General features: G+C 51.9%; 50 protein-coding genes and 2 tRNA genes (2 of these 52 cut by a window edge). 27 read left to right on the forward strand and 25 right to left on the reverse strand.

Annotated elements, in window-relative coordinates; all coding sequences use genetic code 11:
* The 6 genes from PJU73_RS06300 to PJU73_RS06325 form a co-directional block, all read left to right on the forward strand.
* Positions 1-1,105, forward strand: partial view of a lipopolysaccharide biosynthesis protein gene (locus PJU73_RS06300; RefSeq protein ID WP_237091573.1) — the 3' portion only. 284 nt of this gene lie to the left of the window's left edge; 1,105 of the gene's 1,389 nt are visible here — the last part of the coding sequence; its start codon lies beyond the left edge, outside the window; its stop codon occupies positions 1,103-1,105.
* A gap of 138 nt (positions 1,106-1,243) precedes the next feature.
* On the forward strand, positions 1,244-2,314 hold the full coding sequence (locus PJU73_RS06305) for a glycosyltransferase family 4 protein (RefSeq protein ID WP_237091571.1): 1,071 nt from the start codon (positions 1,244-1,246) through the stop codon (positions 2,312-2,314).
* Between the two features lie 36 nt (positions 2,315-2,350).
* Positions 2,351-3,526, forward strand: a complete 1,176-nt coding sequence (locus PJU73_RS06310; protein ID WP_237091569.1) for a glycosyltransferase — start codon at positions 2,351-2,353, stop codon at positions 3,524-3,526.
* On the forward strand, positions 3,519-4,754 hold the full coding sequence (locus PJU73_RS06315) for a NeuD/PglB/VioB family sugar acetyltransferase (protein WP_272606692.1): 1,236 nt from the start codon (positions 3,519-3,521) through the stop codon (positions 4,752-4,754). Before PJU73_RS06310 ends, PJU73_RS06315 begins: the two co-directional genes overlap by 8 nt.
* Positions 4,755-4,766: 12 nt before the next feature.
* The gene (locus tag PJU73_RS06320; RefSeq protein WP_237091568.1) at positions 4,767-5,942 is read left to right on the forward strand and encodes a DegT/DnrJ/EryC1/StrS family aminotransferase; all 1,176 of its coding nucleotides are present in this window, start codon (positions 4,767-4,769) and stop codon (positions 5,940-5,942) included.
* Positions 5,943-6,169: 227 nt separating this feature from the next.
* On the forward strand, positions 6,170-8,050 hold the full coding sequence (locus PJU73_RS06325; protein WP_237091567.1) for a polysaccharide biosynthesis protein: 1,881 nt from the start codon (positions 6,170-6,172) through the stop codon (positions 8,048-8,050).
* Between the two features lie 86 nt (positions 8,051-8,136).
* Here the strand turns inward: PJU73_RS06325 and PJU73_RS06330 are convergent, their stop codons facing one another.
* The 3 genes from PJU73_RS06330 to PJU73_RS06340 all read right to left on the reverse strand — a co-directional run bounded on the left by PJU73_RS06330 (position 8,137) and on the right by PJU73_RS06340 (position 14,539).
* Positions 8,137-10,881, reverse strand: a complete 2,745-nt coding sequence (locus PJU73_RS06330) for an autotransporter outer membrane beta-barrel domain-containing protein (protein WP_237091566.1) — start codon at positions 10,879-10,881, stop codon at positions 8,137-8,139.
* Positions 10,882-11,042: 161 nt separating this feature from the next.
* Positions 11,043-12,428 carry a DEAD/DEAH box helicase gene (locus PJU73_RS06335; RefSeq protein WP_237091565.1) on the reverse strand — a complete coding sequence of 462 codons (1,386 nt, stop codon included), beginning with the start codon at positions 12,426-12,428 and terminating at the stop codon, positions 11,043-11,045.
* Between the two features lie 467 nt (positions 12,429-12,895).
* On the reverse strand, positions 12,896-14,539 hold the full coding sequence (locus tag PJU73_RS06340; RefSeq protein WP_237091564.1) for a lactate permease LctP family transporter: 1,644 nt from the start codon (positions 14,537-14,539) through the stop codon (positions 12,896-12,898).
* A gap of 449 nt (positions 14,540-14,988) precedes the next feature.
* Here PJU73_RS06340 and PJU73_RS06345 point away from each other — a divergent pair, with 449 nt between their 5' ends.
* A complete protein-coding gene (locus PJU73_RS06345) occupies positions 14,989-15,765 on the forward strand; it encodes a FadR/GntR family transcriptional regulator (RefSeq protein WP_237091563.1) in 777 nt (258 codons plus the stop codon).
* 631 nt (positions 15,766-16,396) lie between these two features.
* Here PJU73_RS06345 and orn read toward each other — a convergent pair.
* Positions 16,397-16,951 (reverse strand): oligoribonuclease, encoded by a 555-nt coding sequence (orn, locus tag PJU73_RS06350; RefSeq protein WP_237091562.1) that lies wholly within the window; start codon positions 16,949-16,951, stop codon positions 16,397-16,399.
* A gap of 123 nt (positions 16,952-17,074) precedes the next feature.
* Positions 17,075-18,751, reverse strand: a complete 1,677-nt coding sequence (locus PJU73_RS06355; RefSeq protein WP_237091561.1) for a formate--tetrahydrofolate ligase — start codon at positions 18,749-18,751, stop codon at positions 17,075-17,077.
* A gap of 301 nt (positions 18,752-19,052) precedes the next feature.
* On the opposite strand from PJU73_RS06355, the gene PJU73_RS06360 reads away from it, so the two are divergent.
* Complete coding sequence (locus PJU73_RS06360) at positions 19,053-19,484, forward strand: EamA family transporter (RefSeq protein WP_237091560.1); 432 nt, start codon at positions 19,053-19,055, stop codon at positions 19,482-19,484.
* Positions 19,485-19,615: 131 nt separating this feature from the next.
* On the opposite strand, the gene PJU73_RS06365 is transcribed toward PJU73_RS06360, so the two are convergent.
* Positions 19,616-19,891: a hypothetical protein gene (locus PJU73_RS06365; protein WP_237091559.1), complete on the reverse strand. Its 276-nt coding sequence runs from the start codon at positions 19,889-19,891 to the stop codon at positions 19,616-19,618.
* A gap of 271 nt (positions 19,892-20,162) precedes the next feature.
* On the opposite strand from PJU73_RS06365, the gene PJU73_RS06370 reads away from it, so the two are divergent.
* The 5 genes from PJU73_RS06370 (at position 20,163) to tyrS (ending at position 25,634) form a co-directional block, all read left to right on the forward strand.
* The gene (locus PJU73_RS06370; protein WP_237091558.1) at positions 20,163-20,849 is read left to right on the forward strand and encodes a S24 family peptidase; all 687 of its coding nucleotides are present in this window, start codon (positions 20,163-20,165) and stop codon (positions 20,847-20,849) included.
* 105 nt (positions 20,850-20,954) lie between these two features.
* Positions 20,955-21,293: an iron-sulfur cluster insertion protein ErpA gene (erpA, locus tag PJU73_RS06375; protein WP_237091557.1), complete on the forward strand. Its 339-nt coding sequence runs from the start codon at positions 20,955-20,957 to the stop codon at positions 21,291-21,293.
* A 224-nt stretch (positions 21,294-21,517) separates the two neighbouring features.
* Entirely contained in the window at positions 21,518-23,017 is a 1,500-nt protein-coding gene (gene ubiB, locus PJU73_RS06380; protein WP_237091556.1) for a ubiquinone biosynthesis regulatory protein kinase UbiB, read from the forward strand.
* A gap of 150 nt (positions 23,018-23,167) precedes the next feature.
* Positions 23,168-24,259 (forward strand): redox-regulated ATPase YchF, encoded by a 1,092-nt coding sequence (ychF, locus tag PJU73_RS06385; protein WP_237091555.1) that lies wholly within the window; start codon positions 23,168-23,170, stop codon positions 24,257-24,259.
* Positions 24,260-24,338: 79 nt separating this feature from the next.
* Positions 24,339-25,634 (forward strand): tyrosine--tRNA ligase, encoded by a 1,296-nt coding sequence (gene tyrS, locus PJU73_RS06390; RefSeq protein ID WP_237091554.1) that lies wholly within the window; start codon positions 24,339-24,341, stop codon positions 25,632-25,634.
* Between the two features lie 505 nt (positions 25,635-26,139).
* Here the strand turns inward: tyrS and PJU73_RS06395 are convergent.
* The gene (locus tag PJU73_RS06395; RefSeq protein ID WP_237091553.1) at positions 26,140-27,648 is read right to left on the reverse strand and encodes a catalase; all 1,509 of its coding nucleotides are present in this window, start codon (positions 27,646-27,648) and stop codon (positions 26,140-26,142) included.
* Positions 27,649-27,870: 222 nt separating this feature from the next.
* Positions 27,871-29,454, reverse strand: a complete 1,584-nt coding sequence (locus PJU73_RS06400) for an L-lactate permease (RefSeq protein WP_237091552.1) — start codon at positions 29,452-29,454, stop codon at positions 27,871-27,873.
* A gap of 103 nt (positions 29,455-29,557) precedes the next feature.
* Here PJU73_RS06400 and PJU73_RS06405 point away from each other — a divergent pair, with 103 nt between their 5' ends.
* The gene (locus tag PJU73_RS06405; RefSeq protein WP_237091551.1) at positions 29,558-29,752 is read left to right on the forward strand and encodes a hypothetical protein; all 195 of its coding nucleotides are present in this window, start codon (positions 29,558-29,560) and stop codon (positions 29,750-29,752) included.
* A 342-nt stretch (positions 29,753-30,094) separates the two neighbouring features.
* Here the strand turns inward: PJU73_RS06405 and PJU73_RS06410 are convergent, their stop codons facing one another.
* From PJU73_RS06410 to ccoN, 8 genes are all read right to left on the reverse strand, one after another.
* Complete coding sequence (locus tag PJU73_RS06410) at positions 30,095-30,733, reverse strand: 7-carboxy-7-deazaguanine synthase QueE (RefSeq protein WP_237091575.1); 639 nt, start codon at positions 30,731-30,733, stop codon at positions 30,095-30,097.
* Entirely contained in the window at positions 30,724-31,095 is a 372-nt protein-coding gene (locus PJU73_RS06415; protein ID WP_237091550.1) for a DUF1304 domain-containing protein, read from the reverse strand. Before PJU73_RS06415 ends, PJU73_RS06410 begins: the two co-directional genes overlap by 10 nt.
* Before the next feature lie 4 nt (positions 31,096-31,099).
* Positions 31,100-31,519, reverse strand: coding sequence for a 6-carboxytetrahydropterin synthase QueD (gene queD / locus PJU73_RS06420; protein WP_237091549.1), 420 nt, complete (start codon positions 31,517-31,519; stop codon positions 31,100-31,102).
* Positions 31,516-32,196 carry a 7-cyano-7-deazaguanine synthase QueC gene (queC, locus tag PJU73_RS06425; RefSeq protein WP_237091548.1) on the reverse strand — a complete coding sequence of 227 codons (681 nt, stop codon included), beginning with the start codon at positions 32,194-32,196 and terminating at the stop codon, positions 31,516-31,518. The genes queD and queC overlap by 4 nt, the downstream gene beginning before the upstream one ends.
* A 660-nt stretch (positions 32,197-32,856) precedes the next feature.
* Entirely contained in the window at positions 32,857-34,233 is a 1,377-nt protein-coding gene (gene ccoP, locus PJU73_RS06430) for a cytochrome-c oxidase, cbb3-type subunit III (RefSeq protein WP_237091547.1), read from the reverse strand.
* A 30-nt stretch (positions 34,234-34,263) separates the two neighbouring features.
* Complete coding sequence (locus PJU73_RS06435) at positions 34,264-34,422, reverse strand: cbb3-type cytochrome oxidase subunit 3 (RefSeq protein ID WP_237091546.1); 159 nt, start codon at positions 34,420-34,422, stop codon at positions 34,264-34,266.
* 4 nt (positions 34,423-34,426) lie between these two features.
* Complete coding sequence (ccoO, locus tag PJU73_RS06440; RefSeq protein WP_237091545.1) at positions 34,427-35,038, reverse strand: cytochrome-c oxidase, cbb3-type subunit II; 612 nt, start codon at positions 35,036-35,038, stop codon at positions 34,427-34,429.
* 23 nt (positions 35,039-35,061) lie between these two features.
* Entirely contained in the window at positions 35,062-36,495 is a 1,434-nt protein-coding gene (ccoN, locus tag PJU73_RS06445) for a cytochrome-c oxidase, cbb3-type subunit I (protein WP_237091544.1), read from the reverse strand.
* Positions 36,496-36,826: 331 nt separating this feature from the next.
* On the opposite strand from ccoN, the gene PJU73_RS06450 reads away from it, so the two are divergent.
* Together PJU73_RS06450 and PJU73_RS06455 are read left to right on the forward strand one after the other, a co-directional pair.
* Complete coding sequence (locus PJU73_RS06450; protein WP_237091543.1) at positions 36,827-38,533, forward strand: M61 family metallopeptidase; 1,707 nt, start codon at positions 36,827-36,829, stop codon at positions 38,531-38,533.
* 555 nt (positions 38,534-39,088) lie between these two features.
* The gene (locus tag PJU73_RS06455) at positions 39,089-39,517 is read left to right on the forward strand and encodes a TIGR01244 family sulfur transferase (RefSeq protein WP_237091542.1); all 429 of its coding nucleotides are present in this window, start codon (positions 39,089-39,091) and stop codon (positions 39,515-39,517) included.
* Between the two features lie 70 nt (positions 39,518-39,587).
* Here PJU73_RS06455 and PJU73_RS06460 read toward each other — a convergent pair whose 3' ends face one another.
* Entirely contained in the window at positions 39,588-39,983 is a 396-nt protein-coding gene (locus PJU73_RS06460; protein WP_237091541.1) for a hypothetical protein, read from the reverse strand.
* A gap of 299 nt (positions 39,984-40,282) precedes the next feature.
* Entirely contained in the window at positions 40,283-40,846 is a 564-nt protein-coding gene (gene mnmM, locus PJU73_RS06465; protein ID WP_237091540.1) for a tRNA 5-(aminomethyl)-2-thiouridylate-methyltransferase MnmM, read from the reverse strand.
* 450 nt (positions 40,847-41,296) lie between these two features.
* Between mnmM and PJU73_RS06470 the strand changes: the two genes are divergently transcribed.
* Positions 41,297-42,310 carry an IS110 family RNA-guided transposase gene (locus tag PJU73_RS06470; protein WP_272606693.1) on the forward strand — a complete coding sequence of 338 codons (1,014 nt, stop codon included), beginning with the start codon at positions 41,297-41,299 and terminating at the stop codon, positions 42,308-42,310.
* 194 nt (positions 42,311-42,504) lie between these two features.
* Here PJU73_RS06470 and asd read toward each other — a convergent pair whose 3' ends face one another.
* From asd to PJU73_RS06485, 3 genes are all read right to left on the reverse strand, one after another.
* The gene (gene asd / locus PJU73_RS06475) at positions 42,505-43,620 is read right to left on the reverse strand and encodes an aspartate-semialdehyde dehydrogenase (protein ID WP_237091964.1); all 1,116 of its coding nucleotides are present in this window, start codon (positions 43,618-43,620) and stop codon (positions 42,505-42,507) included.
* A gap of 503 nt (positions 43,621-44,123) precedes the next feature.
* A tRNA-Ala gene (locus PJU73_RS06480) sits at positions 44,124-44,199 on the reverse strand.
* A 5-nt stretch (positions 44,200-44,204) separates the two neighbouring features.
* Positions 44,205-44,281: transfer RNA gene (locus tag PJU73_RS06485), tRNA-Met, on the reverse strand.
* 276 nt (positions 44,282-44,557) lie between these two features.
* On the opposite strand from PJU73_RS06485, the gene PJU73_RS06490 reads away from it, so the two are divergent.
* Genes PJU73_RS06490 through PJU73_RS06505 form a run of 4 tightly spaced genes read left to right on the forward strand, consistent with a single transcriptional unit; the run spans position 44,558 to position 49,292 of the window.
* Positions 44,558-45,997, forward strand: a complete 1,440-nt coding sequence (locus tag PJU73_RS06490; RefSeq protein ID WP_237091965.1) for an MBOAT family O-acyltransferase — start codon at positions 44,558-44,560, stop codon at positions 45,995-45,997.
* 10 nt (positions 45,998-46,007) lie between these two features.
* Entirely contained in the window at positions 46,008-47,006 is a 999-nt protein-coding gene (locus PJU73_RS06495; protein ID WP_237091966.1) for an SGNH/GDSL hydrolase family protein, read from the forward strand.
* Between the two features lie 9 nt (positions 47,007-47,015).
* A complete protein-coding gene (locus tag PJU73_RS06500) occupies positions 47,016-48,113 on the forward strand; it encodes an SGNH/GDSL hydrolase family protein (protein ID WP_237091967.1) in 1,098 nt (365 codons plus the stop codon).
* A 30-nt stretch (positions 48,114-48,143) separates the two neighbouring features.
* The gene (locus PJU73_RS06505) at positions 48,144-49,292 is read left to right on the forward strand and encodes a 5-methyltetrahydropteroyltriglutamate--homocysteine S-methyltransferase (protein ID WP_237091968.1); all 1,149 of its coding nucleotides are present in this window, start codon (positions 48,144-48,146) and stop codon (positions 49,290-49,292) included.
* A 388-nt stretch (positions 49,293-49,680) separates the two neighbouring features.
* Here the strand turns inward: PJU73_RS06505 and tal are convergent, their stop codons facing one another.
* Entirely contained in the window at positions 49,681-50,733 is a 1,053-nt protein-coding gene (tal, locus tag PJU73_RS06510; RefSeq protein WP_237091969.1) for a transaldolase, read from the reverse strand.
* Positions 50,734-50,924: 191 nt separating this feature from the next.
* Between tal and PJU73_RS06515 the strand changes: the two genes are divergently transcribed.
* From PJU73_RS06515 to hpf, 6 genes are all read left to right on the forward strand, one after another.
* Entirely contained in the window at positions 50,925-51,896 is a 972-nt protein-coding gene (locus PJU73_RS06515; RefSeq protein WP_237091970.1) for a KpsF/GutQ family sugar-phosphate isomerase, read from the forward strand.
* A gap of 75 nt (positions 51,897-51,971) precedes the next feature.
* Complete coding sequence (locus tag PJU73_RS06520) at positions 51,972-52,508, forward strand: KdsC family phosphatase (RefSeq protein WP_237091971.1); 537 nt, start codon at positions 51,972-51,974, stop codon at positions 52,506-52,508.
* Positions 52,505-53,083, forward strand: a complete 579-nt coding sequence (gene lptC, locus PJU73_RS06525) for an LPS export ABC transporter periplasmic protein LptC (protein WP_237091972.1) — start codon at positions 52,505-52,507, stop codon at positions 53,081-53,083. The genes PJU73_RS06520 and lptC overlap by 4 nt, the downstream gene beginning before the upstream one ends.
* Complete coding sequence (gene lptA, locus PJU73_RS06530) at positions 53,064-53,588, forward strand: lipopolysaccharide transport periplasmic protein LptA (RefSeq protein WP_237091973.1); 525 nt, start codon at positions 53,064-53,066, stop codon at positions 53,586-53,588. The genes lptC and lptA overlap by 20 nt, the downstream gene beginning before the upstream one ends.
* 154 nt (positions 53,589-53,742) lie before the next feature.
* Positions 53,743-54,477: an LPS export ABC transporter ATP-binding protein gene (lptB, locus tag PJU73_RS06535; protein WP_237091974.1), complete on the forward strand. Its 735-nt coding sequence runs from the start codon at positions 53,743-53,745 to the stop codon at positions 54,475-54,477.
* A 573-nt stretch (positions 54,478-55,050) separates the two neighbouring features.
* On the forward strand, positions 55,051-55,338 hold the full coding sequence (hpf, locus tag PJU73_RS06540; protein ID WP_237091975.1) for a ribosome hibernation-promoting factor, HPF/YfiA family: 288 nt from the start codon (positions 55,051-55,053) through the stop codon (positions 55,336-55,338).
* 98 nt (positions 55,339-55,436) lie between these two features.
* On the opposite strand, the gene fabF is transcribed toward hpf, so the two are convergent.
* The 3 genes from fabF to PJU73_RS06555 all read right to left on the reverse strand — a co-directional run.
* Complete coding sequence (gene fabF, locus PJU73_RS06545) at positions 55,437-56,684, reverse strand: beta-ketoacyl-ACP synthase II (protein ID WP_237091976.1); 1,248 nt, start codon at positions 56,682-56,684, stop codon at positions 55,437-55,439.
* 181 nt (positions 56,685-56,865) lie between these two features.
* Complete coding sequence (acpP, locus tag PJU73_RS06550; RefSeq protein WP_003742600.1) at positions 56,866-57,102, reverse strand: acyl carrier protein; 237 nt, start codon at positions 57,100-57,102, stop codon at positions 56,866-56,868.
* A 556-nt stretch (positions 57,103-57,658) separates the two neighbouring features.
* On the reverse strand, positions 57,659-57,671 hold the 3' portion of the coding sequence (locus PJU73_RS06555) for an IS110 family RNA-guided transposase (RefSeq protein ID WP_443094073.1). 950 nt of this gene lie beyond the right edge of the window; the window shows 13 of its 963 coding nt (coding positions 951-963); its start codon lies beyond the right edge, outside the window; the stop codon is at positions 57,659-57,661.

Raw genomic sequence — 57,671 nt, forward strand, 5'->3', positions numbered from 1 at the left:
CCGCTGGCCGTCTGAAATCCTGTTTTCCTCAAGCAGCCGCGGTTTGGCGGCGGGTGGGCTGTTTATCGGGGCGTTTTTGCTGACCCGTTTTTTGTCGCTGACACTGCGGATGCAGGAGCGGGCATGGGCGTTTTCGTTCAGCCAGCTGCTGCCCAAAATCTTGGTCTGCCTGCTGATTACCGGCTGTATTCTGTTTTCCCTGCCCAACCATACCGCCGTTTTGTTCGGCATTTACGCCGCCGCCCAAACCGCCGCCGTTGCCTTGCTGTTGTGGCAAAGCCGCCGCACGCTCGCTGCCGCCGCAAAAGCCCCTTGGTGCGCCGACACCCACCGTGCCGCCCTGAAATACGGGCTGCCGCTGGCCGCTGCCAATCTGACCTATTGGGCGTTTGCCTCGCTCGACCGCTTTTTGCTCAAACAGTGGGCGGGGCTGGAACAGTTGGGCGTGTATGCGATGGCACTCAATTTCAGCGCCGTCGCTCTGATTGTGCAGAGTATTTTTTCCACCATTTGGGCCCCGATGGTGTTCAAATGGGTAAACGATCATGAACACTGCGACAAAATCGGCGGCATTGCGCTGCTGGTCGCCCAAGCCACGGCGGCACTGATTTGTCTGGTCGGCATTGCCTCGCCCGCCGCCGCACGGCTGCTGCCCGAAGCCTACGCCGATGTGCCGTTTATCCTGCCCGCCGCCTTGCTGGTGCCGCTGTTTTATACGTGGACGGAAGTCGGCGGCATCGGTTTGAACGTGGTAAAAAAAACCGGTCTGATTGCCGCCGTCAATCTTGCCGCCCTTGCCGCCAACCTGCTGCTGCTCTATCAGCTGGTTCCGCCCTTGGGTGCAAAAGGTGCGGCGGCGGCAACGGCGGCGGCGTTTTGGCTGTTTTTTATTTTGAAAACCGAGCTTTCTGCCCGACTGTGGCAACCGCTGCCCCGCCGCACGCTCTACGCCGCCGCTACCGCCTGCCTGAGCGTGTGCCTCTGCTATACGCTGTTCGGCAACCGTGAAAACTATCCCCTGTTCGCCGCCGTTTGGCTCGCTGCCCTGCTGTGGCTGGCATACCGCAACCGGAACCGTTTTTTGCACTTCGTCCGACGGTTTTGACGGTTTTCAGACGGCCTAGGCCGTCTGAACATCAGGTTTTACCGCAAACAAAAATAGCGGCGGCGAATGGTCAAATGCCGCCGCCTCAGCTAAAATCCCATTCTTCCACAACGCATATTTTTTTATCCGGCAAACATCATGAAAATCGTTCTTACCACTTCCATGGCGGGCTTAGGCGGCACGGAAAACGCCACTTTCCGGCTCGGCCGTCTGCTGACCGAACGCGGCCACCGTGTTATTTTGGCATCGTCAGACGGGCCGCTGCTGCCCGATGCTCAGGCGGCGGGCATGATGTGGCAACCGGTCGATTTTTATCGGGGCGGCGTGTTCGGCTATATCAAAGCGGTGTTTGCGCTGATGAAAATGCTCAAACAGGAACAGCCCGACATCGTCCACTGCCAAATGGCGAGAATCGTCCCCGGCTGCGTCGCCGCTGTGCGTTTGGCTTCGCCGAAAACCAAAGTGTTTTACCACGCCCGGGGGCTGAATCCGGAAACTTATCCGAAAATCGCCAAAATGTTCGACCGTTTGGGCGTGTACATCATCGGCAACTGCCGCCACGAGCAGGAAAAGCTGATCCGCCACGGTTTCCCTGCCGAACGCATCCGCTATACCTACAACGCTCTGCACCAAATCGACCGTGTTCCCGAAAAAAGCCGACGGGATTTCATCATGCTCGGCACGCTCTCCCGCCTCGACAAAGTGCGGGCGGTGCATTTGATGATCGACATATTCAAACAGTTGCTCGATAAAGGCTTGCCGGTGCGGCTGCAGATTGCCGGTATCGGCGAAGAAATGGAAAATCTGAAACATCAGGCCGAACGCTTGGGCATTGCCGACAAGGTCAATTTTTTAGGCGGCGTGCGTGATTTGACCGCTTTTTTCGGTGAGACCGATATTCTCGTCAATACGCCGCACTGTATCGGCGACCACGGCGCAGGTGTCGGCAACAATATCCTCGAAGCCGGTCTGTATCACACGCCTGTCGTAACCTACGATATGGCGGGCATTTCCGAAATCGTAATCAACGGCCAAACCGGTTTCTGCATTCCGTTCGGCAATCAGGAAGCGTTTATCGATGCCGTCGTCCGCTTGAGCGCCGACCCGAAACTGCGCAAACAGCTCGGCAACGCCCTCAACCGCCACGTTACGGCTTTGTGTTCGGACGATGAAATCTACCGCACCACAATGGATGCCTACCGTATGTAAAGGCCGTCTGAAAACGCCAACCGCCCGCCTAAACCTATGAACATTACCATTGTCGCCCCTTTCTGCTCGCTGCCGGACGAGCCGTATTTCAACCGCTTCCAATATCTGGCGCAGCGGCTGGCGCAGCGGCACAATGTGTTGCTGCTGACCAGCAATTTCCGCCATTTCGACAAAACCTTCCGCCCGCCTGTGCAGGCGGCTGCGCAAGGCCGTCTGAAAGAAGCCAAAATCGAGCTGCTGGCCGAAAGCGGCTACGCAAAAAACGTTTCGCTGCAACGGCTGATCAGCCACCACCGTTTGGCACAAAGTCTCGAACGCCGCCTGCAGCAATGCCGTCCGCACGAATGGGACGTGGTGGTTTCCGCCTATCCGCTGATGGCGACCAATCTGCTGCTGGGCAAATACAAGCGACGTTTGGGCTACAAACTGATTATCGACGTGCAGGACGTGTGGCCGGAGTCTTTTTCCGCCGTGCTGCCCGTGCTGAAAAAAATCCCGCCGCAGCTGCTGCCGTTTGCCCGCCGTGCCGACCGTGCCTACCGCTGTGCCGATGCGTTGCTTGCCGTGTCGCAAACCTATCTGCAGCGGGCGCAGCGGGCCAATCCCGACGTTCCTGCCGAAACCGTGTATATCGGTGCGGATTTCAGACGGCTTCAGGCGGTGCCGCCGCATGATTTCGGCGATAATACCGTGCGTTTTTTCTATCTCGGCACGCTCAGTTTCAGCTATGATGTTGCCACTGTCTGCCAAGGCGTGGCGCAGCTTGCCGACGAGGGTTATCCGGTGGCGCTGCACATTATGGGCGGCGGGCCGAACGAGGCGGAACTCAGACGCTTCGCCCACCCTGCCCTGCATTTTCACGGCTATCTGCCCTACGATGAGATGATGTCGCTGGCAAAAGGCTGCGATATTGCCGTCAATCCGATTCACAGCCACGCCATGCAGTCGGTTACCAATAAATTTTCCGACTATATGGCGCTGCAAAAACCGGTTATCAGCAGCCAAACCGACCCGGAAGTACGCTCGCTGCTGACACTGCTGCCCCATGCGCAATACCGTTCGGGCGATGTTGCCGGTTTTATGGCGGCGGCAAAAACCCTGCTGGCTTCCGACGGCGGCCATGTGCAGAGCCAAGCTGTTCGGGAACGCTTCGACCGTGAAACTGCCTACCGCACGTTCGAGCAAATGATTGAAAGACTCACCCATGAATAACTGCTGCAAACGCCTGTTCGACATTGCCGTATCCGCCGCAGCGCTGCTGGCATTGTCGCCGTTGCTGCTTTGGCTGGTGTACGCCGTCCGCAAAAACCTCGGTTCGCCGGTGTTTTTTGTGCAGGAACGCCCCGGTAAAGACGGCAAACTGTTTAAAATGATTAAATTCCGCACCATGCGCGATGCAACGGATGCCAACGGCAATCCGCTGCCCGACAGCGAGCGGCTCACGCCTTTCGGCCGCCGCCTGCGTGCCGCCAGTTTGGACGAATTGCCCGAATTGTGGAATGTGTTGAAAGGTGAGATGAGTCTGGTCGGCCCCCGCCCGCTGCTGACGGCGTATCTGCCGCTGTATAACGACTTTCAGGCACGCCGCCACGAAGTACGCCCCGGCATTACCGGCTGGGCGCAGGTAAACGGCCGCAATGCGATTTCGTGGCCGGAAAAATTTGCCCTTGATGTGTGGTATGTCGATCACCAAAGTTTTTGGCTGGACATGAAAATCCTGTTGAAAACCGTGAAAAAAGTATTCGTGAAAGAAGGTATTTCCGCCGCAGGCGAAGCCACCATGCCCGTGTTTACCGGCAACAAACGCAAGCTGGTGATTGTCGGCGCAGGCGGCCACGGCAAAGTGGTTGCCGATACCGCCCGTTTGAGCGGACAGTGGCAAGGCGTGTATTTTGTGGACGACCGTGCCGACAGGCCGTCTGAAATCCTCGGTTTTCCGGTATTGGGCGACAGCAGTCTCTTGGGCAACGAAATCCTGCCGCAGGAATTTGATGCCGCCGTTGCCGTCGGCGACAATGCCGCCCGTGCAGCGGTATATCAAAAACTGCACTCGCTGGGCTTTGCATTACCGGCAATTATCCACCCCGCTGCGTTTGTCAGCCCCTTGAGCCGCATCGGTGCGGGAACAGTTGTTTTCGCCCAAGCCGCCGTCAATGCCGGTGCCGCCACAGGCTGCGGCTGCATTATCAACACCGCTGCCAGCATTGATCACGACTGCCGTTTGGGCGATTTTGTCCACATCAGCCCCGGCGCACATTTGGCGGGGCAAACCGAAGTCGGCAATTTGAGCTGGTTCGGCATCGGCTCGTGCAGCCGCCAAGCCGTGAGTATCGGGCAAGCGGTTACTGTCGGCGCAGGTGCTGTGGTGATTAACGATTTTTCAGACGGCCTCACGGTGGTCGGCAATCCGGCCAAACCGTTGGTGGAAAAACAGATTTAAGGAAAACGCTTTATGTTGAACACTTCATTGTCGCCGTGGCCGAGCTTCACACAGGAAGAAGCCGATGCCGTATCCCGTGTGCTGCTGTCAAACAAAGTCAATTATTGGACGGGACAGGAATGCCGCGAATTCGAGCGGGAATTTGCCGCCTACACCGGCACCCGCCACGCCGTCGCCCTCGCCAACGGCACGCTGGCATTAGATGTCGCCCTCAAAGCCCTGAATATCGGCGCAGGCGACGATGTGGTTGTTACCTCCCGCACCTTTCTCGCCTCCGCTTCCTGCATTGTAACCGTCGGCGCCAACCCCGTATTTGCCGATGTCGATTTAAACAGCCAAAACATTACCGCCGAGAGCATACGTGCGGTCTTGACCCCGAATACCAAAGCCGTGATTGTGGTGCATTTGGCGGGAATGCCTGCGGAAATGGACGACATCATGACACTGGCGGAACAACACAATTTGTGGATTATCGAAGACTGCGCCCAAGCCCACGGCGCACGTTACAAAGGCCGCTCGGTCGGCTCAATCGGCCATATCGGCGCATGGTCGTTTTGTCAGGACAAAATCATCAGCACCGGCGGCGAAGGCGGCATGGTTACCACCAACGACGACACCCTGTGGAAGAAAATGTGGGCGTATAAAGACCACGGCAAAAGCTACGATGCCGTGTACCGCCGCAGCCACGCCCCCGGCTTCCGCTGGCTGCACGAAAGTTTCGGCACCAACTGGCGCATGACGGAAATGCAGGCGGCAATCGGCCGCATCCAACTGCGCCGCCTACCCGAATGGTCGGCAACCCGCCGCCGCCATGCCGCCGCCCTTGCCGAAACCTTGAGCCGTTTTTCCTGTATCCGCCTCATCCGAGTTCCCGACTATATCGAACACGCCCAATACAAATTTTACGCCTTCGTCCGCCCCGAAAAACTGAAAACCGGCTGGAGCAGAGACAAAATCATCGCAGCGCTGACCGAACGGGGCGTACCCGTTTATCAAGGAAGCTGCTCGGAAGTCTATCTGGAAAAAGCCTTCGACCACACCCCGTGGCGGCCGCAAAGCCGTCTGAAAAATGCTGTCGAATTAGGCGAAACCTCGCTGATGTTTTTGGTTCACCCGACCTTGAGCGACGACGAAATCACCTTTTGCCGCCGACACATTGAAAACGTGTTAGAAGAAGCAGACAGCTGATTTCTTGGTATATCGTGAATCACTTTAAAAGTATTACTGTGTTGGCTCGCCTTGCCGTACTACCTGTACTGTCTTCGGCTCGCCGCCTTGTACTACTTTTAAAGTGAATCCACTATAGAGAAACATCTTTCCGCTATATAATATTGTTGACAAAACCCAATTTTCAGACGGCCTAGGCCGTCTGAAAATGCCACCGTCCACCGCAGATTAAAGCAAGCCCAAACCCGATGAACTTGGACACCCTGTTATCACTTCCCCGCAGCGTCAAAAAAACCTTTTTCGTGATTCACGATACGGTGATGATTTTTGCCGCCTTCTGGTTCACCCAGAGTTTAAAAGCAGATTATTCCGACGAATGGCTGCAAACCGCCAACTGGGCGGCATTTGCCAGCACCACCTTTTTCACCATCTGGATATTCGTGCGGCTGGGGCTGTATCGGGCCGTTACCCGCTTTGTCAGCGTGCGGGTACTGACCACCGCTTTTTTCGGCAGCGTACTCTCTACCCTGATTTTTTTCCTGTCGGTTTTTGTATTCGAACAACGCCTGCGGCTGGCATTGCCGGTGGTCTATTTCCTGCTGCTGGTCGTATTGGTAACCGGCTCCCGCATGATGCTGCGTACCGTTTTGTCCGAACGCCACCACCGCAATATGTCGCCCGTCATCATCTACGGTGCCGGCCGCTCGGGGCGGCAGCTTTTGGAAGCCATCAAACAGGTTAAAGAATACAGCGCCGTTGCCTTTGCCGACGACAATCCGACGCTGCAACATACCGTGATTTACGATTTGGCAGTCTATGCCCCAAACGAAATCCCGCAACTGATCAAACGCTACGGGGTCAAAAAAATCCTGCTCGCCATTCCCAGCGCCACCGCCGAAGAACGCAAAACCATTATCCGCAATCTGGAACAATATTCCTGCGAAGTATTGGCAATTCCGGGCATGAAAGACTTGGTGGACGGCAAAATCAACATCAGTTCCCTGAAAAAAATCTCCGTTGTCGATTTACTCGGCAGAGAACCGGTTGCACCCGACAATCTCCTAATGAGCGCCAACATCCAAAACAAAACCGTCATGGTTACCGGTGCCGGCGGCTCCATCGGCTCGGAATTGTGCCGCCAAATCGCCGCCTACCGCCCCGACAAACTGATTTTATTCGAACTGTCCGAATTCGCCCTCTACAATATCCATAAAGAATTAAGCGAAAACCCCGACATTACCGCCGAAATCGTCCCCCTGCTCGGCTCAGTGCAAAACCAAGACCATCTGGCAAGCGTGATGAATGCCTACCGTGTCGAAACCGTTTATCACGCCGCCGCCTACAAACACGTCCCCATGGTCGAATTCAACACCATCGAAGGCATACGCAACAACATCTTCGGCACCCTTGCCTGCGCCCAAGCCGCCATCGAATGCAAGGTCGCAACCTTTGTCTTAATCTCCACCGACAAAGCCGTTCGCCCCACCAACACCATGGGCGCCAGCAAACGCATGGCCGAACTCTGCCTGCAAGCCCTCGCCGCCGAATCCCCCGCCACCCGCTTCTGCATGGTGCGCTTCGGCAACGTCTTAGGCTCGTCCGGCTCGGTCGTCCCCGTATTCGAACAACAAATCGCCGCCGGCGGCCCGATTACCCTCACCCACCCCGACATCACCCGCTACTTCATGACCATACCCGAAGCCGCCCAACTCGTGATTCAGGCCGGCGCAATGGGGCGCGGCGGCGACGTATTCGTACTCGACATGGGCGAATCCGTCAAAATCATCGACTTGGCCAAACAAATGATCCGCCTGAGCGGCCTCAAACTGAAAGACCCCGCCCGCAACGACGGCGACATCGAAATCCGCATCACCGGCCTGCGCCCCGGCGAAAAACTCTACGAAGAACTATTAATCGGCGACAACGTACAAACCACCTTCCACCCCCGCATCATGACCGCCAACGAAATCATGCTGCCGTGGCCGCAGCTTAACCAACTGCTCCACCACCTCGACCAAGCCTGCCGCCAAGCCGACCAACCCCAAATCCGCCGCCTGCTGCAAGAAGCCCCCACCGCCTTCACCCCGACAGACGACATCTGCGACTTAGTCTGGCGGCAAAGAAACTAGATTTTTGTTTTATAGAGAAAAAACAGCACAATAAAGCCGTCTGAAAATCAATTTTCAGACGGCTTGTTTTATTTCAATATAGATGTTTACCACGTAAAGCGGTAGCCGATTTCGGTTGCCAAATGACGGCGGGTTCGGCTTCCGTGTTCTCTTTGAACATTAACATTCAAGCGGCCGTTTGCACCAAAATCAGCATTCATACCGACTTTGATTGCAGCACGGTTACCATTGCTTGGCGTATCAAATCGGTAGCCATTGATATTAACATGGCTGCGTTTATGCTCTCCGAGATAATAAACACCGATTTGCGGCTGCAATTTCACGCTACCGACATTATATTCAGTCTGCAGGTCTGCACCGGCCCGACTATGCAGCAGCGTAACGGCAGGGACATTTTCAGTTGCCGATAAACGGCTGACCGTCAATCCTGCATTCGGCACAAGCTGCCAAGTTGGATTTAATGCAATGATTTTGCCAATTTGAACATTCAGGCTGTTCGTGTGCAAACGTGTCTGTTCGCCATTGGTTTTGGCTTTGAAGCGGGTATAACGATAAGTAGAATCAGCAAACCAGCCGTTTTCACTGTGTCCACCGCCATACAAACCGATACTGTCGGCAGTCAGATCGGTATTGTAATAATCTCCGCCATATTGCAAATCACTGTTACTTCGGCCTGCCAATACGCCGATATAGCCTGCACCGAAACCGTAATCATAGCCGATTTGAAAACCACGGCTATTCATTTTAAAACCGTTACGGCGGGCATTATTGCCAACATTTTGGGCATCATGACGGCTACGTCCGTAATCGCTTTGCAGCCACAAACCGCTCAGACGGCCTTGACGGTGTAAATCGGTTTGGCGTTGACCGACAATGTTTTGCTGCTGTTGAATCAAGAACGAAGCAGCCTGTAAATAACCCAATGGCGCATTAGCATAATTGCTCAACACCTTACTAGCCATATTTGGTTGTACCGGCTCTGTCGGTTTCACTGGCTCTGCCGGTTTCACTGGCTCTGCCGGTTTCACTGGCTCTGCTGGTTTCACTGGCTCTGTCGGTTTCACTGGCTCTGTCGGTTTCACTGGCTCTGCCGGTTTCACTGGCTCTACCGGTTTCACTGGCTCTACCGGTTTCACTGGCTCTACCGGTTTCACTGGCTCTACCGGTTTCACTGGCTCTACCGGTTTCACTGGCTCTACCGGTTTCACTGGCTCTGCCGGTTTCACTGGCTCTGCCGGTTTCACTGGCTCTGCCGGTTTCACTGGCTCTGCTGGTTTTTCAGACGGCATACCCTGATGTGCCAGTACCCAGTTTGTGCCTTCTTTTTTAAAACTGTAGCGGAACGCACCCGCATCGACATAATTTCCACCATTGTTGTTGGTCAATGAAAACACCCCATTGCCACCGCCGGTTTCTACCAAAGTCAGCTTGCCATTAGCAGCTTTCGGCTCATTTTTAGTATTGTTGACGGTAATCGTGTGCCGACCTTCCGCCTGCCCTTTGACCGCAATTTTATCGCCCTGCTGGGAAGCCAAATCGGTATTCAGCGTAAAATGGCCGCTGCCGCTCAGATTACCGTTGATGGTCAGGGTGTTGAACTGATTCGACTGCTCTGAAACTGTGGAAGTTACGGACGATTGATTCAATATCAACTCATCAATTTCGCTATTTCCGTTATAAATCCACTGGCTTTGATTATTTAAAGTAAAGCTGATTTTTCCATTGTTTTCTGGGCGTTTTTCATCTATCCGACTGATACCGTACAATGTACTGTTATCTGCCGTCAGATTAACTCTAGGTTTAGAACTATCGCTATCATGTTTAATAAATAACAGTGCATCTCTGCCACGGATACTGCTGTCTTTCAAATGGATATTTTGCGTTGCAGAATATTCATCCTCACCCGAAATCGTATAATAAACACCTACCGAAACCTCCGCCTTGATATTATTTGCCGTTAAATTACCGCCATCTGCGACGACAAAGAGGGTACTGTTGATTCCGTCCAGCCGAATTGTACTGTTATTGACAGCAACAGTTGGCGCTTGTCCTCCATTAGAATACATAGCTACAGCAGCGGTTTTTTTACCTCCCCCGCTGATATGTACATTTTCCATCATTAAACTGGAGGTGCCTGACAACTCAATACCGTAAGTATCGTTACCGTTTAATTCGATTTTATGATTGCTGCTGTGAATTTGAACACCACCGCCATTTTCATCGATACCTACTGCACTAGAACCATTTAAAATCAAATCTGCCGAATTTTCCAATGTGATAATTTTTCCGTTACCGTTGTCACCATTAATAGTGATGGCATGACCTGAATCATGCCCCCCCTCATCAGCAGGCAGATTTTTCTTTTCAAAATAACTTTTGTTAACTGACAACGTTACCCCTTGTTCGATTTTATTATAAGCTGCATTGGTCTCGATAATGACCGGATCGCCTCGCCCTTCATCATCTCTTTGATCTTCTAGTGTTGCCGAAACACCGGATTGAAGAGTTACATTGGTATTCTTCCTATTGACATAAAATATACTATTGCTCCAAGTCCAATCAGGTGACTCATTTCCATCTGACAAACTGATAACTTTCTGATTTTCATATTTTCCGGCAGGTATGATCAGAGAAAGAGATGAATCACTCCCTTTTCGTTCAATCCGCCCACCTTGGTACAATGACCATTCATTTGGCTTCTCTAGAGTATTCAAAAGCCGACATCCATTCCGATGTTGGCAGGTCAAATCCACCGCCCATGCCGAATTGGATAAAGCAGCCACAGCTGCGGCAATCAGACTCAGAGAAGTTTTCGGTGTAATCTGTTTCATAATTTCCTCAGTTTCAACCATCACAAATAATAGGCATTATAATCTTTTCACACATTAACACAAGAACACAAGTTTTGGCATTTTTAACAACTGCCAAACAAATACAAAGCCGTCTGAAAATCAATTTTCAGACGGCTTCAATCTTATACAACAGGTTGGGGTTATGCCCCGTAATTCGGTTGCAGCAGGGCGCAGGGTTGGCGTTCGTGGCGGCGTCGGCTGCGGCCGGCGATTTTTTTGCATTCGCTGCCGGCATCGGTTTTGTCGGTTTGGCGAGGTTCGTAGCTGTTGCGTTCGGGTTTGTCGCCGGTACGGCGGCGGTTGTCGGTGTCCCGATTTCTGCCTGAAGGCGTGCGGTTGTGTTCGACAGGTTCGCTATGCTCGGTTTCGCTGCCCCACCAGTGCGGTTCGAAGCCTTCGATGCGTTCTACGGGTAAGTCGCTGCCGATCAGTTCTTTGATGGATTCAAACATTTTCTGTTCGGTTTTATCCATCAGGGAAATGGCAACGCCGTCTGCGCCGGCCCGTCCGGTGCGGCCGATTCGGTGGACGTAGTCTTCAGGTTGGGACGGTAATTCGTAGTTGATGACAAACGGTAATTCGGCAATGTCTAAGCCTCGGGCGGCAACGTCTGTGGCGACCAATACCCGCAGTTCGCCCTGTTTGAAGGCGGACAGGGTTTCCAAACGGCTTTGTTGGGATTTGTCGCCGTGAATGGCTTGGGCTTTGATGTTGCGGCGCACTAAATCCCGGGTTACTTGATCGACGCTTTGTTTGGTTTTGCAGAATACAATGACTTGATTCATGTGCAAATCGACAATCAGGCGTTCAAGCAAAGAGCGTTTGCTCATGGCATCTACGGCGATGATGTGCTGCTCGACATTGGCGTTGGTGGTGTTTTGGGCGGCCACTTCGACCAATTCGGGAGCGTTCATGAATTCCTGCGCCAGTTTGCGGATTGGCGGAGAAAAAGTGGCGGAAAACAGCAGGGTTTGGCGCTGTTTGGGCAACATCTGCATGATTTTGCGGATATCGTCGATAAAGCCCATGTCGAGCATACGGTCGGCTTCGTCCAATACAACGATTTCGACTTTGTTGAAATGGATGTTTTTCTGTTTGACGTGGTCAAGCAGGCGGCCGACGGTGGCGACGACGATTTCGCATCCGGCGCGCAAATCGGCGGTCTGTTTGTCCATATTCACGCCGCCGAATAAGACGGTATGCCGCAGCGGTAGGTTTTTGATATAGGCCTGCACGTTTTGGTCGATTTGGTCGGCCAGTTCGCGGGTCGGGGTCAGCACCAGCATACGCACAGGGTGCATGGCGGGCGAGGTGGACGGGGTGGCGTAGCGTTTCAGGCGTTCGAGGCTGGGCAACATAAAGGCGGCGGTTTTGCCGGTACCGGTTTGCGCCGCTGCCAATAAGTCGTGTCCTGCCAAGGCTTTGGGAATGGCGGCTGCCTGAATCGGGGTCGGGGTTTGATAGCCTTGTTCGGTGAGTGCGGCAACGATTTCGCTGCCCAGACCGAGTGATGCAAATGTCGTCATGGTGATACTTTCTGTTTCAGACGGCATCAATCACGGATAGGCCGTCTGAAAAATAAGGGTGGCACTCAATGTGCGTCATCGAGATTTCAAACGGCAATTATGCCATAAAAGCGGCCTGCCTCGCATCTTGTTTACGTCTATCGTGGGTTCGTTTGGCAAACCAAGGCCGTCTGAAAATGTGTTGCGGATGTTGCCGAAACTATAGTGAAACAACGCCAAAGTAGTACAAGGCGGCGAGCCGAAGACAGTACAGGTAGTACGGGACAGGTTTTGTCCGGATTGTTGTTTAATCCGGTTACAAAAACCGTTCTCTTTGAGCCGGGCGAGCCAACGCTGTAATACCTTTAAAGTGAATTCACGATAGTACGGCAAGGCGAAGCCAACGCTGTAGTGCTTTGAAGTTATTTCACTATAACATGCCATAAAAACAGCCCGAACCTTACGGTTCGGGCTGCATTGCCGTTGTCTTATTTGTTGAAGAAGATTAAGGTCCAAGGCAATACGTATGCTTGCAGCAGAGTCATCAAGCCGACAAAGCAGCAGAAAATCAGGCTGTGTTTCACAGTGAAGCGGAACAGGTTGGATTCTTTGCCTTCCAAGCCCACTGCCGCACAGGCGATGGCGATGGATTGCGGAGAAATCATCTTACCGGTTACACCGCCGGTGGTATTGGCGGCTACGGTCAGTTCAGGCACAACGTTGATTTGGTGTGCAGTGCTGGCTTGCAGCGAGCCGAAGAGTGCGTTGGCGGAAGTATCCGAACCGGTCAGGAACACGCCCAACCAGCCCAAGAATGGCGAGAAGAACGGGAACACAGCGCCGGTGCCTGCCAAAACCAGTGCCAGCGTTGATGACAGGCCTGAATAGTTGGCAACGAAGGCAAAGCCCAATACCAAACCGATGGACAGGATAGACAGTTTCAATTCGTTCAGGGTTTCGACAAAAGTCGCCACTGCCTGACCCGGTCTCATTTTCAGCAAGGCTGCGGAAACGATGGCGGCGAGCAGAATCGCTGTGCCGACTGCGCCCAAGAAATCAACTTTGAACATGGCGGCATACGGAGTCGGTTCGCTGACAATCGGTGCGGCTTTTTGCACCAGATTGTGCAGACCCGGCCATTCAAATTGCACGGTAGCGGCGCTCAAAGCGGTTTTCACGCTCTTCAGACTCCACACGCTCACGAATACGGTCAGAATGGCAAATGGAGACCAGGCTTTAATGATTTGTGCGCCGGTGTATTCGCTGCTTTGACGTTTGGCCGGTTTTTTCATACCGTCGAAAGTGAAGATTTCTTTAGGCTGCCATTTTTTCAGGAAAGCAGACAGACACATCAGGCTCACCAGAGCGGAAGTTACGTCCGGCAATTCCGGGCCGATAAAGTTAGCGGTAATGAATTGGGTTACGGCAAACGATACGCCGGCAACCAAAACCGCAGGCCAAGTTTGACGGATACCGCGCATACCGTCCATCATCGCTACCAACCAGAACGGTACGATAATCGACAGAATCGGCAACTGACGGCCGGCAACTTGGCCGATGTGGTAAGGATCAAGGTTGGATACTTGACCAGCCACCAAAATCGGAATACCCATCGCACCGAAAGCCACCGGCGCAGTATTGGCAATCAGACACAAACCGGCGGCATACAGCGGATTGAAGCCCAAGCCCACCAACAGCGCAGCGGTAATCGCCACCGGCGCACCGAAGCCCGCTGCGCCTTCCAAGAAAGCGCCGAACGAGAAGCCGACCAGCAGCATTTGCAGACGTTGGTCTTCGGTAATGGAAATCACGGAAGCACGGATAATGTCGAACTGGCCGGTTTTCACGGTAATTTTATACAGGAACACCGCCGTAATAATAATCCACGCAATCGGCCACAAACCGTAGGCAAAGCCGTAAAGCGCAGAAGAAACCGCCATGCCCACCGGCATACCGAAGCCGACAATGGCCACCGCCAAAGCAATCAGCAGGGTAAACAGACCGGCTTTATAGCCTTTCAGTTTCAACACGGTCAGTGCCACAAAAAAGAAAACAATCGGCAACAGCGCAGCGATTGCCGTCAGCAGCAGGCTTCCGCCCACTGCAGTATAGTTTTGAACCCAAGTTTCCATAGAAATTAAATCTCCGTTTTCTCAGAGGATACCGCCGAAAACACTTTCTTTCCCTACCGCACCCGGCACACAGCCTGCACGGAACATCCATAAAACGCTTCAGCGATACAGTCTTTTTTCTGAAAAACAAAAATTGGTTTAACCAATTTTCGCCAAGATGCGTTAATTTACGTCAATTCAAAATGATTGTCAATTATTTTTTAAAATTCTCATTTTTTATTTAATTTCAAAATGATATGGTATAATTTTTTGAAAAACAGGCCGTCTGAAAATGTAAAGAAGCGAATTGACGGTAACAATATTTAATTATTAAAATAGCCGCCCGACAAAATATAGTGTATTCACTTTAAAACAATACAGCATTGGTTTGACTTGTTTTCATCTAAAGTAAACCCACTATACATACCAACAATTTCCGACCCAACCCCGCTATCAGAAACCGCAACCCCATGAGCAAACTCGTCCGCCCGCAAAAAATCAGCGACCAGATTTTAGCCGTCTTAGAAGAACGCATCGCCTCCGGAGAATATGCCGAAGGCGGCAAAATTCCGCCCGAACGCACACTGGCAGCAGAATTCGAAGTCTCCCGCCCATCGGTTCGGGCCGCCTTAAACATTTTAGTTTCCAAAAATATTTTAGAAGCCCGACAAGGCGACGGCTATTACGTTTCCGTCAAACCGCAGCAGGATTTCCTGCAAAGCTGGCAGGAAATTTTGGGCAAACACCCCAACTGGGAACACGATGTTTACGATTTCAGTTGCCACATCGAAGGCTGCATGGCATCACTGGCGGCGCAGCGGCACACCGATGCCGATTTAAAACGGATTACTTTTTGGCTGGAAAAATTTGAAGCCGCCTGCGCAGAAGGCAATCTCGAACACCAAATCGAGGCCGATTCCAGCTTCCACCACGCCATCGCCGATGCCGCCCACAACCTGCTGTTCAGCCACTTATCCGGCAGCCTGCTGAAAATGCTCTACCAACAAACCCGAAGCACAATTATCCGCACCCATTATTCGGACGACCCCCGCCCTACTTTGATTGACCACCACCGCACACTGTTTGAAGCCATCAAAGCCCGCCGACCCGAACAAGCCGCACGCATCGCCCGGGAACATTTAAACTTCGTCTCCCAAAGCGTGCGCGATGCCGCCGACTACCAAACCCGCCGGGAACACGCCGACACATTGGCGCAACTGGATTTGGATAAAGTGAAAAACTGGTAACGGACAGTCCGAATGAAATATGAAAAGGCCGTCTGAAAATAAGAAACCCTATTTTCAGACGGCCTTTGTTTGGATTGCTATCGTGAATACACCCAATAATCCATACAATTTTTAAATACACTCGTCATTCCGAAGAAAGTCGGAATCCATCTGTCAGATTCAGAAACTGTAAAGAAACAGTTACCTAAGCCGCCAACATGGATTCCGACTTTCGTCGGAATGATAGGCGTGTTGAAGTTGGAATGTACTGGAAATTCGGTTGATGCACCATAGATACTAAAAACGGGCGAAACTACGCCGCCCGTTTTCTTCATTTCCGCAACCAATGCGGATATTTCTCCGCTGAAAAGCGGCTTTTCCCGTCTTTGGCAAAACCATAAACATTGCTTACCTGTCTCAAGCAAAATGGCGGTTCTGTTTCGGCTGCCAAATGTTCCCGCACCAGCCGTCTGAATTTTCGGTTTGCCAGACGTTTATCTTGCTTTTCACTGCGGGCGCCGGTATGGCCAATCATAGGCGTTTTCTTGTAACTTCTGCTCATTGTATATAATCCTAAGTAATGAATACTTAAGATTCTTTGAGCGTTACCCCGTATTTTGTTTTCATGATTTTATTCCTTAATTTATCTGCCTCACACCTGCGGCAACTTCAAAAACTGTTCCCGATAATGGCGCATTTCCTCAATGCTTTCCAAAATATCGTCCAATGCCAAATGTTTGCCCCGTTTCACCACGCCTTTGGCGACTTCGGGATTCCAGCGTTTCGCCAGTTCTTTCAAAGTAGAAACGTCTAAATTGCGGTAATGGAAATACGCCTCCAAACGGGGCATGTATTTCACCATAAAGCGGCGGTCTTGGTGAATGGTGTTGCCGCACATCGGGGTGGCTTTTTCAGGAATCCATTGCGCCATAAAGTCTAGCAGTTTCTGTTCCACTTCCGCCTCGCTGTATGCCGACTCCCGCACCCGCTGCGTCAGACCACTGCGGCCGTGGGTGGCGGTACACCATTCGTCCATTGCGTCCAACACTTCATCGCTTTGGTGGACGGCAAACACTTCCGACTGTGCCAACACGTTTAACTCAGAATCGGTAATAATCATCGCCACTTCGATAATACGGTCGGTTTCCGGATTCAGGCCGGTCATTTCCATATCCAGCCAACACAGATTATTTGCACTTATTGCCATTTTCAGACGGCCTCTCGTATTCAAAAATCTCAATTATAAAGGATTGTCGGTTAAAAGGCCGTCTGAAAACCGCATTTCCGCCATGCAGAATCCGGTTTTCAGACGGCCTGATCGGCAACAGGCTTAGAACAGGCCGTGAATCACGCCTTGTTCGTCCACATCAATGCGTTCGGCAGCCGGCACTTTCGGCAGCCCCGGCATTTTCATCATATTGCCGCACAAGACCACGATAAAGCCTGCACCGGCGGAAACGGTAATGCCCCGCACCTGAATGGTGAAACCTTCCGGTTTGCCCAATAATTTGGCGTTGTCGCTCAAGGAATATTGGGTTTTCGCCATGCAGACCGGCAGCTTGTCCAAGCCCAGTTTTTCCAAAGAAGCGATTTCCGCCAAGGCTTCGGCGCTGAATGCGACATCGTCTGCGCCGTACACTTTGCGGGCAACGGTACGGATTTTTTCGGGAATGCTCAAATCCAAATCGTAGGCGAATTGGAAACGGTTGGGCTGGGTTTCGATGGCGTTCACCACTTTTTGCGCCAAATCCGCACCGCCTGCGCCGCCTTTGCCCCACACTTCGGTCAGCGAAACCTCCACGCCGTGTTCGGCGCAGGCCGTCTGAATCATGGCCAGCTCGGCTTCGGTATCGGAAACAAAGCGGTTCAGTGCCACCACCACCGGCAGGCCGAAGATGTTTTTCATATTCGAGATGTGTTTGAGCAGGTTCGGCAGACCTTGGGCGAGTGCTTCAAGATTTTCTTCGCCCAAACGTTCGCGTTCGACACCGCCGTTGTATTTCAAGGCACGCACGGTTGCCACCACCACGGCGGCATCGGGTTTCAAATCCGCCAGTCGGCATTTGATGTCGCAGAATTTTTCCGCACCCAAATCTGCGCCGAAACCGGCTTCGGTAACGGCATAATCGGCCAGATGTTTCGCCAAACGGGTTGCCGTTACCGAGTTGCAGCCGTGGGCAATGTTGGCAAACGGACCGCCGTGAACAAATGCCGGCGTGCCTTCGATGGTTTGCACCAGATTCGGCTTGATGGCATCTTTCAAGAGCGCCGCCATAGCGCCGTGTGCATTCAAATCTTTGGCATAAACCGGGCTTCCGTCTTTGGCATACGCCACCAAAATATTACCCAAACGGGTTTTCAGGTCGGTCAAATCTTTTGCCAGACAGAATACCGCCATCACTTCGGAAGCCACGGTAATATCAAAGCCGTCCGGCCGCATCACGCCGTCGGTCGGTTTGCCCATGCCGTTGATAATATTGCGCAACTGGCGGTCGTTCATATCCACCACACGCCGCCACAGCACCCGTTTGCTGTCGATATTCAGGGCATTGCCGTGGTAAATATGGTTGTCCAACATCGCCGCCAACAGGTTGTTGGCAGCGCCGATGGCGTGAAAATCGCCGGTAAAGTGCAGATTGATATCTTCCATCGGCAGCACTTGGGCATAACCGCCGCCCGCTGCGCCGCCTTTGATACCGAATACCGGTCCCAAAGAAGGTTCGCGCAAGGCTATCACCGAATCTTTGCCGATATGGCGCAAAGCGTCCGCCAAACCGATGGTTACAGTGGTTTTACCTTCGCCCGCAGGTGTCGGATTGATAGCAGTTACCAAAATCAACCGCCCCTGTTTTTGCGGCAGCTTAAACGCCGCCGCCGGATCGATTTTGGCTTTATAGTGGCCGTAAGGCTCGATATTCTCCGCAGTCAGCCCCAATTTGGCGGCAATTTCGCCAATCGGGCGCATGGTTGAAGATTGGGCGATTTCGGCATCGGTTTTAAAGCTCATGTTTGTCCCCTAAATGAAAAACGGCAAAACGATGGAAAATGTCCGTTATACCGGCTGTGCCTGCAAACGGCTGGATTTTCAGCATAATCAGGTCTATTATACGGTTTTCGAGAATGAATCGCAGTAATTTTTTCTGAAACCGCAGATGGTGCAAAATACCCGAGCAACGTACCACAAACAATGCTGCTGAACATTTTTATCCCTGCTTGGACGTTTCACGATATTCAACTGCTTTTCTGCTCTTACAACCCGTTTTCAGACGGCCTTTTGTCCGCCGCACACCGTTTATCAGGAACAAAAAATGGAATCATCTGCATGGCTTTATTGGGCGCTTGCCTCCGCCGCTTTTGCCGCACTGACGGCGATTTTCGCCAAAATCGGTTTGCAGGGCATCGATTCGGATTTTGCGACTTTTATCCGCACCTTGGTGATTTTGGCGGCGTTGATACTGTTTTTGACTTATACGGGAAAATGGCAGGGGGTTGAGGGTTTTAGCGGTAAAAACTGGCTGTTTCTCGTATTGTCCGGCTTGGCGACAGGCGCTTCGTGGCTGGCCTATTTCAAAGCGCTACAGTTGGGCAATGCTTCGCAGGTTGCGCCGGTGGACAAGTTGAGCTTGGTGTTGGTGGCGCTGCTGGCCGTTGTCTTTTTAAAAGAACGCCCTTCAACCCAAGAATGGGCGGGCTTGGGTTTGGTTACCGCCGGCGTGTTGCTGCTGGCATTCAAACGCTAAAACCGGTTTGAATCATCTGCAAACGCTGCGTAACGCTTGTCGCTTCACTTTAAAGCTAGCATTTCCCAATTAAATCCGCCAAGGCCGTCTGAAAACCGCAAACCCGTTTTTCAGACGGCCTTGGCTCTGTTTTATTCGTACACCACGCCCATCACCAATTCCTGTTCGTTGAAATTGCCGTACATCTGTTCCCAATCATGCGAGGCTTCAAACATATCGCATTCTTTGGAAAGCTCAAGTTGGCGCACGTTCATACCCTCCAAAGGCATACCGCCCAACACTTCGCATTCCAGCGGCGAAAAGGAAACGTTTGCCGATTGCGCTTCCGAATAGCTGATCGGAAACGCCGCCAAGCCCAAAACAAATGCCATCAGCACCAAGCCTGTATTTTTACGGTAAATGTTCATCTTTTTTTCCTTTTGCCGATTTTTATCTAAAAAATCATACTTCAACTACAGTTTTACTCACTTAAATCGAAAATTAAAAAAATAATCGTAACGTCGCTGCGAAAATCATTACAAAACCTTCCATAAATCGAATAATACTCAGAAAAAATTTAAAGTGCAATACTTTTTCTTATTTTTGCTAATTTTTTTCTTACATTTTTTCAAAAAATAAAGTAAACTATGCAAAAATTCAGCGCAATACACAAAATCTGTGTATCGAATAAGGAAAGATATGAATACTTTTAAAGACCGCTTGGCCTTTTTATGGAAAGACGAAGCCCGACAGGCCAAAATTGCCGCCGACATCGATATGACGATTGCCGGTTTCAGCCGTATTTGGAACGAGGGCGGCTTGCCGAAATCGGAAACCTTAAAGAAAATCAAACAGCTCAAAGGCTGCAGCATAGACTGGCTGCTCACCGGCGAGGGCGAGCCTTTCCCCGGAAGCACCCAGCAAAATACCACCGCCTACGATACTTTGGGCAATCCGGTCGATGTGGAAGAATTCGTCTTTGTACCGCGTTACGACATTCAGGCGGCGGCGGGACACGGTAGTTTTGTCGGCGACGAAACCCCGATTTTCACCATTCCGTTCCGCCGCAACTGGATCGAACACTACGTTACCCGAGACACCAAAAACCTGTCGGTGATTTCCGTTAAAGGCGATTCAATGGAAGGCGTGTTGAACGACGGCGATTCGATTCTCGTCAATCACGGCGAAACTGCGCCGCGCGACGGGCTGTATGTTTTACGGATTAACGACAATCTCTTGGTGAAGCGGCTGCAGGTTATGCCCGGCGGCATCATCAACGTGATTTCCGCCAACGAAGCCTATCCGACTTTTGAAATCGATTTGAAAAACCAGACCGACGATGTCGCCATCATCGGCCGTGTAGAATGGTTCGGACGTACCATTTAAGCCCGTCCTGTAATCACGTCCTGCGGCAAAATGCGGCTGAACTTGCCTTAGCCGCCGGTTTGAGCGACAATACCGTAATAATATTCATATAAAAGGAATCACATCATGTCAGACGAAAATCCGATTATCTTTACCGACAGCTGCTGCACCAAAGTGGCTGATTTGATTGCCGAAGAAAACAATCCCGATTTGAAACTGCGTGTATTCGTCAATGGTGGCGGCTGCTCCGGCTTCCAATACGGTTTTACTTTTGACGAAATCAAAAATGATGATGATTTTGAAATCGTCAAAAACGGGCTGACTTTTTTGGTCGATCCGATGAGCTATCAATATCTGGTCGGCGCTGAAATCGACTACACCGAAAGCCTGCAGGGTTCGCAATTCGTTATCCGTAATCCGAATGCGGAAACCACCTGCGGCTGCGGCTCTTCCTTCTCGGTTTAGCGTCCGGCTTACAAACCATGCCGTCTGAAAAACGCATTTGCATTTTCAGACGGCATGGTTTTGTTGCAGCGTGGATTTACCAAAGTGAAGTCTCCGGAAAACACGATCACGCAGCGAACCGCCTTGCTTCTTTTTAAAGTCAATCCGCTATATCCCGCAAAATTACACCGCCCTCCCCGATTGATTTATAATATCGGCTTTACCACGCCCGAGCAGCTATCCAAATGAAATGGTTCTCCCGCATTAAAACCATCGTCCGCACCGTTTATCTCTACGGGCTTGCCGACCTGTTCGCCCACACCCGCCACAGCAGCATTGCGGCAAGGTTGCCCCGTTCCCGACGTTATGCCGGCCAAGCGTTGCCCGTCCGCCTGCGGCTGGCGCTGGAAAGCCTCGGGCCGATTTTTATCAAATTCGGCCAAGTCCTCTCTACCCGCCCCGATTTGATTCCGCACGAATACGCTGTCGAACTGGCGAAACTGCAAGATAAAGTGCCGCCGTTTGATGCTGAACTTTCCCGCCGCCAAATCGAGCAATCCTTGGGCGCAAGCATTGAAACACTGTATGCCGAATTTGAAACCGTGCCGGTGGCCAGCGCTTCCATCGCCCAAGTCCACAAAGCACGGCTGCACAGCGGCGAAGCAGTGGCCGTGAAAGTTTTGCGTCCCAATCTGCTGCCCGTTATCGAGCAGGATTTGTCGCTGATGCGGCTGGGGGCTTATTTGGTCGAGCGTTTCTTTGCCGACGGCAAACGCCTGCGCCCCCGCGAAGTGGTAGCCGAATTCGACAGATACCTGCACGATGAGCTGGATTTAATGCGGGAAGCTGCCAACGCCAGCCAGCTCGGGCGCAATTTCCGCAACAGCGATATGCTGATTGTGCCGAAAGTGTTTTACGATTACTGCTCCGGCGATGTCTTGACCATCGAATGGATGGACGGCACGCCGGTCAATCATTTATCTGAATTACGAAATAAAAACATCGACTTGGAAAAACTGGCGGATTACGGCGTAGAAATTTTCTTTACCCAAGTCTTCAGAGACGGTTTTTTCCACGCCGATATGCACCCCGGCAATATTCTGGTTGCCGACGACAACCGCTACATCGCCCTCGATTTCGGCATTGTCGGCACGCTCACCGATTACGACAAACGCTATCTCGCCATCAACTTTCTCGCCTTTTTCAACCGGGATTACCACCGTGTCGCCACCGCCCACATCGAATCGGGCTGGGTGCCTGCCGACACTCGGGCGGAAGAACTCGAAGCCGCCGTGCGAGCCGTGTGCGAACCGATTTTCAACAAACCGATTTCCGAAATTTCTTTCGGTTTGGTGCTGATGCAGCTGTTTGCCGTCAGCCGCCGCTTCAATGTCGAAATCCAGCCGCAACTGGTTCTCCTGCAAAAAACCCTGCTCAATATCGAAGGTTTGGGCCGCCAGCTCAACCCCGATTTGGATTTATGGAAAACCGCCAAACCGTTTTTGGTGCGCTGGATGAAAGAGCAAATCGGCCCGAAAGCCTTTTTCAACAACCTGAAAAACGAAGCCCCCGACTGGGCGCAGATTCTGCCCGGCCTGCCGAGAAAACTCAATGCGCTGGTGGATGAAACCCGCCAGCAGGAAATGCGCGATGCCTATCTGCATCTGGTCAAAGTCCAGCAACGCCAAAGCCTGTGGCTCGCCATCATTGCCATTGCCCTGCTGCTGATTTTGCTGTTTAAATAAGCCATAGGGCATAGAAGGCCGTCTGAAAATCCGCTTTGCTCATTTTCAGACGGCCTCACCCATCTCCCTCGCCCTCTATCTTCACTTTTCGGGCAATTTCACACTATGCTATAATCCGCAATTAAATTTCTTTTATTTTCAGGAAAAAACATGAGCTTGAAATGCGGCATTGTCGGTTTGCCCAACGTTGGTAAATCCACCCTCTTTAACGCCCTGACCCAATCCGGTATCGAAGCGGCCAATTATCCCTTCTGCACCATCGAGCCGAATGTCGGCATCGTCGAAGTACCCGATCCCCGCATGGCGGAACTGGCGAAAATCGTCAATCCGCAGAAAATGCAGCCCGCCATCGTTGAATTTGTCGATATCGCAGGCTTGGTGGCCGGTGCCAGCAAAGGCGAAGGTTTGGGCAACCAGTTTCTCGCCAATATCCGTGAAACCGATGCGATTGTGAACGTTGTGCGCTGTTTCGACAACGACAACATCGTCCACGTTGCCGGTAAAGTCGATCCGATTGCCGACATTGAAACCATCGGCACAGAATTGGCGCTTGCCGACCTTGCCAGCGTGGAAAAAGCCATTGTCCGCGAAGAAAAACGCGCCCGCTCCGGCGACAAAGATGCGCAAAAACTGGTCGAATTGTGCAAAAAACTCCTGCCGCATTTGGACGAAGGCAAACCGGTTCGCTCTCTGGGCTTGGATGCCGAAGAACTCGCCATGCTCAAACCACTGTTTCTGCTGACCGCCAAACCCGCCATGTATGTCGGCAACGTTGCCGAAGACGGTTTTGAAAACAACCCCCACCTCGACCGCCTCAAAGAACTCGCCGCCAAAGAAAACGCCCCTGTGGTAGCCGTTTGCGCCGCCATGGAAAGCGAAATCGCCGAGTTGGAAGAAGACGAAAAAGCCGAGTTCCTCGCCGAAATGGGCTTGGAAGAACCGGGCTTGAACCGCTTAATCCGTGCCGGTTACGACCTCTTGGGTCTGCAAACCTATTTCACCGCCGGTGTCAAAGAAGTGCGTGCGTGGACCATTCACAAAGGCGATACCGCTCCGCAGGCCGCAGGTGTAATTCATACCGACTTCGAACGGGGCTTCATCCGTGCCCAAGTGATTGCCTACGAAGACTTTGTCGCTTTGGGCGGCGAAGCCAAAGCCAAAGAAGCCGGCAAAATGCGTGTCGAAGGCAAAGACTATGTCGTGCAAGACGGCGATGTAATGCACTTTTTGTTTAATGTATAACCCCAAACCCGATTTTCAGACGGCCTCACACCACTATGATGCCGTCTGAAAACAGCCGTTTCTCACTGGATTCAAACGAATGAATGTTCTGCAAGACCTCCAAGCCCGTGGCTTAATCGCCCAAACCACCGATTTTTCGGCCTTAGAAACTTTATTGAACGAACAGAAAATCGCTCTCTACTGCGGCTTTGACCCGACTGCCGACAGTCTGCATATCGGCCATCTGTTGCCGGTCTTGGCATTGCGCCGTTTCCAACAGGCGGGGCATACGCCGATTGCCTTGGTGGGCGGTGCAACCGGCATGATCGGCGATCCGAGTTTCAAAGCGGTGGAACGCAGCCTGAATTCTGCCGAAACCGTTGCCGGTTGGGTGGAAAGCATCCGCAACCAGCTCAAACCGTTTTTGAGTTTCGAGGGCGACAACGCCGCCGTCATGGCGAATAATGCCGACTGGTTCGGCGAAATGAACTGTTTGGATTTCCTGCGCGACATCGGCAAACATTTTTCGGTTAATTCCATGCTCGCCCGTGAATCGGTCAAACAGCGTTTGGAACGGGACGACGTGGGCATTTCGTTTACCGAGTTCGCCTACGCCCTGCTGCAAGGCTACGACTTTGCCGAACTCAACCGCCGCCATCAGGCGGTGTTGGAAATCGGCGGTTCCGACCAATGGGGCAACATCACCGCCGGTATCGACCTGACCCGCCGCCTGCACCGCAAAACCGTGTACGGCCTGACCCTGCCGCTGGTAACCAAATCAGACGGTACCAAATTCGGCAAAACCGAAGGCGGCGCTGTGTGGCTGAACGCTAAAAAAACCTCGCCGTACCAATTCTACCAATTCTGGCTGAAAGTAGCGGATGCCGATGTGTATAAATTCCTGAAATATTTCACATTCCTATCCGTAGAAGAAATCGACACTATCGAAGCCAAAGACCAAGCCAGCGGCACCAAACCCGAAGCACAACGCATTCTTGCCGAAGAAATGACCCGCCTGATTCACGGCGAAGCAGCTTTGGAAGCGGCGCAACGCATTTCCGCCAGCCTGTTTGCCGAAGACCAAAGCAACCTGACCGAAGCCGACTTCGAACAACTCGCCCTCGACGGCCTGCCTGCTTTTGAAGTTTCAGGCCGTCTGAATGTGGTCGAAGCCTTGGTAAACGCCAAACTCGCCGCCTCCAATAAGGAAGCACGGGGCTTTGTGAACAGCAAAGCCGTGGTTTTAAACGGCAAAACCGCCGAGCAGAACAATGCCGACTTTGCCGCCGAAAAACCCGACGACGCTTATCTGCTGACAGACGAACACAAACGCTTCGGCAAATACACCATCGTCCGCCGCGGCAAACGCAACCACGCCCTGCTGATTTGGTCGTAACCCGAAACACCCAAACAAAACGCCTGAAGATTTCAGGCGTTTTTTATCTTGATAACGATAGAAAATGATGGAGGCCGTCTGAAAACACGCATTTTCAGACGGCCTATAGTAAATCCACTTTCAAAGTATAGTTAAAACACCGAATTTTCTGTACAAATCGGCAAGCTAAGTTGGTCCACCGGCACTTTGTTCCCCGTCCCGCTGGCGGGAAGGGGCTAGGGGAAGGGTGGTTCGTTGTAGCGTCATATTTTTTCGGTTGATTTACTATATATAGTGAATCCTCTTTCAAAGTATTACAACACAAACCACCTTTTCCCAATTTTAGCTTCGCAGAAACCCGTTGCACGCATTTTCAGACAACGTTCATGGAATTTAACGAACACGTGCATGCTTGGGCAAGCACGCTACACCCTAACCCTCTTCCCGCTAGAGGGAAAAGGTTAGGGGAAGAGTGGTTCACGTAGGTTGTATTTTTGGTTAATTCACTATAGAGACGGCTTCGGATTTACAGCCAGCCATACTGACCTTTTGCCGGATCGCTGTCTCGGGCGGCTTGGGCATCGGCAACGGTCATGCCCAAGGCTTGGGCGACACCTTCGCCGTAGGCCGGATCGCAGGCGTAGCAGTTGCGGATATGGCGGTATTTGATGAAATCCAAGGCATCGCCCATGGCGGCGGCGGTGTTAGTGAACAAGGCCTGTTTTTCCTGTTCGTTCATCAGATTAAACAGCGCACGGGGTTGGCTGAAATAGTCGCTGTCGTCTTCACGGTAGTTCCAACGGGCGGCATCGCCGTTGATTTTCAAAGGCGGTTCGGCAAATTGCGATTGCTGTTGCCACTGGCTGAAGCTGTTCGGCTCATAATGCGGCAAACTACCGTAGTTGCCGTCGGATCGGCCTTGTCCGTCCCGCTGGTTGCTGTGTACGGGACAGCGTGGGCGGTTTACCGGAATTTGGTGGTGGTTTACGCCCAAGCGGTAGCGTTGTGCGTCGGCATAGTTAAACAGGCGGGCCTGCAGCATACGGTCGGGCGATACGCTGATGCCGGGTACTAAATTGCTCGGTGCAAAGGCGGACTGTTCGACATCGGCGAAGAAGTTTTCCGGATTGCGGTTGAGTTCGACCACGCCGACTTCAATCAGCGGATAATCGGATTTCGGCCATACTTTGGTCAGGTCAAACGGGTGATACGGCACTTTTTCGGCATCGGCTTCCGGCATGATTTGCACATACATCGTCCATTTCGGAAAATCGCCTTTTTCGATGCTTTCGTACAAATCCCGCTGATGGCTTTCACGGTCTTCGGCGATGATGGCTGCGGCTTCCTCGTTGGTCAGATTTTTAATGCCTTGTTGGGTGCGGAAATGGAATTTCACCCAGAAGCGTTCGTTTTGCTCGTTGATAAAGCTGTAGGTATGCGAACCGAAACCGTGCATATGGCGGTAGCTAGCGGGAATACCCCGGTCGCTCATCACGATGGTTACTTGGTGCAGAGCTTCGGGCAACAAGGTCCAAAAATCCCAGTTGTTGGTGGCGGAACGCATATTGGTGCGGGGATCACGTTTTACCGCTTTGTTCAAATCGGGGAATTTAAGCGGATCACGCAGGAAAAATACCGGCGTGTTGTTGCCGACCATATCCCAGTTGCCCTCTTCGGTATAGAATTTCAGGGCAAAACCACGGATATCCCGCTCGGCATCGGCTGCGCCCCGCTCACCGGCAACGGTGGTAAAGCGGGCAAACATTTCGGTTTGTTTGCCGACTTGGCTGAAAATTTTGGCACGGGTGTAGCGGGTAATGTCGTTGGTAACGGTAAACGTACCGAATGCGCCCGAACCTTTGGCGTGCATACGGCGTTCGGGAATCACTTCCCGCACAAAATTGGCAAGTTTTTCGTTCAGCCACAAATCTTGCGCCAAAATCGGGCCGCGGGGGCCTGCGGTCAGGCTGTTTTGATTATCGACAACGGGGGCACCATTGTTCATGGTTAGATGGGTTACAGGACATTTGTTCATAATTTACTCCTTTAGGTGTTTTATAGTGAATTTACTATAAAAGGTGTTTCAATAAATGTTTTCTATGGAGTAAACTTTATCACTTTATTTTTGCTATTAAAACTATGATTTTGATTTATTTTAGTTATGAATTGAGGCAAATTATTGATAATATAAAACAAAAGGCCGTCTGAAAACAGGCTTCCCCATTTTCAGACGGCCTTTGCCGTATCGCTGCAATAGTTACATAAAGAAAATTGCCGCGACAATCACTGCAATCACGCCGTAAATCGTCATTGGAATAACGGTTTTTTTGATAATTGTTCCTTCGGCGTTATGCACGTTCAATACAGTACACACGGCGATGATGTTGTTGATACACACCATATTGCCCATTGCGCCGCCGACCGACTGCAGGGCGAGAATCAGGGTGGCCGACAGGCCGGTATCAGTGGCAATCTGCTGCTGAATCGGGCCGAAAGTCAGGTTGGACACGGTATTCGATCCGGAGAAGAATGCGCCGATTGCACCCAGATACGGCGAGAAATACACCCAATTATCGCCCGCCATCGCTGCAAATTCCTTGCCGATGATTTTCACCATCGAATCATCGCCGCCGACCATCATCAGTTTTACCATAATCAGCGCACCCATCAGCGCCAGCAGCGGTTTGTTGGTCTGATGAACCGTCGCCACATAAAACGACCATGCGTCTTTAAACTTGGTGCGGTACAGCACAATACAAATCCACACGGTCAGCACAAACGGAATCCATGCCGGCACATACAGCGTTTGGTATTTTTCCGATACCGCTTCGCCGAAAATCTGACCGAACACAATCGTCAGCGACTGCGTAACCGTAATATCGCTCAAACCCGGCAGCGAAAAGCCAAACCAAGGCTCGCTGCTGGTCAGTAGCCCTTTCAGACCGAGCTGTTTGATACGGGTTACCACCAGCATACCGATCAGCATACCCAGCGGTGCCAAGGCTTTGGCAACTTGCAGCAGCGGCACTTTTTCCGCTTCCGGGTCTTTCGCATAGTCTTTACTCAAACCCCAGCCCTTATCGGCGGCAAATACCGACACCATCAGGCCGATTGCGCCCGCCACCAGAGACGGAAATTCTTCATTCACCATCGCCAGCGCAACATAAGGCAGCGTGCAGGACAACACCGAAATATAGATAAAGCCGATGTTTTTGCGGATTTCTTCTCTAGAAACAATAAAGCCCAAGCCGATAACCGGAATAATAAAACCGGCGAAAAAGTGCATAATACCGGTTTGGCGGCCGATGTCGAGAATATCGGCGGCACTTAAGTTCAGTGGCGCAAAACCGAACCAAGTCGGCGTACCCACCGCACCAAACGACACCGGCACCGAGTTCATCACCAGTGTAAACACCGCCACCCGCAGCGGGTTAAAACCCAAACTCATCAAAATCGGGGCGGCAATAGCGGCAGGCGTACCGAAACCGGAAGCGCCTTCAATCATAAACGCAAACGCCCAGCCGATAATCATCAGCTGCGCCACCGGATTCGGGCTGATATTCGCCAGCCATTTGCGGATAATGTCGATACAGCCGGTGGTTTCCATCATGCGGTTGAACATAATCGCACCGAAAATCACCGTAATCGGTGTCAGCGTGGACACCAAACCCGAAGCGGCAGTGGCATTGAGCAGCATAAAATCGTCGCCGAAATAAGCGATTTTAATCACATAAATCAACGCCGCTACCAACGGCAGCGCAATATACGACGGCATACTGTTTTTCTTCACCATCAGCCAAATCAGCAGCACAATGGGGAAAATACTGAGAAAAAGAGACATTTTCTGACCCTGTTGCAAAAACAATCAAATTGAGAAACCGCCCGTATCATACCCCTGCTGTTTGCATCATCGAAAACGCAAGAGAACGACACAGCAAATTGGTTTGACCAATTTTCTCAAAAAACGTGTTACTTTACGGAATTTAAAACCCACGGTCAAGCAACTTAACCTTTACAGTGCAACAGTTGATGAAACGGATTTTAGCTTTGCAGAAACTCGCTTTGCTCGTTTTGGCGAAACCTGCGGTTTTAGCTGCGCAGAAACTCACTACGCTCGTTTTCAGACGGCATTGATGTGAAATTGAAAGAACATGTGCGTGCTGAGGCACGCACGCTACACCTTAGAACGAGGAACTGTATGTAAAGCGAGCAATTTATTGCCCGCCAATCATATGCCAACTACCGCTGGCTTACCGATTTGTACAGCAAATTTGGTATTTCACTATATATGAATCATCAGAAAGTTTGCTTCAGGCCGTCTGAAAATGAAGATTTTATTAAAATGGCCAAACAAGTTTATATAGCGGAATAACCCCAAAGCAATACAAGGCGACACGCCACAAACATTATGAACAATACGACAAGGCGAAGCCAACGCTGTAGTGCTTTGAGATTATTCCACTATACCAAGCCCAAACCGCCTATTCTATACCCGCCAGTTTGTGCGTCTGGATACTGAGTTGCCAATGCACGGCGGCGTTCGGGCGGCTGTTTAACACGCCGATTTGGCGTATGGTTTCATAAATATTCATCTCGCCGTTTTGCTCGCAGGGCGAAAGGTAAAAGTGTTTTGCCCTGATTTTGTCTTCCATCAACCGGCAAAATCCGGTTACATCGCCGTCGGCGACAATCCGCACTTCGTCTGCGGCGGCAATGCAGTTTTTTTCGTATTTGGCGGCATAACAGGCTTTGGGGCTAACGGCGACAAAATCAATTTGCGGCGGCGCAGGGTTTAAACCGTTGCTTTCCATACATAAATAATAGCCTTCGGCTTTGAGTGCATCGAGCAAAACCGCCAAATGCGGCTGAATGGTCGGTTCGCCGCCGGTAATGATGATGTTGCGGGCGGTGTGTTTTTTCAGACGGCCTAAAATCTCGTTCAGGCTCATCATTTCAAAAGTCAGATAATCGGTGTCGCACCAAGAACATGCCAAATTGCATTTGCCCAAGCGGATAAACACCGCCGGCATACCTGTGTTGTAGCCCTCGCCTTGCAGACTTTCAAAAATTTCCACAATCCGAAACAACGGATTTTGCGGCAAAATCTGCGTTACACCCATATCGTTGCCACCGCCGCCAATGCTGCAGGCAGCCCCTGTTTCCACAAAATGCCTTTGTTGCCGGAACTCAATGCGCCCCACGAAGCGGCCAGCAGCACAAAACCCAAAAACAGCAGCGTGGCGCTGTACACGGCCACCGCCGGTGCGGCAAACTGCGCCCACAACAGCCCGACGGCGAGAAAGGCGTTATACAGCCCTTGGTTGCTGAACATGATTTGCACCCGTTTCTGCTGCATAAATTCATGCGGCATGTCAAAAATCTGCGCTGCTTTGTCGCTCGGAATGCAGCACATTTCCAGATAGGCGATGTAGAAATGTTCCACAGCCACCAATAAAACCAATAATATGCTTAATATTTTCATTTACTTATCCTTCGTATTCTGCACAAGAAGTCGGCGTTTCCCACAATTTCACGCTGCACACGTTCAGCCCTGCGTTTTTCAGACGGCCATACATCAGCGCCGCCATATTTTCGGCAGTGGTACGGCAAGGCAGGCGCAACGTTTTCATTTGCCAGCCGTCCAGCAGCGCCGCAATCTGACTTTCACGCTCATTGCCGCCGTGGTAAATAAACGCATGGTCGAAAGGATTGATGATTTCGGCTTGAACGATGGTTTTCAAATCGGCAAAATCCATCACCATACCGTCTTTTGCCCCACCCTGAATCAGGCCGTCTGAAACGGTGATTTCCAGTTTGTAGGTGTGGCCGTGCAGATTGCGGCATTTACCGTCGTGGCCGTCGAGCATGTGCGACGAATCGAAAGTGAAGATTTTGGTAATTTTCATAACGACTCCACCACCGTTTTCAGACGGCCTTGACTGTCCAAATATTCCTGCAATCCCCGTTCCCGCAAAACGCAGCTCGGGCATTCATGGCAGCCGCCGATAACGCCGTTGTAACAGGTGTGGGTATGTTGCAAAACATAATCCAAACGCCCCAATTTGTCCGCCAGCGCCCAAGTCTGCGCCTTGGTCAGATACATCAGCGGCGTGTGGATTTGGAATGCGTAGTCCATCGCCAGATTCAGGGTAACGTTCATGGATTTGACAAATACGTCCCGACAGTCGGGATAACCGGAAAAATCGGTTTCGCACACGCCGGTAATGATGTGGCGTATGCCTTGCCCTTTGGCGTAAATAGCGGCATACAGCAAAAACAGGGCGTTGCGTCCGTCCACAAAAGTATTGGGCAGACCGTTGTCTTCCGTGCGGATTTCTGCTCCGTCTTCCATCAGTGCATTATGGGTAATCTGCTGCATCAGGCTCAAATCCAATTCAGTCTGACGCACGCCCAAATCCTGTGCTATCCAACGGGCTTGCTGCAATTCGACCGCATGGCGTTGGCCGTAGTGAAAAGTAATGGCTTCGACATTGCCCGAGCCATACCGCTCAAGCGCCTGCAGCAGGCAGGTTGTGGAATCTTGGCCACCCGAAAAGATAACCAAGGCTTTTTCAGCATTCATAATCGTGTCCTAGTTTTGGTAATGCGGGAGGTTTGCGAACCGCAGTGGTAGATATTGCCGGTGTTGCCGACAATAAAAGAAGCGGCATTATATAGTTAAAACACCGAGTTTTCCATAAAAAACAGGCGTAGGTTATGGTGAGCGAGGTACGGCGTAACCCAACAAAATCTTATATCGTGAATCCACTTTAAAAGGATTACGGCGTTGGCTCGCCCGGCTCAAAGAGAACGGTTTTTGTAACCGGATTAAACAACAATCCGGACAGAACCTGTCCCGTACTATAGCGGATTAACTTAACTTTCGCTACGGCGTTGCTGCGCCTTGCCGTACTATAGTCAATTAACCTAAAAAATATGACACTGCAGCGAGCCACCCTTCCCCTAACCCCTTCCCGCCAGCGGGACGGGGGACAGTGTGCAGGTGGCATTAGCTTACTGGCTTGTACAGAAAATTCAGTGTTTTAACTATACCTGTACTGTCTGCGGCTCGCCGCCTTGTACTACTGTTAAAGTGAATTCACTATAGTTCAAGGTATTTCCAATATTTATTGTGGGGCTGTGGGTTGGCGGGTTATAAATAAAATCCCCTTAATCCGGCAAATCCGAATCAAGGGGATTTTCAGACGGCCTGTGCTACAGACCGCAGCAGTTGGCTAAAGCATTAACCTTCGATACGCACTTCTACACGGCGGCCTTCGGCATCGTTGCCTTGGGCTGCGGTAGTGTCTTCAGGTTTGCGCAATTCGATGCTTTCGGCTTTCACGCCTTGGGCTTCCAAGAAGGCTTTTACGGCCAGCGCACGTTCTTTAGACAGTTTGGCATTGGCTTCGGCATTGCCGGTGCTGTCGGTATAACCGCTTACCACCAGTTTTTTACCGTCTTTTGCTGCTTTTACCAAGTCAGCCAGCACATTTGCCGCATTTTCGGCTACATCGCTTTTGCCGGTGGCAAAGTAGAATGTGCCTACGGTTTTGTCGCTGTTCAGGCTGACACCAGCTGCGTCGGCAGCAGGTGCGGCGGCAGCAGGTGCGGCGGCTTTTTCAGCGGCAGGTGCAGAAGCTGCTTCTGCAGGTGCGGCAGCCGGTTTGGCTTCGGCTTTGGCAGGTGCTTTACCGTCTTTGTTAGACAAGCCCCAAACATAAGCGGTCATGATGTGGAGTTTGTCTTTATCCAAGAAGTTGCCCCATGCCGGCATTTGGCTGTGACGACCGTTGGTGATGGTTTCGATGATGGTTTTTTGCGAACCGCCCCACAACCAAACATCGTCGGTCAGATTCGGGCCTAAGCCTTGGATACCTTGACCTTTGTCGCCGTGGCAGGTAAAGCAGTTTGCAGGCGGACCTTTAAACAGTGCTTCACCGCGTGCTGCACGCTCGGCATCGTATTGGTCTTTAGGTTTGGACAGAGACATCACATAGTTGGCAACGTCTTTGACACGCTCTTCACCCAGTTGCGGACCCCATGCAGCCATCACGCCGACACGGCCTTTTTCGATGGTTTCGTGGATTTTCTCAGGTTCGCCGCCCCACAACCAGTCGTGGTCGGTCAGGTTAGGGAAACCTTTAGAACCTTTAGCATCCGAACCGTGACATTGGATACAGTAAGTATCAAACATGTTTTTACCGATTTGGCGTGCTTCAGGATTTTTTGCCACTTCTTCGATCGGCATTTTGGCAAATTTGGCATACAGAGGTTGATATTGCGCATTGGCTTTTTCAACTTCTTTGTCGTATTGGCCGTGGCTGCTCCAGTTGAGCAGGCCTTTGTAGTCGCCTACGCCCGGGTAGAGTACCAGATAAACGGCACCGAATACCCAAGTCAGGATATACAGCCAAAACCACCAGCGGGGCATCGGGTTGTTGTATTCTGCAATACCGTCCCATTCGTGTCCTGTGGTTTCAACTTCTTCACCTTTTTTCGGCTGCTTCACAACATTTTGCGAAAACAGCAGCCAAGCCAAACCGATAAAGCTGAGCAGGACGATGGCAGCAATGTATATAGTCCAGAAATTACTGGTAAATTGGGATGTTGTGTTCATTATTTTGCTCCGTTATCACGGATTAACCGGTTATCGCCCGTTTTTATCGGACGAATCTTCATCAAAAATACTGCTTGCCGCTTCGTCGTAATTTTGCTTATTGCGTCGGTGAAACACAATATAAATCACGAGCATGAAGCAGAGGAAAACCCAAAGCGTAAAAAGCGAGCGAATCCAGTTAACGTCCATGATGTTACCTTACGTTTTTCAATGCCAAACCCAAACCCTGCAGGTAGGCAATTACAGCGTCCAGCTCTGATTTGTTCGCCAGTGATTCAGGTGCTTTGGCGATTTCCTCGTCGCTGTAAGGCGTACCAACGGCACGCAATGCCTTCATGTGTGCAACGGTTGCTTCCGGATCGACTTTGTTGCGTGCCAGCCAAGGGAAAGCAGGCATGTTCGATTCAGGTACTACGTCGCGCGGGTTCAAGAGGTGGATACGGTGCCATTCGTCGGAGTAACGGCCGCCTACACGGGCCAAATCAGGACCGGTACGCTTAGAACCCCATTGGAACGGGTGATCGTAAACCGACTCACCGGCAACGCTGTAATGGCCGTAACGCTCGGTTTCTGCACGGAACGGACGAATCATTTGCGAGTGGCAGTTGTAACAGCCTTCACGGATAAAAATATCGCGGCCGGCAACTTGCAGGGCATTGTACGGTTTCACGCCCGGAGCGGGTTGTGTTACCACTTTACTGGAAAACAGCGGCACTACTTCGATCAAAAAGCCCACGCTGACCACGAGCAAAGTGAATACAATCAGAAAACCGATTTTTTCTTCAGCTAATTGTTGTAATTTCATTTTGGTAGCCTATCTTTCTTTAATTAGTGGTGCTGGGTTTGCGAAACTGCAGGAATTTCTGCATTGACTGCTTTACCACTCATAGCCGTACGGTAAACGTTGTAGGCCATAATCAGCATACCGCTCAGATACAGCAGACCACCGGTCAGACGAATCAGGTAGTAAGGCATAGTACGTTTTACAGACTCTACGAAAGAGTAAGTCAGCGTACCGTCGTCGTTCAGAGAACCCCACATCAAGCCCTGCATCACACCGGCAATCCACATGGCGGCGATATACAGCACCACGCCGATGGTAGCGATCCAGAAGTGTGCTTCAATCAGTTTGGTGCTGTACATAGAAGTACGGCCGAACAGACGTGGCAGCATGTAGTAAACAGAACCGATGGTTACGAAACCTACCCAGCCCAATGCGCCTGCGTGAACGTGTGCAACAGTCCAGTCGGTGTAGTGGCTCAAGGCGTTTACGGTTTTAATCGACATCATCGGACCTTCAAAGGTGGACATACCGTAGAAAGACAGAGATACGATCAGGAATTTCAGAATCGGGTCGGTACGCAGTTTGTCCCATGCGCCGGAAAGCGTCATGATACCGTTGATCATACCGCCCCAAGACGGTGCGAACAGAATCAGCGACAGAACCATACCCAAAGACTGAGTCCAGTCAGGCAGTGCGGTGTAGTGCAGATGGTGCGGACCCGCCCACATATAGGTGAAGATCAACGCCCAGAAATGCACCACAGACAAGCGGTAAGAGTAAACCGGACGGCCTGCTTGTTTCGGCACGAAGTAATACATCATGCCCAAGAAGCCTGCGGTCAGGAAGAAGCCCACGGCGTTGTGGCCGTACCACCATTGAACCATGGCATCAACTGCGCCTGAATAAACAGAGTAGGATTTCATCCAACCGGCAGGAATGCTGATATTGTTGATGATGTGCAGCAGGGCAACCGCCAGAATGAAGCCGCCGTAGAACCAGTTGGCTACGTAGATGTGCTTCACTTTGCGTTTCACGATGGTGCCGAAGAATACGATGGCGTAGGCAACCCAAACCAAGGTAATCAAGATGTCAATCGGCCACTCCAGCTCGGCATACTCTTTACCTTGGGTGTAGCCCAAAGGCAGAGAGATGGCGGCGGCAACAATCACCAGTTGCCAGCCCCAGAAGGTGAAGGCAGCCAGCGGGCCGCAGAACAGGCGGGTGTTACAGGTGCGCTGTACCACATAGTATGACGTACCGAGCAGACCGCAGCCGCCGAATGCGAAAATAATCGCATTGGTGTGCAACGGACGCAGGCGGCCGAAGTGAAACCAAGGGCCGATGTCGGTGAGGTTAAGGGAAGGTGCGAATAATTGGGCAGCGATAATCACGCCGACCAACATACCCACAATACCCCAAACTACTGTCATGATGGCAAATTGACGCACCACCTTGTAGTTATAAGTTTGTGTGTCCATGGGAATGGTCTCCATAAATTATGGGAATTGAAAATTTTTTATCCGGCCTAATCTGAAAGCTGAAAACAGACAATCAGGGTCAGTCTAAATTTTTCTAAATTTAACATATATGTAAAAATGAGCCAAGCAGTATTACATTTGTCGGGTAATGTAATGGTGTAATATTAAAGCCTTTCCCCTGTTTGAAATATGATATGAATCAAATTAACATAAACTATCACAGCGGCGTTTACATTGCCGCTTAGCCGTTTTATCTATATTGTTCATATAGATATAAATGCCGTCTGAAAATCCGCCTCCTAACCTGTTTTAACACCGGAAACTGAGCCAAATGCTGAATTACACCGTCCGCCCCAAATGCCTGCCGCATGAATGGGAAATTACGTTAAGTTTCATTAAAAATAACACCTTGCCGCTGGAAATCAGCCTGCCGAATTGGGTTCCCGGCAGCTATTTGGTGCGTGATTTTTCCCGCCACATCACCTCACTGAAAGCCTTTTGCAACAAGCAGCCGGCGGTTTTGCAGCAAAAAAGTAAAAATATTTGGACAGCCGACGCTTGCGAGGGAGAGTGGCAAATTTGCTACACTGTTTACGCATTCGATACATCGGTGCGCGGCGCATTTTTAAACACCGAACGCGGTTTTTTTGACGGGGCTTGTCTGTTTTTGCGTATTTCCGGCTATGAAACCCTGCCCCACCGCCTCACTTTCGAACACCTCCCCGAACGCTGGCAAACAGCCACTTCCATGCCGCAGATTGCGCCGCACACTTTTCAGACGGCCTCGTATGCCGAATTTATCGATCACCCGTTTGAATTCGGCCAAATCGAGTTTCTTGAATTTGAAGCCGCCGGTATCGCCCACCGTATTGCCCTCAGCGGCATTTATCCCGAATTCGACCGCAACCGCCTGATTAACGATGTGCAGAAAATCTGCGCTGCCGAGCTGGCCGCTTTCCCCGCCCCTGCCCCGTTTACCGAATATTTGTTCCTGCTCCATCTCGGCGACAATATCTACGGCGGCTTGGAACATTTAAGCAGCACCGCCCTGCAGTCCGACCGCCACAGCCTGCCCGCTGCAGGCATGGAAGAGGCCGACGATGCCTACACCCAGCTGCTCGGCCTGTTCAGCCACGAATATTTCCACGCATGGAACGTCAAATCCATCAAGCCCGCCGCTTTCGCCCCGTACGACCTCAACCAAGAATGCTATACCGAGCAATTATGGGCATTTGAAGGCATTACTTCTTATTACGACGATTTATTCCTAGCCCGCAGCGGCGTGATTGCCCCCGAAGCCTATCTCAAACTGCTCGGCCAACTTATCAGCCGCATCCGCCAAACCCCCGGCCGTCTGAAACAGAGTTTGGCCGAATCCAGCTTCACCGCATGGAACAAGTTTTACAAGCAGGACGAAAACAGCAGCAACGCCATCGTCAGCTACTACCAAAAAGGCGCACTCGCCGCCCTATGCCTCGACCTGACCATCCGCCGCCAAAGCAACGGCAAAACCTCGCTGGATAACGTGATGCGGCGACTTTACCAAGACTGGCTGGAACACGGCACAGGCATACCCGAAGGCGGCTGGGAAGCCCGTTGCCAAGAAATCACCGGCCTCAACCTCGAAGCCTATTTTCAGACGGCCTTATCCAGCACCGACGAATTACCTCTGGAAAACTGTCTGCAATCCGCCGGCATTACGCTCGAATGGCAACAGCCAAACGCCGCCGCCCCAATCGGCGCACGTTTTACCCAACACGCCGACCATGCCGTCCTTACCCAAGTTCTCAACAGCAGCAGCGCCGAAAACGGCGGCCTGTGTCCGCACGACAAAATCATCGCCCTCAACGGCTACGCCTGCACCGACTTGGCGGCACAATGGCGCAAACTCGCCGTCGGCGACAGCGCCGCCGTCCACTTTTTCCGCAACGGCATCTTGCGGCAAACCGTCCTCACAGCCCAAGCCGCAGAAGCCGACACCGCCGCACTCCATATCGCCGACCAACGTTTGTTTGAAAACTGGCTGTTCAATCATTAAACCGTATTTTCAAACGGCCTCGACAGATAAAACAGGCCGTCTGAAAATATGATATATAGGAAATCAAAATAGGATTGGTGGGCAACAAGTTGCGCCACCCTACACTGTTCCCCGTCCCGCTGGCGGGAAGGAGAATCGTGTGTAGCGTGCTTGCCCAAGCATGCACGTGTTCTTTAATTCCACATGAATGCCGTCTGAAAACGAGCAAAGCAAGTTTCTGCGCAGCTAAAATCAGATTTTCAGACGACTTCGACATAAAACTCACAGAACAGGTGCGTGCTTTGGCAAGCACCCTACAAGTGCCGGATTAAATGGTATGGATTATTCAGTTAATTCACTATAGTAAATACACTGAATAAATCATACGGTTTTTAAACATGGCGTAGGTTGGGTCGAAACCCAATTCGATTGGGAATACCTTGAAATATAAGGTTGGGTTACGCTCGTGCCTCGCTAACCTCAACCTACCCTGCTTTTGTATAGAAAATTCAGTGTTTTAACTATATATAGTGAAATACTGCTCAACCCCCGTTACCCGCCCCGAAAGGAAACCCCATGTCTATCCAAAAACTCACCGATACCCTCTACATCGCCCCGCAACTCACCCAGTCAGACATCGAACAAGCCGCCGCTTTGGGCATTCAAACCGTTATCTGCAACCGCCCCGACGGAGAAGACCCGGCGCAGCCCGAGTTTGCACAAATCCGACAATCATTGGCGGCACACAATATCACCGCACTGCACCAACCCATTGCCTCCCCCAACCATATTCAGGCCGCCGACATCGACACCTTCGCCGCCGCCCTGCAAACCGTCCCAGCCCCCATCCTCGCCTATTGCCGCAGCGGCACCCGTTCCGCCTTATTATGGGGCTTGGCACAAATCCGCAACGGCGGCAACCCCGCAACCGTCCTCGCCGCCGCCCAAGCAGCAAGAATCGATTTAAGCCGCTTTGTGCCGATGTTGGAAGATGCAGCAAAATAGCCAAATACGGCAAAGCCGTCTGAAAATCGGATTTTCAGACGGCTTGTGTGTTTTCAAAACCCTAAAACAATCAGCGGCAAGCGGCCAAGGTTTGCTTCAATCGACCGACGTTGCTGACTTTGCACGCTGCGGCGGAGCAGTTTACGGTATAGACGATGTTTTGGCGTTCGCCGTATTGCACGAAGCTGGCACGCACTTTGTTGCCGCCTAAAGCGCTGACGCTGACTTTGGCTGCAGTTTCCGGGTCTTGGTTGTTCCACATCGGGTCGGCATCGACGCAGAGTTCGCCGCTTTTCTCGCTGCGGACGATTAATTTTTTCAGCGCACCGTCGGCGTGTTTTTTCACCACGCTGGTGCCGTCGTTGTGGCGGGCTTCCTGATACATTTTCTGCACCAATGCTACGCCGTCGGCCCATGCGGCGGGGGTAAGTGCCAACACGGCACAGGCGGTCAACAGTTTTTTCATTTTATTCTCCATCACAGTGTAAACAAAATTGCTCGGTATGCAGTGCATTCATCATACCGAAAATCATTGTATTAACGGATTTCAATCAACGCCAGCAACTAAAAGTTGCACCACTTATCCGAAAAGTATAGTGAAATAACCCCAAAGCACTACAGCGTTGGCTTCTCCTTGCCGTATTATTTATACTGTCTGCGGCTCGCCGCCTTGTATTGCTTTGGGGTTATTCACTATACCTGCGTTTACCCGAACAGTGGCGCCAACAGGCCGTCTGAAAAAACGATTTTCAGACGGCTTATTCATCAAGTCAAGCCGGTTTTCTCAATTGCCAGTATAAACGGCGGGCTGTTTTGCTGGTTGATAAACTGATACTGCAACACCTTAAACTGCTGTTGCGGCAACTTGGCGGCATAGTCCAGCAGGGCTTGGGCTTCGGTTTTGCCTGCGGCGTGGCCGTGATACAGCACCAACACGGCAATGCCGCCGGTTTTGAGCAGATTCAGCGTTTGCGCTACCGCCTGAATGCTGGTTTCGGCTTGGGTGGTAATGGTTTTGTCGCCGTGCGGCAAATAGCCGAAGTTGAACACGGCGGCGGCAAGCGGACGGCGGACAAATTCGCTCAAGCGTTGGTGTCCGGCATGAATCAGGCGCACTTGCCGCAGCATGTCCGCCTGCTGCAGACGTTGGCGGGTGGCGGCAAGGGCGGTTTCCTGAATATCGAAAGCATACACCGTGCCGCTATCGCCGACGCAGCGGGCCAGCAACAGCGTATCATGGCCGTTGCCCGCCGTGCCGTCCAGCACACAGTCGCCGCTGCGTATGGCGTGTTGCAGCAGGGAATGGGCAAAGGGAAGAATGGCTAACATGGTTGGATTGGGTAAAAAAAGATTGTTGTAAAAATTGTATTATTGTGCGTTGATTTTAATCGGAAAAATATCGAAAACCGATAAACCACCCTTCCCGCCTGCGGGACGGGGTTATTAAACTTGCTGAGCAATATACGAATTTTCCATACAAAAGCAGGCGTAGTTTGTGGTTAGCGAGGCACGGGCGTAACCCAACAAAATCTTATGTTTCAAGGTATTTCCAATCGTGTTGGGTTGCGACCCAACCTTGTATAAGAAACACCAACCACAAGATAAAATAAAAAGCCCCCGACAGAAGCAGCTATCAGGGGCGGGATTGAAAACAGAGTTGTACGCCAACCTTGGGCTTCAAAGCCCGCGACGTAGATAAAAGCCTGTTTTCAATGTCCAAACACCCCGAATAGTATCATAGACATGCTGTGCATAGTCTGCATTCACAAGGTTAGGAGCATGATGGACACCCCATTTTATTTTATCGGCATCGATATTGCCAAGTTAAAGTTCGATGTTGCGGTCAAAAAATCCGCAAAAGTGTATCAACACCACCGGTTTGAGAACCATCCTCAAGGATTTGCTGCTTTGAGCGAATGGCTGAACAGCTTTTCAGATAAGCCGCTCTATATCGTGATGGAAGCGACAAACGTCTATCACGAAAGGTTGTGCGAATACTTATATACGGCCGGACATTCGGTAGTCGTGATTAATCCCAAATGTGCCGCCAACTTTGCCAAAGGTTTGAACTTACGTTCCAAAACCGACAAAGCGGATGCCAAATTACTTGCCCGCTTAGCCGAAAGCTATGTTCATGAATTTGACCTGTGGCAACCGAAGGGCAATAACGAAAAAGCCTTATTGCGCCAACTTCGCCATCTCGAACATTTAAAAGCAGCGCTGACCAAAGAAAAAGTCCGGCTGCAGATGCTGTTGGACGAGTATGCAATGGTTTCGTCCGAACGTCTGATTGCTTTTCTTGAGTGCGAAGTCAAAACTGTTGAAACGCATATTCATCAGTTGGTGAAACAGGATGAGCAGTTGAAACACAACCATCGTCTGTTGAGCAGTATTCCCGCCATCGGCAAAACCACAGCCTGTTGGCTGCTCGCCATACTGGGCGACGGCACTCGGTTTAAAAATGGAAGGGCTGCTGCGACCTACGCCGGACTGACCCCGATGGTCAGACAATCGGGAACGAGTGTAGATAAGCGGGTCGGTATCTCCCGTATCGGACAGAGTGATTTGAGGAAGATACTCTATATGCCTGCGATGGTGTTTTGCTTCGGCATACATAAAGACAGTATTTACAGCCCGTTTGTCCAACGCTTGCTGGAGCGTAATAAACTGGCGAAAAAAGCCGTGATTGTGGCTCTGATGCGTAAACTCGTGACCATTGCCCAATCTGTATTGAAGTACCAACAACCCTTTAATGAAGAACGCTATGCGAAAATGTGTCTGGATAAGGCTTGATTTGTTGGGGGGCTTATAGTATCTACACCCTGTTTAAAAACCGTATGAATTATTCAGTATATGCGCTTATCCGATTACCGTATCTTTGTTGTGCGATTACAAAAACAAGCCGTCTGAAAACAGGCTTGGCGGTTTGTGCTTGGTAAAAACCCGCTTTACTTGTTTTCAGACGGCATAGTGATGGGATTTCGGGTTTACAGGCTGCCCAAAACGATGCGCAATACACGGCGCAGCGGTTCGGCTGCACCCCACAGCAGTTGGTCGCCGACGGTAAAGGCGCTGATGTATTCGCCGCCCATCGCCAGTTTGCGGATACGGCCGACCGGTACGGACAGGGTGCCGGTTACTTTGGCCGGAGTCAATTCGTTCATGCTGGCTTCTTTTTGGTTCGGCACAACTTTCACCCAGTCGTTTGCGCCTGCCAAAATGGCTTCGATTTCTTCAACCGGCAAATCTTTTTTCAGTTTCAGAGTGATGGCCTGACTGTGGCAACGCATTGCGCCGATACGCACGCACAAGCCGTCGATAACAACCGGGTTGTTTCCTGTGCCGAGAATTTTGTTGGTTTCTACGCCGCCCTTCCATTCTTCTTTAGACTGGCCGTTGCCCAAGTCGGCATCAATCCACGGAATCAGGCTGCCTGCCAGCGGCACGCCGAAATTGGCTTTCGGGTAGTCGCCGCTGCGCAAGAAGTCGGACACTTCGCGGTCGATGTCCAAAATGGCGCTGGCCGGATCGGCGAGTTTGTCGGCCACACGTTCGTGGATTGCGCCCATGCCGCTGATTAATTCCCGCATGTTTTTGGCACCGGCACCGGAAGCGGCCTGATAAGTCATGGAAGTTGCCCACTCTACCAAGCCGTTTTCAAACAGGCCGCCGAGTGCCATCAGCATCAGGGAAACGGTGCAGTTGCCGCCGACATAGTTTTTCACGCCGTTTTTCAGGCCTTGGTCGATAACGTTGCGGTTCACAGGGTCTAAAACGATGATGGCATCGTCTGCCATACGCAGCGAAGAAGCGGCATCAATCCAGTAGCCGTTCCAGCCGCTGTCGCGCAGGGGTTGGAACACGGCTTTGGTGTAATCGCCGCCCTGACAGGTTACGATGATGTCCATCTTAGCCAGTTCGGCAATGTCGTTGGCATCCAGCAGCGTTTTGGCTGTTTGGCCGAAATCCGGCGCTGCGCCGCCTACGTTTGAGGTGGTAAAGAAAAACGCTTCTTTAATGTGGGCAAAGTCGTTTTCCTGCTGCATACGCTGCATCAATACCGAACCGACCATACCCCGCCAGCCGACAAAACCTACTTTCATGTTGTGCTCCTTGCTAAGATTTAAGATTGTTGACATTCTGAAATGAGAACCCGTTTTTTAACTCTATTTCGGGGAAATGTAAAGGCTTTCAGGCGGAAATTTAACATATATATAGTGAATTCACTAAAAAGTAGGACAAGGCGGCGAGCCGAAGACAGTATGAGTAATACGGCTAGGCGAGCCAACGCCGTCATACTTTTAAAGTGGATTCACTATAGTTAAAACACCAAATTTTCCATACACAAGCAGGCGTAGTTTGTGGTTAGCGAGGCACGAGCGTAACCTAACAAACCTTATGTTTCAAGGTATTTCAATCGTGTTGGGACACGACCCAATCTACGCCCTGTTTAAAAATCGTATGAATTATTCAGTGAATTCACTATAGTGAATTTGCGGAAACCCAAAGCGTTTTCAGACGGCCTGTGATGCCGTCTGAAAACGGCAACGGCGGGAAAAAGACATGAAAAAAAAGTTCAGCCGTTTAGCTGAACCTTTTTCTTTTTTGGTGGAGGTAAGCGGGATCGAACCGCTGACCTCTTGCATGCCATGCAAGCGCTCTACCAACTGAGCTATACCCCCGAATGTGGTGGCGAATCAGGGATTCGAACCCCGGACACAAGGATTATGATTCCTCTGCTCTAACCGACTGAGCTAATTCGCCTGTGAAGCCGCCATTATAGGGCTTTTAAAAAATTTGGCAAGTGTTTGCGCCACGCTCGGCGGCATTTTTTTGATTGTTTTTTGATTTTTAATGGAAAAAAATAGGGCAAAACAGGCAAGGCCGTCTGAAAACGGGCGGCGGCAAGGCTCAGGTAATCCGTTATCGGTTTGCATTGCCCCGACCGTGAATCCACTATAGCGGGCGGAATCGGGAAAACAATGGTAAAATCCGGCGGGTTTTTACCGGCATTTTTGCCGTTCAAAGGGAAAAAAGAACATGTTTTTGCTGTCGATTGAGTTTGCTCTGTTTATGCTGGCGTTTCTGCCGCTGTATTGGAGCGTGGCCAAGTGGCCCAAGGCGCAGAATATTCTGTTGCTGCTGGCGGGCTTGGGCTGGTTGGTGCGGGAAGATGCGTGGTTTGCGCTGACGGTTACGCTGTTTTCGTCGCTAATCTGGCTCATCGGGCGGCTGATGCCGTCTGAAAAGACGCGGGGCGGCAAATGGCTGGCGGGTTTCGGGATTGTGTCGGGGCTGGCGGTATTGTGTTTCTTTAAATATTTTGATTTTTTCCGCCCGCTGCTGCAACAGGCGTTCGGACAAAATGCGGTGGTGGACATTCTGCTGCCTTTGGGGCTGTCGTATTATGTGTTTCAGTCGATTGCCTATATTGTCTATTGCTACCAATATCCGCAATCGGAGCGTTTCGATTGGGACGAAGTGCTGCTGCATTTCAGCTTTTTCCCGACCGTTACTTCCGGCCCGATTATCCGTGCAGCGGCGTTTAAAAGCATAGACGGTATCCAACTCGGCGCTTTGGGGCAAATCCGCACCCGCCGTCCGCGGGAATTGGTACGTCCTGCGCTGGCGGTGGCGCTGATTGCGTTGGGGCTGGCGAAAAAATGGTGGCTGGCGGGAAGTTTGGCGGAAGGTTGGGTGTCGCCGGTGTTTGCCAATCCCGAACAGTTCGGCGGCTGGGACGTGCTGGCGGCGGTGTACGGCTATACTTTCCAACTGTTTTTCGATTTTTCGGGCTATTCGGATTTGGTAATCGGTTTGGCGATGCTGCTGGGTTTCCGTCTGCCAAAAAACTTTAATGCGCCGCTGCGTGCCGCCAATATCCGTGAATTTTGGAACCGCTGGCACATCAGTCTTTCGACTTGGATTCGGGACTATATCTATATTCCTTTGGGCGGAAGCAAAAAAGGGTTTGCCCGCACGCAGCTTAATCTGCTGCTGGCCATGGTTTTGTCGGGCATTTGGCACGGCTACGGCTGGAATTTCCTGCTTTGGGGCGTGCTGCACGGTTTGGCGCTGGTGTGTCTGAACATCGGCGACCGCCTGATTGGTAAAAGCAACGGTTTGAGCGGCCTGCCTTTCTGCAAATGGCTGGCGGTAGCGGTTACGTTCCATTTTGTCTGCCTGACGTTTGTGGTGTTCAACACATCAAGCCTGAACGATACGCAACTGGTGTTCTCGGCGCTGTTTGACAATGCGCAGGGCTGGCGGCTGACCGACTGGGCGACGGCGGCGGTGTTGGCGCTGTTTGCCGCCATGTTGCTGCTTTATCCGTATTTAATCCGCCTGTTTGATGCGGCGGTGGCGGGTTTGGAAAAACTGCCGCTGTGGCTGTGGTTTGTGCCGCTGACGCTGGCGCTGCTTGTGATTGTGGTATTGGCACCTTCCGGTATCCCCGGCTTTATCTATGCCAATTTCTAAGGGGATTGCGATGAAAAAATGTACAGCTCTGTTTGTTTCCCTGCTGCTGACGGCGGCATTTGCCGCCTGGTTCAGCCAAAATTCGATTAATGCCTACTGGCAACAAACTTATCATCAAAGCAGCCCGCTGGAAACGCTGTCCGATATGGCGTGGTGGCGTACCGGCGGCGAAGTGCAGCAGGCGGCGTATCAGCAATTAGACGACTGGAAAGCGGCACTCGCCGCAGCCAACGGACGTTTGAGCGGCAATGAAACATCTGCCGCACCACCGGAACAGCCGCCCGCCCCCGCCGCAACCGCAGCAAGGCCGTCTGAAAATGCCGCTTCGCAAACAGCCGCCGATATTCAGGCCCAACGCCCCGCCGTACCGGATATTATGCCGCTGAAAAAAGGCGACAAAGTGTTTTTTGTCGGCGACTCCCTCATGCAGGGCGTTGCCCCGTTTGTGCAAAAAACGCTCAAACAGCAGTTTGACATCGAATCGGTCAATTTGAGCAAACAAAGCACCGGTTTGGCGTATCCCAAATTTTTCGACTGGCCCGCCACGGTGGAAAACACTTTGAACCAACACCCCGACATCTCGCTGATGGTGGTGTTTTTGGGCCCGAACGACCCGTGGGATTTTGCCGATCCCAACGGCGGCAAATATCTGAAATTCAAAAGCAACGACTGGAAACGGGTATATCAGTCCCGTGTCGCCCGGATTCTGAACGCCGCCGAGCAGCACCGTGTCAATGTTATCTGGCTGGGCGTGCCGTTTATGAAAAAACAGAAACTCAACGAGCAGATGCGTTATTTGGATCAGGTGTTGGCTGAAGCGGTTGAGGGGCGTGCCAAACGGCTGCCGACCGACCTGCTGCTCAGCAACGGCAAAGCCGAATATACCGATTCTGTTACAATAGACGGCAAAGTCGTGCGCTACCGCAGCAAAGACGGTATCCACTTCTCGCCGACCGGCCAGAAATTTTTAGCAGATTATGTGATGCAGCACATCGCATTCCAACCATAAGGCAAACACATGAATTTAAAAAAACTCTTTCCGTTGCTGGCATTACTCGGCACTGGTTTGGCACAGGCCGGCAACCTGCAGAACTACGGCCCTGAAACGCCGGTATGGAAAGAAAAACTGCAGAAACTTCACACCGACAATCAGAAATTCCGCATTGTCCAAATCGGCGACTCACACACCGCCGGCGACTTTTTCACCCACCAACTGCGCACCCGATTACAACAGCAATGGGGCAACGGCGGCATTGGTTGGGTATATCCCAACACCGTTAAAGGCCAGCGCATGGCAACCGTACGCTACCGCAGCTACGCATGGCCCGCAGTCAGCAGCCGCTCTTCCAGCGGTGATTTCCCGCTGGGCGGCGTAACCGCCTATACCGGCGGCAACGGTAGTATTACCGTCAGCGCCGACGATGAAGGCATGCAAAACATCGCCGTGTTTGCCAAACCGGTGCTGCTGGAACAAACCCTGACCGTCAACGGTATCGAGCTGCCCGCCCAAAACAGCGGCTGGCAGGTTTTGCAGACCCAAACCCAACTGCCGCTGACCATCAGCAGCCCGATGCCGTGGTCGCTCGGTTTTATCAATATCGAAAACCGTCAGTCGGGGGTTACCCTTTCGGCAATGGGTATTAACGGTTCGCAGTTGAGCCAGTGGTCGAAATGGCGCACCGAGTGGCCGGACGATTTGGCACAAATGCAGCCGGATTTGGTGATTCTGGCATACGGCACCAACGAAGCCTTCAACGACACCATCGACATCGCCCAAACTGAACAGCTTTGGCAACAGCGGATTCAGACCATTCAAAACCGCCTGCCGCAAGCCGGTATTGTGATTGTCGGCGCACCCGAATCACTGAAAGGCAAAGGCGGAAGCTGCGGCACCCGCCCTGCCCGCTTGGACGAAATCCAAGCCATGCAGCAGCGTGTTGCCCGACAGCAAAACGTTTTGTTTTGGTCTTGGGAAGCGGCGATGGGCGGCAAATGCAGCATGAAGCCGTGGATGAACCAAGGCTTGTCCGCCAAAGACGGCGTACACTTTTCCGCCAAAGGCTATCAGCGTGCCGCCGACAATCTGGCGGACAATCTGATTGATTTTGTCCGATAAAACAATTAACCACTCAATGAAAGAAATACCATGAGCAAACTCTTTCCCCACGCCACCCTGCGCGACCGTGCGCCTTTCCGTTTCGACATTGTCGGTAGTTTTCTGCGCCCAGACACCCTCAAACAGGCACGCCGCCAATGTGCCTGCGGCGAATGCTCGACCGATGAGCTGCACCAAGTCGAAACGCAGGCCGTTTCTCATCTGATTGCACAAGAAAAAGCCGTCGGCCTGCCCAACGTAACCGACGGCGAATTCCGCCGCACTTGGTGGCACTTGGATTTTCTGTTCGAACTGCTCGGCGTGGAACTGCAAGAAGCCGAAACCTACAGCACCCAGTTCAAAGCCCACATGCACCGTCCGGTTACCCTCAAAATCACCAACAAAATCGAGTTCCCGAAAGTTCATCCGTTTCTCAACCACTTCAAAGCCCTGCAGGCGGAGGCGGACGGTTATCCGGTCAAATTCACCATTCCTTCGCCGAGTATGCTGCACCTGATTACCTGCGTGCGTACGCCGAACCCGCAGCTGATTGAACGCTACGCCGGTAAAAACGATGTGTTGCTGGCGGACATCACCGCCGCCTACATCGATGCCGTGCAGGCGCTGTATGATGCAGGCTGCCGCATTCTGCAACTGGACGATACTTCTTGGGGCGAATTCTGTTCTGAAGAAAAACGGGCGCTGTATGCCTCGCAAGGCGTGGACGTGGACGCAACCGCCCGCAGCTATGTGAAAATGCTCAACGATATTCGGGACGCAGCGCCGCAGGATATGGCGATTACCATGCACATCTGCCGAGGCAACTTCCGCTCGACTTGGTTTTCCAGCGGCGGCTACGAACCGGTTGCCGAAATCCTGTTCGGCGGCTGCAATGTGGACGGCTTCTTCCTCGAATACGACAGCGACCGTGCCGGCGATTTCCAGCCGCTGCGCTTTATCCGTGATCAGCAGGTTGTGTTGGGGCTGGTTACGTCCAAAAGCGGCGAGTTGGAAGCCAAAGAAGCCATTATCGAACGCATTAAAGAGGCCGCCCAATATGTCGATATCAACCAATTATGCCTCAGCCCGCAATGCGGCTTTGCCTCTACCGAAGAAGGCAACGTGCTGACCGAAGAAGACCAGTGGAAAAAACTGGCGCTGATCCGCAGCATTGTGGACGAAGTATGGGGCGATAAATAATTGAACTATAGTGGATTAACTAAATAATCCATACCATTTAATCCGGCACTTGTAGTTCTGTGCATTTTATGTCGAAGCCGTCTGAAAATCTGATTTTAGCTTTGCAGAAACTCGCTACGCTCGTTTTGGCGAAACCTACGGTTTTAGCTGCGCAGAAACTCGCTTTGCTCGTTTTCAGACGACATTCATGTGGAATTTAAAGAACACGTGCGTGCTTGAGGCACGCACGCTACACACGATTCCCTGTCCCGCTGGCCGGAAGGGTGGTTCACTTGGGTTGTAATATTTTTTTGGTTAATTCACGATAATGATAGAAAGTTCATCAAACAGGCCGTCTGAAAATCGGGTTTTCAGACGGCCTGATGTTTGGGTATCACCGAAAAACAGCTTATGCCAGCGGCTCAAGCAGTTTGGCGAAGGCTTCTTCAAACTGTTTCAAACCGTCTTCCTGCAAGCGGACGGCAAGGGCTTCGAGGTCGATGCCGAGTTCGGCAACGGCGGCCAAATCCGCCAAAGCCTGATCGGTATGTTCTGCCAAGACGGCTTTGGCCGTCCCGTGGTCGATAAAGGCTTTCAGGGTGGCATCGGGTACGGTGTTTACCGTTTCTGCACCAATTAGGCTGTCCACATACAGCGTGTCGGGATACGCCGGATTTTTCACGCCGGTCGATGCCCACAAAAGCTGCACCCGATTAGCACCTTGTGCGGCAAGGCGTTGGAAGCTGCTGCTGCCGAAGTATTCCGCCCAATCCCGATAGGCGGCTTTGGCTAAGGCGATGGCGGTTTTGCCTTGAAGCGCTTCGGGCAAGGTGGTATCGAGTGCGTTGTCGATACGGGAAATAAAGAAGCTGGCAACGACACGGATGTTTTCCACGCTCAAGCCTGCTGCCAACCGTTTGGTAATGCCCCGCTGGTAGGCGGCGTAGGCTTTTTGGGTTTGACTGCGGGAAAACAGCAGGGTCAGGTTGATGCTCAAACCGGCTTCAATCAGGGTTTCAAATGCTTCGATGCCCTCGTCGGTGGCGGGGATTTTAATCATGGCATTCGGACGGTTGATGGCCTGATACAGGCGTTTGGCTTCTTCAACAGTCGCTTCGGCGTTGCGGGACAGTTCCGGCGACACTTCGAGGCTGACAAAACCGCTCTGCCCGCCCGCCTGATATTGGCTCAAACACACATCGCAGGCGGCCTGCACGTCTGCCACGGCCATGGTTTCATAACGCTGCTGCGGCGAAAGGCCGGTCTGTTTCAAAGCGGCGACTTCTTCGGCATACAGCGGATCGCCGGCAAAGGCTTTTTGGAAAATCGCCGGATTGGACGTTACGCCGCACACGCCCTGTTGCAGCATTTGCGCCAATTCGCCGCTCTGCACCAGCGAGCGGGACAGATTATCGAGCCAGATTTGTTGGCCTAAAGCCTTAACGTCCGATAAAATAGTCATCTCTGAAATCCTTTATTATTGTGAAGCGGTTATGCTACCCTGATTTAGCGGGTTTGAATAGGTTTGCCGCCATATTTAAAAGCTATAAAGATATAAAATATCCAGTGGGTTCAATTTAAAAAAAGTGAAGCCGCTACAGCCGTCTGAAAATGCACTTTGTCCCAAATACAAACCGTTTACCGGAGTAAAAAGTGAATACCGAACAATATTTAAGCTGGGCGCATGATGTGTTAAACATCGAAGCGCAATCCCTGCACGAAATCGCCGCAGGTTTGGACGAAAACTTTATCCGCACCACCGATGCGCTGCTGCACTGCCAAGGGCGGGTGGTGATTACCGGCATGGGCAAATCGGGTCATATCGGACGCAAAATCGCCGCCACCATGGCTTCCACCGGCACACCGGCATTTTTCGTCCACCCTGCCGAAGCGGCGCACGGCGATTTGGGCATGATTGTGGACGGCGATGCCGTGGTTGCCATTTCCAATTCCGGCGAAAGTGATGAAATTTTAGCGATTATTCCGGCACTCAAACGCAAAAACATTACTTTAATCTGCATTACCGCCCGCCCCGATTCAACCATGGCACGCCACGCCGACATTCATCTGACGGCGGCGGTGTCGCAGGAAGCCTGTCCGCTCGGCTTAGCGCCGACTTCCAGCACCACGGCGGTGATGGCTTTGGGCGATGCGCTGGCGGTGGTACTGCTGCGCGCCAGAGCGTTCACGCCCGACGATTTCGCCCTCAGCCACCCCGCCGGTAGTTTGGGCAAACGCCTGCTGCTGCGGGTGCAGGACATTATGCACGGCGGCGAACAATTACCGGCGGTCGAATGCGGCACGCCTTTGAAAGAAGCGATTGTGCGCATGAGCGAAAAAGGTTTGGGCATGTTGGGCGTAACCGACAGCCAAGGCCGTCTGAAAGGCGTGTTTACCGACGGCGACCTGCGCCGCCTGTTTCAAGAGCGGGAACATTTCTCGGGTATTTGCGTGGACGACATCATGCACCCGAACCCGAAAACCATTGCCGCCGACAAACTCGCCACCGAAGCCTTGAAAGAAATGCAGGCCGGCCACATTAACGGCCTGTTGGTTACCGATTCAGACGGCATCCTGACCGGTGCGCTGAATATGCACGATTTGCTGATGGCAAGAATTGTGTAAACGCCGCCCGATGACTGAAACCCTTTATGCTAGAATAACGCCGCATACTTAATTGACGAATTGATGAAACCCGCCATGCAAACCCTTACCCCCGAACTACAGCGCCGTGCCGCTGCTGTCAAACTGCTGATTCTCGACGTGGACGGCGTATTGACCGACGGCCGCATTTTTATCCGAGACAACGGCGAAGAAATCAAATCCTTCCACACTTTAGACGGACACGGCCTGAAAATGCTGCAGGCCGCAGGCGTGCAAACCGCCATCATCACCGGCCGCGATGCCCCTTCGGTCGGCATTCGGGTCAAACAGTTGGGCATCAACTATTATTTCAAAGGCATTCACGACAAACGTGCCGCCTACGCCGAATTGCGCCAAGCCGCAGGCGTGAGCGAAGACGAATGCGCTTTTGTCGGCGACGACGTGGTCGATTTGCCGGTGATGGTGCGCTGCGGCTTGCCGGTTGCCGTGCCGCAGGCGCATTGGTTTACCCTGCAACACGCCGCCTACGTTACGCAAAATGACGGCGGCAAAGGTGCCGTGCGCGAAGTGTGCGACCTGATTATGCAGGCACAGGGCAAGCTGGAAGCGGCGTTGAACGAGTACATCAAATGAACATCAAATGGCGCTACGGACTGGCGTTTCCGCTGACGCTGTCGCTGGTTTTGGGCGGGCTGACCGCATGGCTGGGCAGTATCAGCCAAGTGCAAACCGAAGAAGTCCGCCTCGACCCCGACAAACCGCAATACACCATGAACGGCATTGCGGGCAAACGTTTTGACGAAACAGGCCGTCTGAAAGAGCATCTCACCGCCGAACAGGCATGGCAGTTTCCCGACGATAAAAACGTCCATCTCGGCAGGCCGAATCTGGATATGTATCAAGAAGGCAAACTGCTGTATCAAATCGGCAGCGAAGAAGCCGTGTACCACACCGAAAGCAAACAGATTGCCTTCGAACAGCAAGTCGTATTGACCAAACCCGCCGACCACCGCCCCGCCGGTATCGTACGCACCGACCATTTATATGTCGATACCCAAAACCAAACCGCCCGCACCGAAGCGCAGGTTGCCTTTGAATACGGCGACTCGCACGGCACAGCCAACGGCATGACCTACGACCACCGCCAAGGATTATTGAATTTCCCTTCCAAAGTGAAAGCCATTATTTATGATGCAAAAACTCTGTAAAGCCGCCGCAACCGCCACCGTTTTATTGGCGGCGGCACCGGCGTTTTCCCTGCAAAGCGACAGCCGGCAGCCCATCGAAATCGAAGCCGACAGCGGCTCGCTCGACCAGAAAAACCAAACCACCACCTTCAGCGGCAACGTCATCATCAAACAAGGCACGCTGAACATCCACGCCGCCGCCGTAACCGTGTCCCGCAACGACAAAGGTGAACAGCAGATGAAAGCCAGCGGCTCGCCGGTACGCTTCTCGCAAACGCTGGACGGCGACAAAGGCACGGTAAACGGCCAAGGCAACACCGTCGAATACGCCTCCGCCACCGGCTTGGTCAAACTCACCGGCAACGCCCAAGTCAAACGGGGTGGCGACATCGCCCAAGGCTCGGTGATTACCTACAATACCCGCAGCGAAGTCTATACCATAGACGGCACAGCCAAATCAGGTGTCCGCTCCGCCGCCAAATCCGGCCGTGTCAGCGTCGTTATCCAACCTAGCAGCAAACCCTGATTCCCATTCCCGCCACAGGCCGTCTGAAAACGAGCAAAGCGAATTTCTGCGCAGCTAAAACTGAAAGTTTCGATAAAACGAGTATAACGAGTTTCAGCGAAACTAAAATGAGCAAAACGAATTTTCAGACGGCATAACCGAAAGAACCTTTTTCATGAGCCAAACCCGCAGCCGCCTGGTGGTGCAAAACCTGCAAAAAAGTTTCAAAAAACGCCAAGTCGTCAAAAACTTCTCACTCGAAATCGAAAGCGGCGAAGTCATCGGCCTGCTGGGCCCCAACGGTGCCGGCAAAACCACCAGCTTCTACATGATAGTCGGCCTGATTGCCGCCGATGCCGGCAGCATTCTGCTGGACGGCAGCGAACTGCGCCATCTTCCGATACACGAACGGGCCCGCCTCGGCATCGGCTACCTCCCGCAGGAAGCCTCGATTTTCCGCAAGATGACGGTCGAACAGAATATCCGTGCCATTTTGGAAATCAGCCGGCCCGACAAAAACGCCATCGACAGCGATTTGGAAAAACTGCTTGCCGACCTCAACATCGAACGCCTGCGCCACAGCCCCGCCCCCGCCCTCTCCGGCGGCGAGCGCCGCCGTGTCGAAATCGCCCGTGTGTTGGCCATGAAACCGAGATTTATCCTACTGGACGAACCCTTTGCCGGTGTCGATCCGATTGCCGTGATTGATATTCAGAAAATCATCGAGTTTCTCAAATCGCGAGGTATCGGCGTTTTGATTACCGACCACAACGTGCGCGAAACCCTCAGCATCTGCGACCGTGCCTACATTATCTCCGACGGCACCGTCCTCGCCTCCGGCCAACCGGCCGACTTGGTAAACGACGAACAAGTCCGCTCGGTCTATCTGGGCGAAAACTTCAAATATTAAGCCTGAAAAAACAAGCCATGCCGTCTGAAAATGCGAATGTGTGCTTTCAGACGGCATGTTTTTCTATTTCAAAGCCCTACAAAATCCGATTTACATAAACCATTGATACACAGTACAACAATACTGTTGAATGGTTCAACAAACGGAAAAGCCCACCGTTTCCGATGGGCGATAACATAAAGGGGTAGAAAATGAATACTCACACTATTCAAATCCTATTCTTTTTATTCCTGCTGTTGGCAAGTCGTTATGCCCACTAAGGAATAAAAAGCTAGGCGGTGGCGGCAACCGCCGCCTAGTCCCTTTATCTTACAAAAATCCATGCTGCGGCGCAAGAAAAATATCATATTAAATCATAGTAGTAAAAAATCTGCTGTCTCATAGCCGAGAACCATACCGAAAATCCATAAACCGCCTGCTTGTCTATCCCCATATTTTGGGTTACGCTATAGTGAATTCACGATATCGGCAATCTATCTTAAAAACAACCATACCCCCGAACCACGACTGAATTTTCCGGCCAAGCTGCGGCTTTGCCGTTTTTCAACGTCATTTCCACCTAAGGAGTGCATTATGAATCTGAAAATCACCGGTCTGAATTTTGATGTTACCGAAGCCATCAAAAGCTATGTTACCGAGAAACTGGCACGAATCAACCGCCATTCGGCGGACGTTATCTCGACTGCGATCACGCTCTCGGTTGATAAGTTGGATAAAAAGGCGGAAGCGGATTTGCATTTGGCGGGCAAAAGCCTGCATGTGGAAGCGGTCGAACAGGATATGTATGCGGCGATTGATGTGTTGATGGACAAATTGGATCGGGCGGTATTGAAGCATAAGGAAAAAGCCGCCGCTCGATAAATGATGGTGAACTGACTATCGCCCAATCGTTGCAAATAAAACAAAGCCGTCTGAAAACCTGATTTTCAGACGGCTTACTTTATATAATTTGTTGCCAATCAACCGGTAAAGCGTTTGAACACCAGCGTGCCGTTGGTGCCGCCGAAACCGAATGAGTTGGAAATCGCTACATTGATTGCCGCATCACGGGCTTCGTTGGCGCAATAATCCAAATCGCAACCGGCTTCAATGTCTTGCTCGAAGATGTTGATGGTCGGCGGTACTTGTTGGTGATGCATGGCCAGAACGCTGTAAATCGCTTCCACGCCGCCGGCTGCGCCCAACAGGTGGCCGGTCATGGATTTGGTGGAGCTGACAACGGTTTTGTAGGCGTGATCGCCCAAGGCCCGCTTCAGCGCTTTGGTTTCGTTGGCATCGCCCAACGGCGTTGAAGTGCCGTGTGCATTGACGTAATCGACATCGTCCGGATTCAGTCCGGCATCTTTCAAGGCACGGGTTACGGCCAGTGCCGGACCTTCTTCGTTGGGAGCGGTAATGTGGTAGGCATCGGAACTCATGCCGAAGCCGACGATTTCGGCGTAGATTTTCGCACCGCGTTTTTTGGCATGTTCCAACTCTTCCAATACCAATACGCCTGCGCCCTCGCCGATAACGAAGCCGTCCCGGCCTTTGTCCCACGGACGGGAAGCGGTTGCAGGGTCGTCGTTGCGGGTGGAAAGTGCCTTCATGGCGGCAAAACCGCCTACGCCCAAGGTGCTGATTGCACCTTCGGCACCGCCGGCAATCATCACGTCGGCATCGCCGTATTGAATCAGGCGGGCGGAGTCGCCGATGGAATGTGCGCCGGTGGTACATGCCGATACCATGCCGTAGCTCGGGCCTCGGTAGCCTTTGAGAATGGTTACATGGCCGGAAATCAGGTTAATCAGCGAACCGGGAATGAAAAACGGGTTGATTTTGCGTGCGCCGCCTTCGGCAATGGCGTTGGCGGTGGCTTCGATGCTCGGCAAGCCGCCGATACCGGAACCGATGTTCACGCCGATACGGTCTTTATCCAAACCTTCGGTTTCGTCCAAACCCGAATCGGCAATCGCCTGCAGTGCGGCGGCAATGCCGTAGTGGATAAACACGTCCATGCGGCGGGCTTCTTTGGCGCTGATGTAGTCGCCGATATTGAAATCGCGTACTTCGCCGGCAATCTGGCTGTTGAGGTCGGAAGCATCAAAGCGGGTAATCCGGCCGATACCGCTTTTGCCTGCCAGCAGGCTCTGCCACGCTGAGGCGACATCGTTGCCGACCGGTGATACTTGGCCCAAACCTGTAATGACTACTCTTCTCTGGCTCATGATAATCTCGCTGATATGGTTGGAATCTGAACGGCGGCACAAACACGCAGCCTGCTGTGCCGCACACTGCGGGAAACAGGCTGTTGCCGCCATACGGCCTGCTTTATCTGTGCAACAGATAAGGCAAAAGCCTCTGATTGCGGCGGGCGCAGCAGAGGCCGGTGGGATTTTTTAGCGGAAATTAACCGTTGTGGGCATTGATGTAGTCGATGGCCAGCTGAACGGTGGTAATTTTTTCTGCTTCTTCGTCAGGAATTTCGCAGCCGAATGCTTCTTCCAAAGCCATTACCAGTTCAACGGTATCCAGAGAGTCTGCGCCCAGATCGTCTTGGAAAGATGATTCGTTTTTCACTTCGGCTTCGTTAACGCCCAGTTGTTCGGCAACAATTTTTTTAACTTGTTGTTCAATATTTGACATGTCAGTCGTTCCTTATATGCCTTACGGCGGGTTTAAGAAAAGGGGGCAAATCAGTGCCGCAAAAGCCGGCGCTCGTTTGCTGTATATCATATCGGCGCTATTCTACCGAATTTGATTAGAGTTTTCCATCTAAAAATGCACAAACTCGGTTTTCAGACGGCCTGATTGTGAAATAAAACAAGAATAATTTCAAACAGAAACTTTCTGTTTTTCTACACAACGGATTACGCTGCATATTATCACATGCTGATTTTAACCTACAAGCGGCTTTTTGTTTTATTTTGTTATCAAACATTTGGCACATGAAATCTTGGCAAGAAGCCGTCTGAAAAACGGGTTTTCGGGGCAAGTCGGTTTTCAGACGGCCTGTTTTGCGGTGGAAACAATAAAGTGAATTCACAATATAACACAGCGAGCCACCCTTCCCCTAACCCCTTCCCGCCAGCGGGACGGGGAACAGAATGTAGCAACTGTATTTTTCACCCCGTCGGGCAAAAATACAAAAACGGTTAGTCTGAAGGCCGGTCTAAACAAAACCGGCAATACTTCAACATGATCAAACAGCACTC

It is taken from the genome of Neisseria lisongii, from assembly GCF_028463985.1.
Taxonomy (GTDB): domain Bacteria; phylum Pseudomonadota; class Gammaproteobacteria; order Burkholderiales; family Neisseriaceae; genus Neisseria; species Neisseria lisongii.

Bases quoted from the DNA above. Each gene is read 5' to 3' on its own strand.
- PJU73_RS06305 (WP_237091571.1), top strand. From the start codon at position 1,244: ATGAAAATCGTTCTTACCACTTCCATGGCGGGCTTAGGCGGCACGGAA.
- PJU73_RS06310 (WP_237091569.1), top strand. From the start codon at position 2,351: ATGAACATTACCATTGTCGCCCCTTTCTGCTCGCTGCCGGACGAGCCG.
- PJU73_RS06315 (WP_272606692.1), top strand. From the start codon at position 3,519: ATGAATAACTGCTGCAAACGCCTGTTCGACATTGCCGTATCCGCCGCA.
- PJU73_RS06320 (WP_237091568.1), top strand. From the start codon at position 4,767: ATGTTGAACACTTCATTGTCGCCGTGGCCGAGCTTCACACAGGAAGAA.
- PJU73_RS06325 (WP_237091567.1), top strand. From the start codon at position 6,170: ATGAACTTGGACACCCTGTTATCACTTCCCCGCAGCGTCAAAAAAACC.
- PJU73_RS06330 (WP_237091566.1), bottom strand. From the start codon at position 10,881: ATGAAACAGATTACACCGAAAACTTCTCTGAGTCTGATTGCCGCAGCT.
- PJU73_RS06335 (WP_237091565.1), bottom strand. From the start codon at position 12,428: ATGACGACATTTGCATCACTCGGTCTGGGCAGCGAAATCGTTGCCGCA.
- PJU73_RS06340 (WP_237091564.1), bottom strand. From the start codon at position 14,539: ATGGAAACTTGGGTTCAAAACTATACTGCAGTGGGCGGAAGCCTGCTG.
- PJU73_RS06345 (WP_237091563.1), top strand. From the start codon at position 14,989: ATGAGCAAACTCGTCCGCCCGCAAAAAATCAGCGACCAGATTTTAGCC.
- orn (WP_237091562.1), bottom strand. From the start codon at position 16,951: ATGGCAATAAGTGCAAATAATCTGTGTTGGCTGGATATGGAAATGACC.
- PJU73_RS06355 (WP_237091561.1), bottom strand. From the start codon at position 18,751: ATGAGCTTTAAAACCGATGCCGAAATCGCCCAATCTTCAACCATGCGC.
- PJU73_RS06360 (WP_237091560.1), top strand. From the start codon at position 19,053: ATGGAATCATCTGCATGGCTTTATTGGGCGCTTGCCTCCGCCGCTTTT.
- PJU73_RS06365 (WP_237091559.1), bottom strand. From the start codon at position 19,891: ATGAACATTTACCGTAAAAATACAGGCTTGGTGCTGATGGCATTTGTT.
- PJU73_RS06370 (WP_237091558.1), top strand. From the start codon at position 20,163: ATGAATACTTTTAAAGACCGCTTGGCCTTTTTATGGAAAGACGAAGCC.
- erpA (WP_237091557.1), top strand. From the start codon at position 20,955: ATGTCAGACGAAAATCCGATTATCTTTACCGACAGCTGCTGCACCAAA.
- ubiB (WP_237091556.1), top strand. From the start codon at position 21,518: ATGAAATGGTTCTCCCGCATTAAAACCATCGTCCGCACCGTTTATCTC.
- ychF (WP_237091555.1), top strand. From the start codon at position 23,168: ATGAGCTTGAAATGCGGCATTGTCGGTTTGCCCAACGTTGGTAAATCC.
- tyrS (WP_237091554.1), top strand. From the start codon at position 24,339: ATGAATGTTCTGCAAGACCTCCAAGCCCGTGGCTTAATCGCCCAAACC.
- PJU73_RS06395 (WP_237091553.1), bottom strand. From the start codon at position 27,648: ATGAACAAATGTCCTGTAACCCATCTAACCATGAACAATGGTGCCCCC.
- PJU73_RS06400 (WP_237091552.1), bottom strand. From the start codon at position 29,454: ATGTCTCTTTTTCTCAGTATTTTCCCCATTGTGCTGCTGATTTGGCTG.
- PJU73_RS06410 (WP_237091575.1), bottom strand. From the start codon at position 30,733: ATGGGTGTAACGCAGATTTTGCCGCAAAATCCGTTGTTTCGGATTGTG.
- PJU73_RS06415 (WP_237091550.1), bottom strand. From the start codon at position 31,095: ATGAAAATATTAAGCATATTATTGGTTTTATTGGTGGCTGTGGAACAT.
- queD (WP_237091549.1), bottom strand. From the start codon at position 31,519: ATGAAAATTACCAAAATCTTCACTTTCGATTCGTCGCACATGCTCGAC.
- queC (WP_237091548.1), bottom strand. From the start codon at position 32,196: ATGAATGCTGAAAAAGCCTTGGTTATCTTTTCGGGTGGCCAAGATTCC.
- ccoP (WP_237091547.1), bottom strand. From the start codon at position 34,233: ATGAACACAACATCCCAATTTACCAGTAATTTCTGGACTATATACATT.
- PJU73_RS06435 (WP_237091546.1), bottom strand. From the start codon at position 34,422: ATGGACGTTAACTGGATTCGCTCGCTTTTTACGCTTTGGGTTTTCCTC.
- ccoO (WP_237091545.1), bottom strand. From the start codon at position 35,038: ATGAAATTACAACAATTAGCTGAAGAAAAAATCGGTTTTCTGATTGTA.
- ccoN (WP_237091544.1), bottom strand. From the start codon at position 36,495: ATGGACACACAAACTTATAACTACAAGGTGGTGCGTCAATTTGCCATC.
- PJU73_RS06450 (WP_237091543.1), top strand. From the start codon at position 36,827: ATGCTGAATTACACCGTCCGCCCCAAATGCCTGCCGCATGAATGGGAA.
- PJU73_RS06455 (WP_237091542.1), top strand. From the start codon at position 39,089: ATGTCTATCCAAAAACTCACCGATACCCTCTACATCGCCCCGCAACTC.
- PJU73_RS06460 (WP_237091541.1), bottom strand. From the start codon at position 39,983: ATGAAAAAACTGTTGACCGCCTGTGCCGTGTTGGCACTTACCCCCGCC.
- mnmM (WP_237091540.1), bottom strand. From the start codon at position 40,846: ATGTTAGCCATTCTTCCCTTTGCCCATTCCCTGCTGCAACACGCCATA.
- PJU73_RS06470 (WP_272606693.1), top strand. From the start codon at position 41,297: ATGATGGACACCCCATTTTATTTTATCGGCATCGATATTGCCAAGTTA.
- asd (WP_237091964.1), bottom strand. From the start codon at position 43,620: ATGAAAGTAGGTTTTGTCGGCTGGCGGGGTATGGTCGGTTCGGTATTG.
- PJU73_RS06490 (WP_237091965.1), top strand. From the start codon at position 44,558: ATGTTTTTGCTGTCGATTGAGTTTGCTCTGTTTATGCTGGCGTTTCTG.
- PJU73_RS06495 (WP_237091966.1), top strand. From the start codon at position 46,008: ATGAAAAAATGTACAGCTCTGTTTGTTTCCCTGCTGCTGACGGCGGCA.
- PJU73_RS06500 (WP_237091967.1), top strand. From the start codon at position 47,016: ATGAATTTAAAAAAACTCTTTCCGTTGCTGGCATTACTCGGCACTGGT.
- PJU73_RS06505 (WP_237091968.1), top strand. From the start codon at position 48,144: ATGAGCAAACTCTTTCCCCACGCCACCCTGCGCGACCGTGCGCCTTTC.
- tal (WP_237091969.1), bottom strand. From the start codon at position 50,733: ATGACTATTTTATCGGACGTTAAGGCTTTAGGCCAACAAATCTGGCTC.
- PJU73_RS06520 (WP_237091971.1), top strand. From the start codon at position 51,972: ATGCAAACCCTTACCCCCGAACTACAGCGCCGTGCCGCTGCTGTCAAA.
- lptC (WP_237091972.1), top strand. From the start codon at position 52,505: ATGAACATCAAATGGCGCTACGGACTGGCGTTTCCGCTGACGCTGTCG.
- lptA (WP_237091973.1), top strand. From the start codon at position 53,064: ATGATGCAAAAACTCTGTAAAGCCGCCGCAACCGCCACCGTTTTATTG.
- lptB (WP_237091974.1), top strand. From the start codon at position 53,743: ATGAGCCAAACCCGCAGCCGCCTGGTGGTGCAAAACCTGCAAAAAAGT.
- hpf (WP_237091975.1), top strand. From the start codon at position 55,051: ATGAATCTGAAAATCACCGGTCTGAATTTTGATGTTACCGAAGCCATC.
- fabF (WP_237091976.1), bottom strand. From the start codon at position 56,684: ATGAGCCAGAGAAGAGTAGTCATTACAGGTTTGGGCCAAGTATCACCG.
- acpP (WP_003742600.1), bottom strand. From the start codon at position 57,102: ATGTCAAATATTGAACAACAAGTTAAAAAAATTGTTGCCGAACAACTG.